Here is a 57,671-nt window from a genome sequence, read left to right as displayed (position 1 = left end):
CAAAGTTATTATATTTTGTACTACTTGTTAGATGATCTAGGCGCATCTGATTGTCTTGAACGGTGTAGAGCAACTTATCACCATCATACACATGATACGAAACCGCTCCTTTAAAAGGTTCCCAACCTATAGTGGCATAATCAGACTGTAGATCTAGAATATTCAGCACATTCGCTTGATTGGCTTGAGATGGAATAGGTGCTCCCTGATATTCTATCCATAAACGCTCAGGGCTCTCGCCATTTTTACCTACAGCTGCAATCCCAAAAGATGATACAACTCCAGCATCTGGGCTAGGTAAGCTTGCACTTAAGTCAGTGGTGGTTTGGATCAAATGTCCATACGTATCATAGATACGGTAGTATAGAGCACCCTCAGAAGGTGAAAATGCTAATTGAAGATGATCATTAGTATTTGCATATACTTTTCCCGATTCAGGAGCAAGCGGTATTGTCTGAAATTGAAGAGATTTTACAGCAGACTTTCCACTTTCATTAACAGCATATACATGTACTGAATAGATCTCACCGGCTTTTAGATCGTTTAAATCAATAATGGAAGTTGAACTTGTATATTCTTTTCCATTGATCGTAGCAATATAGGTAGAAGCTCCTTTTACAGGTCTAAACTTTATTTGTGCTGAGGTATAAGCAATATTCTCAATATTTAAATCCTCATTAATCGATTCAGGCAGTGTAATAAACGTCGTATTCGCGGCCTCTCCTGTGCCAAAATCGTTAAAAGGAACAACAGAAACAACATGCGCACTACCTGAATTCAGTCCAGTAAACGCATAACTTGCCTGATCTGTTGTTGCTATTTTGATACCGTCTAGATAGATATCATAGCCTTTGGCACCTCGTACATCTCTCCAGACATAAGTAGCAGAGTCTATAGCTATGTTTTTCTTGATCAACTCTGTTGCAACAGGTAATGTCCACAACGAGATATTTCTAAAATCACTCTGTCCGGATGTATTAGTGACAGCAATAGAGTAATTGTAGGATGTACCTGAAATGAGATTATGATCAGTAAATAGAACATTTGAATCTGGATAAGCTACATGGTATTCGTTATAGGTGCTATCTGTAACGGTTGTATACGTTTCTTCAGTAACGGTAACAATATGCTTATCATCGCGTTCTACATCATAATAAACATCTCCGGTTACATTGTCCCAGGATAGCTGTGCAAAATGAGTTCCAACCCCTAATACATGTAAACCAGCAAGCGAAGGTAAAGTCAAAAAGGTGTAGCGACTTTCCAGACTTTGACCCGATTCATTCACTGCATGAATACTCAAGGTATAGTTATTATTAGGAGCAAGTTGTTCGAATACACGACTTGTATTCATTATTCCTTTGGAAATGACAACTCCATTTTTATCAGCAAGTTCATATAAGTAATGAGTAGCAGATAGAATAGATTCTAGCTGTACACGCATAGAAGTTTCGGATAATGGATAGGCACCTTCTACTCTTGCAGCAGCAGGAATAGTAGTATAACTATAGCTTACAGATTCACCTCTACCCGAAACATTAATAGGTGTGATGATGTAAGTATATGAAGTGCCCGGTGTTAAATTAGTATCTGTAAATGAGTTGCTACCAGCAGGTATATTTAATATATTTCCTGTTTGTTGATTCATCACTTCATACGATTCATCTACTCTAGATGGTAATATCCCTTGAATACTGCCTGATGATGAAGAGCTTAACTGAATATCATCATGAGCCAGTTTTTCTGGCAGAGCTTTAATTTTGATTTCTTTTGAGCGTCCATAAGACTCATTGCCTGCTGAATCTATTGCAAGGACATGAACATACCAAATGCCCTGCTTTTCGGCTGGTAATGTAAGAGAAAAGTTCTCGGTACCTTCTATCCACTGCGCATTAATGTCTGGACGAGTACTCTGTTGATTGACCAAATAACGAACAGATTGTAATGATCGATCAGCAGTTAGAATATGTACATCAACCTGCTTAGCTTGCCAATCAGATCCATCTGGTGTAAATGAAATTACCGGACCTTCTTTGTCTATATTTGCAACTGTGATTGTTTTGGAAGACGGGTTCCCTATCCAATCATACGTAGTAAATGTATAATCACCATTCTCTGTTACATTATACGAAGTAACTCCTGTCGCTACATGATTACCATTCGGAAGCATGGTCTTAGTAATCCATGTATCTGGATCAGTAGCAGATACATAGATCGTATTCCCATGACGATTTAATTGATTGGAAGCAAGCGATAAATTCAATTCGGGTTGGCTATTATCATTTAAAGTGACCGTCTGTGTCGGGCCGATATTACCATTCTTATCGATTGCTGCTACATGAATAAATGGAGTAGTAACATCAGGAGTGATTGCTATATGAGTCGCAGAAGTCGTCATAGATCCAGATGTAATGGTTCCATTAGAATTATTATCCTGAGTTACAATGTATCCTGCTATACCCGAAGTGACTTTAACTTGAGTAGGATCTTGAATTGAACCTAACGAACCATCTCGTAATTGACCTTGAATGCTGTATGTATAGTCTGATCCATTATCTATTGGAGCTCCCCATGTTACAACGACATTTTTATTTGAAGGAACGAATGTATAGTTCAGGCTATCTACTTGATTAGGTTTCTCCGTATCTACAGCACTATTATCATTATAATTTGAATCATAACCTGCATAAATCTGTTGACCATTTCGGTAGATTATTGCTTTTTGAGCATAACCGATTTTGAACTCATCCACTTGCATAACACCGTTAGTAGATGAGGTGAAGCTAAGATTGGCTCCATATTTACCTAAGTCAAACTGTGTCGTATCTGCCGGAATATCAAGACTACGGCTGTAAGTTGCCCAATCTGGATGATACCCTATATCAGACATACCGGTACCAAAATCTCCATACGGGAACGTAATTAGGGAATCTCCCGGTTGAAATGTATACTCCCCATTGTTAGTCATACCCGATGCTCCAATCGTTGTATACCAGAAAGAAGAATTAGAAGAGTCAAGAACCAGCGACTGAGTTGCGGCTTGATATTTGTAATAAGCAACTGCCCAGTGCCAATCGGTATTGGCTGAACTAAGTATAGTTAAAAATTGTCCGTCAGGCCAATCAGGAGTTCCTCCATCTACATATACAGGAATAATTTGAGGCGTATTTGCTGGTTTGACTGGAACAATAGATGTAGTATTTTTAAAGCGGACCATCCTTCCACTGTTGTCTGTCAATTGAAGCCCTTTTTTACCACGAATATCACTAAATTGGACTGCACTTTGATTCGTTGATCCAGACAAAGAACGCATATCGTACTGAGCTTGAAGTCGTGCTCCTTGCTGAAGACTCGCAATAGAAGTTCGAGCCAAGCTTGTATCGCTAGATGTAGTAGGATATCCATACGCATTACCTTTACGGTTAGTAATAGTATTAGTAATTTGTAAGGAGGTGCCTTTATCTGTAGGAACATAAGATTGATTGCCTTGGTTACTGCCACTACCGTAATAGGTGGAAAATGTATTAGATTCGAAATTGGTTTTATACAGCACTTCACTATCTGGCATAATTACAGAAAAGTTCAATGAAACCGAGTTAGTATCAGCCTTTGCAGATGTAATATCAGCTGTCACATTTGCAGCATGAACACTAGAGATCGGACCGAATACAGAGGTTAAAATAAGAATGCTTAAAGAAGTTTGCAGTAGTTTACGATGAGCTACCAAGCGAGGTAATTCACTGCCAATAGTTTGTATAGATTGTTTATCCATAGTTTTTTTTAATTTTTTCACTATATATGCTCCTTTATGAAAACAAAAAAAAGCACCTCGCCATAGATACAAAGTATCTACAAGCGAGGTGCTTCCTCGTAACTTCATTTAATTGAGTTTATCATACCTGCATTTTAGAAAAAAAGCAAAGGGAATTATAATAAAAAGTATTCTCAATCATTAGCAATTCCATAAATATGATTACAATTCTATTTAAATGCCAAAATGAAGAATAGATTTATTACCACCTGATGCTTGAATGGTTAAATTTACTAATAAATGTAATTCATGTTGTAAAGCCTCTCGATGTATTTGAATTCTTGTACTTTCCCAATAGCCTTCTTCGTCTTCAGTTTCTCTCCAAACTGTCTGACCTCTCAAACTAAATCTATCTGGAGCTTCTTCTATACAGCAAAGCCATTTTTCTAAAATTTGCTTTAACTTTCCAGTCTCTGTTGCAGAAATAACAGTTAAGCCATAATAAGTTAACCCGCTTGTGTTTTGTTTTGTTGCAGGGTTATAAGTAGGTATCCAATTCAAAAAATTCATTAGGTATAAAATCAAATGATCAGATATGCTTGCTTTTTGCTTCCATGTATACCTATTAGAGCTATACCATTCATAAATATAATTTATATCCATATCAAAATTGTTGTTCACAAGAAAAAACTCATGTTCTAAACTCATTATATTCACCTGGGTTGACCCCATATTTATGTATTTGTATACCTGTAATTATACTATCATATATTTGCATTACTATGCAGATCGTAAATTCAGCACATATTTAACATAAAAATAACTAAATATAGTTTTTTGTATGTAGATGAAGAAGAAAAAGAGGAGTAACCTGCTCTTATAGCAAATTCTACCTCTTTGATTAATCATTATATTTTCTATCTTCTTTAAATTACAGTATAACTTTTCTATACTATTCCTATTTGCTTTTTTGAATATCTTGCCAGTTAGAATTTCTTAATATTTCAGCGTTTTTTCCCAAGAATACTGATCCTGCTTCTGGATCATCTTGTAGCTGATATAACATCCAAGCTGTCATATATCCATCGGCTCTATTCATATCCCAGTGCTCTGCTCCGCTAACTCTTGCACGAATTTTAAATACGTTATTTGAAATTTTATTGTAGTTCTCTATAAGAGATGAAAGTGGTGCAACACCTCCAAAACTGGTTTTTGAATCTTCACCAGAGTCGTCAGATTTACCTGTTCCTGCTGACATAAAATAAGGAATGTTAACTTTGGAAATGTCATATCTCCAACCCATATTTTTGGCAAGAAGCGGATAGGCAGCACTTCCAGTAAATATCGTTTTATATTTAGAGCTGTTTTTGTACTCTGTAACAGCTCTTAATGCTCCTGCCCCACCTTGAGAATATCCGATAGCACCGATACGGTCTTGCTGGATCTTTCCGTATAATACACTTTCAGTATTTTTATTTAGTGCCAATACATCGTCTAATGTTTTTGAAGTCGTTAAGCCTGATCCTGCTTGCTTATCTTCATTACCTACTACAATAAATCCCCATGAAGCAAGTCGTTCGAAAAAAGGTTCATACACAGAAGCGGCTGTATTGCTAGCATTTGTTACTACAATCAGTGGATACATTTGCTGTTTATTTTCGAGTTCTCTCGGATACCAGATGCTGTACTCTTTGATCAGATTGTCCTCTGATTTCAGCTTAACTTGCGATACTTCGTAACTTCCCAATCCGGCATATTTTTTTTCTAATATAGCCTTAGATTGAAAATTCTTATAATACGTATCTTCTATCATCGGCTTTTTAGAATCTATATGATTCTTAATCAGTAAAAAAGCGACTGCAATAATAACTACAATGAACAGACTTAACAACGTTATTCCTACTACCTTTACACTCTTTTTCATATTAATCTTTACTTTCCTTTCCGTAGATCAAGAAATGTTTTATATTAGATATAATAATGAAACAACTGTTCCATTTCGGTACATCTGTTTATTACTTTATCATTATAATCATTGTTTTCTTGATTTGAGAATACGTAATAGCATGAAAATGACCGTAAACACGCTATGCGGAACAAAAAGGAGAATATGTACCTTTATGAAAAAGAATCAAACGATATTTCTAAAATTATGTCTAGCAGATGCTCTTATCAAACTGATGGCATCACAAGACTATGATACAATCAACGTAAATACGATTTGTAAAGTAGCTGGAGTGGGAAGAACAACTTTTTATAGACATCTTAATCATCAAAAGAGTAAAGATGAACTTTTGATGTTCAAACTTAATTACGAATGGGAATATTATGCCGAACAACACGAAGAAGACGTAAAAAAAGATAAGGGTTTTGCCATGTTGAACTATATCTATGAGAATAAGCGACTGTTTACTTTATTAAATAACAATGGACTGGTTACCCTCATTATGCATCTCTTTGAACAATTGATACCTGCTGAAGAAATCTACGATAAAAGCCTTTCTTACCTTATGTCCTTTTTTTCTTACGGTTATTTTGGCGTTGTCTATCAATGGATAAAGTATGATTTTGATGAGACACCTGAGCAAATCCAAAAACATATCATAGATACACTTTCATCAGGAATGAAAAATCCGCAGGATGAAAAATGAATATAAAAAAAGAACAGCATGGATAGCTGTTCTTTTTACTGCTTAATTCTTACTTACCTTTTTTACTGATTTACTGAATCGAAAAGACCTCTTTCTTCAGCAAATTTTCTGGTTTCTTACCGATTGGATCACTGTGGAAATAATCACGAATAACGCCATCTTCTAGATAGTTAGCGATAGATATCATAATCATTCCTTGATCGAGAGCAAGATAAGCTTTGGCAAGTTCACCGGTCTTCACATTCACCGAATCGTAAAAGCCATACTTCCCAGCCATTTTCAATTTTTGGAGTGCTTTGATATTCTTTTGAGCTGCTTCAGGAGCATATTCTAGTGCAAGGAACGTTGCATGAGCAGTGACCGTTGCTCCATCTTTGTAACCGGAAATACCTAGCGGGGTCGCTGCAAATTCACTATACCCTGTCGGTGTTGCAGCAGGCGAGAACCCCCATGCAGCATACCCTTTGTCTTTAGCATATTGAATTTGTAATTGTACATAGCGTTTATTATTGAGTCCAAGTGCACGAGTACCCAATTCTTTTTCTTTAATGACCATACCTGGCATTAGCGCCTCGAACATGCTACCACCCCAGCTAGGTACAAATTTTTGTTTTTTATAGACATAGCTTCCTTCAAAAACTTTTACTCCATCGTATTTGACGGTTTTACCTTGAGGAACTTGAGACTGCCAATCGAATTCTGCTGGCATGGTACGGTACATTTTCCACCAATGTTCTTTGGGAACATCGCCTTTACCGATCGCAATATAACTTCCTACACGCGGTTCAGTATAAAAAGAACCATAATGATGTTCTGTCAGCTCGCCTTTAGCTACATCATACCCACCGCGGAATTGACCAACTTTGGGATCGTATAGTGTTGTATAATTCATCGCATTCACCAGTTGGCTCGTCTGAGCATGAAGTTCCTGATAAGCCTGACCTACAACAATTAGACCTGCTGAAATCCAGCCATTATCGACTTGCGAAATAAATTCTCCCCAATCTTTTTTCAAAGATCCATCATTTGTGTTATACCAGTTGTAAAATAAACCATTCCATTTATCCATTTTTTCCAGAGAATTAAGCGTCGTTTGCAAACGAGTTACTGCTTCTTTTTTACTAATCATACCTAACTGCTCGGCAGAAACAGTACTCATCATATACATTGCAATATTTGTAGGTGAAGTGCGTTTGGCTTCTTCTGTACCCTTTTCTGTTGTTCTGACTTCATCATAAGTTAAACCAGTATTAGGATCCGTATAGTCTTTAAAGTACCCGTATGTTTTATTTGCAACCGCTTTCAATTCAGAATGGAAAGCAGCCTTTTTGCTTGTTTGCTGTGCAGTTGCAACCATAGGAGTGAAAGTTAAACTGGTTAACAGACAAAAAGTTAAAAATAGACTCCATTTTTTTACTTTGTTCATTGACTTTTCTCCTTTCAAATTCAAATTGAAACGTTTCGCCATTTATAATACCATGAACCTTTAACTACCGTAAACCGTTAATTGATAACGCTTACTAAAAGGGGAAATGAATAATTCCTTTTGAGCTATAGAAGCGAAACGTTTCTTTTTTACTCTATAATAGATAGCTACATTGGCTTTTGGTCTTACCGATTCAACATGACTTTATGTGCTGTACTAAAGTATTTGGTAATACAAAAAAAGAACGATCTATAATAGACCGTCCTCTTCTTTGTAGTTATTCATATTCTAGTGATCTAAAAATACAAGTTGGATCAAGAATAATACTGCAAAAACATAGAAAACAGGATGAACTTCTTTTCCTTTACCACGAAGCAATTTGAGCAATGGATAGAAAATAAAACCAAAGCCAATCCCTGTTGCAATACTATGTGTTAATGGCATTAAGATAATAATTAAGAAAGCAGGGAAAGCAACTTCAAGGTCTTTCCAGTCGATCTTGCTAATCACACTGATCATAAAGTAACCAACAATAATCAATGCTGGTGAAGTAATAGCTGGAATACCGGAGATTACACTTACGATAGGTGCAAAGAATAACGTAAGGGCAAGCAATATACTTACTGTGATCGCTGTAAGCCCTGTTCGACCGCCTGCTGCAACACCTGTACTTGATTCAATATAAGCAGAAGTTGGACTTGTTCCTAGCAAAGAACCTGTTGTCGTTCCTACTGCATCTGCTAAAAGCGCACCGCGGGAACGTGGGAACTTGCCATCTTTATTAAGAAGCCCTGCTTGCTCTGCAACACCAAGCATTGTTCCTGTCGTATCAAATAAGGTAATTAATAAGAAGGTAAAGATGATCGTATATAGACCATTTGAGAACACACCTGCTAGATCCAGTTGGAAAGCAGTCGTTGCTAATCCATGTGGCATAGCCATAATAGATGCAGGCAATTGGAACAATCCTAAGATCCAAGCCAGAATAGCTGTAACGACCATACCTATAAACAGATAACCTTTTACATTATACGCCATCAGAACCACCGTAATTAATAACCCGATAATTGTTAGATATGTCATTGGCTCTGTAAGATTACCAATCGTAATTAGATTGGATTCGGAAGCAATAATGATACCCGAGTTCTGTAGACCTACTGTTGTAATAAAAAGTCCAATCCCTGCTGTAATAGCATGCTTCAAACTGGCTGGAATTGCATCAAGCAACATATAACGGAATGAAGTCACAGATAGAATAATAAACAATATACCTGCGATAAATACGGCACCCAGAGCAACCTGCCAGGTGACACCATATCCGCCTACAACACTATAAGCAAAAAATGCATTTAGACCCATACCCGGTGCGAGCACAATTGGATAGTTAGACCATAATCCCATAATTAGAGTCGCTACGATACTTGCTAAAATAGTAGCAATAAATACTCCATTAAAATCCATTCCGGTGCTACTGAGTATTCCCGGATTGACGATAACAATATAGACCATTGTAAAAAATGTAGTTAATCCTGCAATAATTTCGGTTGAAACGGTCGTGCCTCTTTCTTTGAGTTTGAACCAGTTATCCATGGTCAAGCCATCCTCCACGCCGTATCTATTCATAAAAGCTAAAAAATCCTGATTTTCTTATAGGAAGATGTGGTAGGTACTCCTATAATAGTGATAAGGATTTAACATATATATTTATGAATAAATTCAAGGCAATTATATTTATGATTCGTTTTGAAGCTGATGTCCCTTTCGAATTTTAATGAATTTCATAGGTGTTGTCAATGAAATATTGTTTTTTAGATCGCTATTTACGAACTATCTATTTATTTTTATGTTTTTTATTCGTTTTTTACTTCTTTATTACATTATATTATAGCGTCATCAATTATAAATACATCTCTACTATTATTCATCTATGGATTGGTAGGCAGCGCCTATATTAATCGGTAATATATTCTGTTTAGTTGCAAGCAAAAAAGAGACAATCTTTAAAGACTGTCTCTTTTTTGCTTGTTGTTAATTACTTGTATAGTTTACGCAATGTTTTTGGAAGATTGAAATCATTTACCATATAAATTTTCTTTTATTTAAACAATACCTTGAGCAATCATTGCTTCAGCGACTTTTTTGAAACCTGCAATATTGGATCCTGCGACCAGATTCCCTTCGAATCCATAGTCTTCGGCTGCTTCAATACTATCTTGATAAATATGTTGCATAATCTTTTTGAGACGTCCATCTACTTCATCGAAGCTCCATGATAAGCGCATACTATTTTGAGCCATTTCAAGAGCAGATACAGCTACTCCGCCTGCATTGGCTGCTTTGCCTGGAGCAAATAGAATATTATTCGCTAAAAGAATATGAACCGCCTCCAAAGTTGTTGGCATATTCGCCCCTTCAGCGATTGCAATTACACCGTTATCGATGAGCTGACGTGCTGCTACTTCATTCAATTCATTTTGTGTGGCGCATGGAAGTGCAATTTCACAATCCACATTCCAAATGTTTGTACTTCCTTCATAATAAGATGCTTCTGGATGATGAAGTGTATAATCGCTAATTCTTCCTGCCTCTACAAGCTTAATCTGCTTCACCGTATTCAACTGAATGCCATTTGGATCAAAAATATAACCACTAGAATCACTACAAGCGACAACATGTGCGCCTAGTTCTTGAGCTTTTTGTATAGCAAAAATCGAAACATTCCCACTACCTGATACAACGGTCTGACGACCCGCTAATTCTAAACCTTGTGAAGCAAGCATTTCTTGTAAAAAGTAGATACATCCGTAACCCGTTGCTTCTGTCCGACCTAGACTACCACCATAACCAATCCCTTTTCCTGTTAATACACCAGGTTCATTGCCGCTACGGATTCTTTTGTATTGCCCGAAAAGAAAGCCAATCTCTCGTCCACCTACACCGATATCTCCAGCAGGGACATCGACATCTGAACCCATATATTTATATAGCTCTGTCATAAAGCTTTGACAGAAACGCATAATCTCAAGATCTGATTTCCCTTTCGGATCAAAATCAGAACCACCTTTACCGCCACCAATGGGCTGACCGGTTAAGGCATTCTTAAAAGTCTGTTCAAATCCAAGAAATTTAATAATACTAGCATTTACACTTTTGTGAAAACGTAGACCTCCTTTATAAGGTCCAAGTGTACTATTGAATTGCACACGAAATCCACGATTTACCTGTACTTTTCCTTGATCGTCTACCCACGGAACACGAAATGAAATAAGACGTTCGGGTTCTACAATTCGCTCTAAAATAGCATATTTCTGATATTCAGGGTGCTTTTTAATCACAGGTGCCATACTTTCCAGAAACTCGCTGACAGCTTGATGAAACTCGACCTCATGAGGATTGCGTTGGACGACTGTTTGGTAAATAGATTGTATGTAGGTTTCAACATCTGGTTGGACTTCGGTTATCAATTGACTCATAAGTATGCACCCCTTATTGATATTTATTATCATGTAAGATTCAAGTAAGCTTTAAATTATTATAGATAGTAACACCTATATACGCAATCATTTGTTTGTACATGCATAAACTATTTTTATAATCTACAGCATCCATATGTTTATGTAATGCGGATTTTTTTCCGTAAAGCTACGTATCCGTTATAAACAAAATGTAATGATAAAAGCTATATAAAACAGTTTAATTTGTTCCAAAAAAAGAAGAGACAGCCCTATAAGGCCGCCTCTTCTATCATCATTAATTACTGGTGTATTTCACCCAATCATATTCTGCATATAATGGATTCGCTCCATTATAAGACCCTAACCAGTCGTCTACTCCTTTACCATTCCAGATATTCATCATAATTTTACCTGCATTGGTTGGAATATTGGTGGTTGCGGTATGCTTGAGTACGCCATCGACATACCATTTGATTGAATTAGGCTGCCAGTCGAAAGCATACGTATGGAAGCCTTGTGAAGCATCAAAGCCCAAATTAATGACTTTTTCATGATTCCCGACACCATTGGTATAATAATTGAATTGTACTTTAGTCGTATCTTTACCTAGAAACTCAATATCAATCTCATCCCACGGTGTTCCATCTGTAGGTCCTGTGTACGTAAAGAAGGAAGATATAATACCTGTGTTTTTGGCAGGCTTCATACTCACTTCATACTTACCGTATTTGTATTTGTTAGTCGAACGGTATTCTGCACAATCGAACTTGTTGGCTGCTGAACTTGTCAATCCTAGTCTAAGCTTACCATCGCTTGTAAAATTAGCATTATTACCACGCCATGTACAATTGAACATATCTCCATTAGAGTATCCATCTGCTTTTTGCCATGTGCTTGCATTAAAATAAGTCAGTGGTTCCCAGAAGACTGTTCCTGCAAATGCACTTACCGAGACAAATAGTGAAATAACTCCTGTAGCTGCCAACGTTACCCAAGATTTCTTTTTCATAAATACCTCCATCTTAATATGAGATAAAATCCATATTCTAAATAGGGTCTCCAGCAACATCGAAGATCGTCTACTAGAGACCCAATCGTAAAACATCAGTTGGATCTATTAGGAAGCGAACTGCCAGTAATCCAGATTGAATAGATTCGCATTTCCTGAGCCTGTAAATACGAGGTATACATTATGAATACCAGTCACATTATTAATCGTTGTCTGCATCTCTTTCCAGTTCTGCATACCTCCGGTGGAAGTTACTTTCAAAGTCCCTACCAGAGGACCTGTGTCACTATCCAGTCGCACTTCAATATTGCCTCCACCCGTCGTTGCTACATTCGCTTTGAATGTTTTGGCTCCATTAGAACCGAAGTCTGCTCTGCCAACAGCGACCCAATCTCCATTATTAATATTGGTCACATTGAGATTGCTAATCGGGCCACCGCTTGCTTGTGTAGGCTCTGTAGCAATACCTGCTTGCCATCCAATCGTCTCTGCTTCCACCCGGGTATAAGGATTGATATTCGATAGTTGAGCGATACCAGCCATATTCGCTTGTACTTCAGCAATACTGCCATCTGCATTGTGTACTAATTTATTGATATGTGGGGAACGATATCCTTTTCCTGTGCCAATTTGAGCTTTGCTTACAGTTTGCGCATGATATACGACATACCATTCGTTTTTAAAATTAAAGACAGCATGATGGTTGTTCCCACCTACGCCGAAGAAGTTATACGGATTTTTCAGAAAATGACCTTTGTACGTAAAAGGTCCCATCGGATTATCACTTACCATATAACCGATCTCCCCTGCTGGATATTGTGCAGGATGGGTACCGGCAAAATTAATACAGTAGGAATAATAGTATTTTCCGTTGTACTTATGAATCCCTGAATCTTCAAACATATAGGGAGCATCGATTGTAGTCGCACTACCATTGACACTGATCATATCGGCTCCTAATTTGATCACTTTAGCTGTTTTCGGATTAGCGATAGAAGCAGGATTAGATTCATTAGGGATGCCGCCTCCGCTATACAAGTATCCTGTACCATCATCATTTAAAAGAACAGCAGGATCGAAAAGCCATGTTACTCCCGCCATGCCCGGTGTACTTTGGGTTAATAGCGCTTTGCCAAGTGGGTCTGTCCATGGTCCAATCGGTGAGTCTGCGGTCAAAACACCAATTCCTGAACCACCATTAGCGAAATATAAAAAGAATTTATCTTTACCATTTATTTTTTTGGTAGCTACTGCTGGAGCCCATGAATTGCCAGCCCATTTAGCGATACCTTTGCCACCATTTTTGTTATTTACTCCAGCGACAGGTATTGTTCCATGATCAGTCCAATTGACCATGTCTGCGGAAGAGCTGACTTGAATACGATCAAGTGAACTAAAATCATTTTCTTTAATCGAGCCATCACTGTTATACACGTAGGTATCACTGGACATATAAACATAGACTCTTCCGTTATAGACCAATGAATAAGGGTCAGCTCCTAATTTGTGATCCATTAAAGGATTGGAATTACCAGGAAGCTTAGCTAATGGTCGATTTGCAGCATCTACAGGTAATGTAGAAAAGACACTGAATACTAAAGCGACAGCAAGGAACAAACCGAAACATTTTCTGATCATCTGAATACCTCCGTTATTTTATATGGTATAAAGCTGAGCTATTCGTTACTTTGTGTATAAGAAAGAATATACTCAGACTTGTACCTGCGAGAAAATAGACATTAAAGTACATTTTGATAACGCTTACATTTGCATGCATATAAAAAGCGCATCCAAGAAGGTCAGCGCATGGGTAAAGTTAAAAAGGTTAAATATGTATTAAATTGAAGATAATGTTTTATTCGGCATAATCATAACATGACCTATGCAATATAACAACATTCTGACATATAAAAATAACGCTATCTAAAACGAATAAGAAAACAACGTAAAAAAGAGCCAAGGAAGTTATCCATCAGCTCTTTTGTTTAGGATTTTAGTTTAAGATTGTAATGGTCTAGATTCAATCATAATCATGTATTCTGCGCGTTCTTGTATTAACCATGCTCCGTTTTGACGTACATACACGTCATCATATCGAATACTATAATCGGATAGAATATCGACTCCCTGTTCTTCTCGAATGACTTTCATTTGCGAAAATACGATTCCTTCGGCAGTATCTCCGTTCACGGTTACTTTATGCTGTCCATTGATAGTAAAATAACACTTGATCTCATTCACATGGGTCATAAATTCTTTTTTTAATGATTCTGTTCCAGTGATGGTTGAAATCAATTGACCACCTATATAAATAGTAAATTTCGCATCAGGTGTAAATAAATTCATTTGCTCTGAAATCTTCTTCTCATCAGTTAAAATAGCATAATCATCGACCAAGCTTCTTAATTCGGATACGGCTTCTAAACGTTCTAGTGACATGATGTCACCCTCCTTTAAATGGTATATTTGTTTTGCAGATGTACGTCCTATTGCTTATTATAAGAAGTATTGTAGTACGTTCAATCGTTAATCTAGCGCTTTTTGTAGGATATTCAACAGAAGCCATCGATCTGTTAGATATCTTGGAATGGAGGAATAGACATGAGTACAAAAGTAGATCGAAGAATCGTCAAAACAAAGGATGCTATCTTTCAATCGTTTCTTTCTTTGATTGCGGAAAAGAATTTCGAAGAGATTACAATCAATGAAATTGCTGAGCGAGCTAATGTAAATCGAGGGACGATCTATTCTCATTACACAGATAAATATGATTTACTGGATCGGTGTATCGAGGTCTACTTGAATAAAATGAGTATGGTAAGTACAACCATTGATGCTAATGGAGACACGATCGATCTATTACAATCTTCGTTGCTCCCGATTGTTCATTATTTTGAAGAACACTATACATTCTATGCTTCTATGTTTGCGAATAAAGGGGTTCCTACTTTCCGTCAGCGCTTACTGGATATTGTGATCGAGAATATTAGAATGCATATTAATATGGAAGATGATAATAAACCCTATAATAAAGAATTTATTACTCATTTTATGGCTTCTGCTTTTGTAGGCACGATCGAATGGTGGATTGTCAATCAGATGCCTCAGTCACCTGATGAGATATCTGATCAATTGTGGGGACTATTAAAGCGTAATCAAGTCATTCATTAGCTTCAACTTTGTTACTCCGTTACGTCTCTACGACAAAAAAGAACGACTACCTATATGGAGTCGTTCTTTTTGATGTGATGAGTTATTATTCTAGAGCCTTAGATTTAAGATTCTACAACTCTTTCCAATAGATCGCCTACTTTTTCTGCCATTTCTCTAGGTGAGTAAGGCATCTCATTTTTGATCCACCATTCCACTACGCCAACATAAGCATTAGCTACGAACTCGGCGAGGATTTCTTCATTCTGCCCTTTATTTTTTCCTGTAGTGATATCGATATCTTTTTTGAACTCTTTAATATTATGTTCTACAAATTGATTACGGAAAAAAGAAGCTCCTTCACTCGCTAACATAGTCGAAAAGAATAAATAATTTTCTTCTAAGTATTCGATACAGTGTACTGTAGATTCGAACCAGTCGAGATCAGCTTCTGTCTCGCAGATCGTAGACATATTCACAATATGCTCCTCAATCATTTTATCCAACAGATCAAATTTATCCAGATAATGAAGATACACTGTAGCACGATTGATATTGGCTCGGTCTGCAATATCTTGAATCGTAATACTATCGAATTTCTTTTCTGACATCAGTTCCAAAAGTGCTTTCTTAATCGCTTCTTGGGTGCGCAGTACTCTTCGATCTACTTTAACAATCAGAACTCAACACATCCTTCTCTATATCATTCACAATATATACAATACACATGCAACACATTGATTATAAATTATAGACAGTTGTCGTAAAAACATCAATTGTAGTCTATTTTATAATACTCTTTCTAATAGGTATACATAAAAAGCTAGTAAAGTGCTTTTTAAAAGCAACTCTACTAGCTTCTGTACGTCATCCGATAATATAACTGCGAATGCTGTTAGTATTGATCTTATTCCAATCCTTTTTTAGCATAATCGGTTAACATTTCAACCGTTGCTGGATCAGAGTGAGAGAAGAATGAACTTTTCTCTGTATCTAAAGCGATTAATTTTTCCATATCTTGCGCGCTTAATTCAAAATCAAACACGTTAAAGTTTTGTTCCATTCGTTCTTTGTTAACCGTTTTGGGAATGACGACTATCCCTTGTTGAATCAAAAAGCGTAAGGCAACTTGAGCAGTCGATTTACCATATTGCTCCCCAATTTCTTGTAAAGTAGGATTAGTGAATAGATCATTTTTACCTTCTGCAAAAGGACCCCACGATTCAATCTGTGTATTGTATTTTTTCATAATTTCATTCGCTTTGATTTGTTGGTTAAAGACATGGGTCTCGACTTGATTTACCGCAGGTACTACTTCAGCAAATTTCACCAGATCAATATAGCGGTCAGGATAGAAGTTACTGACTCCGATCGCTTTGATTTTGCCTGCTTTATAGTACTCTTCCATAGCACGGTAAGTCCCATAGTAATCGTTAAACGGTTGATGGATTAACAGTAGATCCAGATAATCCAATTGAAGCTTGCGAAGAGATTCGTCTATAGAAGCTTTCGCTTTTTCATAACCTGCATTGGAAATCCAGACTTTAGTGGTGATAAATAATTCTTCTCTAGGCACTCCACTCTTCTGAATTGCACGACCAACCGCTTCTTCATTTCTATAAGCTTGAGCAGTATCAATTGAACGATACCCTACGCTGATAGCATCCAGTACACATTGTTCACATTCTGCTTGATCGGGAATTTGATACACACCATATCCCAAAATCGGCATTTTAACTCCATTATTTAATGTTACGTATTCCATATTGATTCACCTCATCTATGATTTTGAAATTCTATTTTGTACAGTAGCAATTTATAAGATTGTTATATTATAAATGGTTGAACCACTCATCTTCTACCGGCTCTAGCCAATCGGTTTCTCCTGGAGTCATCGCTAAATGAACAAACCAGCTGTCTTTAGTTGCGCCATGCCAGTGTTTTACATGAGCTGGAATATTCACAACATCACCGGTCTGAAGCGCTTGAGCAGGCTGTCCTTCGGCTTGATACCATCCTTTACCACCAGTGACTAATAAGACTTGACCCACATGATGAGAATGCCAGTTATTACGAGCACCCGGAGCGAAGGTTACATTACCAATCGCTGTATTTAAAGGAGTCGCATCTGTAAAGACCATTTGCAAATAAGCATCGCCTACAAAGTTGGCTTTTACTTTTTCACCTAAAGGAAAAATAGTACTGTTTTGTAATTGTTCATTTTCCATCATCAATCCCTACTTTCTATTTATGGTTCTATATAGTAGTTACAATCAAATACTGCAAACGAATCATCGATCTCGTTATTCTGATTTCTGAGAAGCTTCTTCTACACATCGTAACGCATTGAGACTACGTGGATACCCGATATATAGTATCTTTCCCCATATGACTATTATGACTCATAAGACCCTTATCCTAATATCCCGATTATCTTAAATGATTGCCTAATTCTCTTAATGCCTTTAGAAGTGAATATTAAGCCCGTATAACACAAAAAAAAGCCGCTACATGAGCGACTTTAAATGTATAAATAATTTGTTAATATATAATGTTAACTTTTTAATAAGTCTATAGATACATCTACGATATGCAATAACTTGGCTTTGTCTACAGAAGATCTTCCCATCACGCGTATACCGATCGACACGGTATGCAGATATTCGGCTAGTTCTTTAGCACTCTGTTTGGTAGTGAATTCGCCATCCTGTTGACCCCACAGAATAATCTGTTCAAGCATACCTTCTGTTCCTTTAAATGATTCGATCGACTTAGCATTTACTTCTGCATCGCGGGCAGCCAGTTCTGTTACTGAATTGACTAACAAGCAACCGGATGGCAAATCCTCTTGATCTGTAACCATAAATTGAAAAATAGAATATAATGCTTCTGTTGCCGTTTGGGATGGCTTGATTTCACTTGTGAGATTCGCTTGCACTTTGCCCATATAACGAGTGATTGCTTGCAGAAATAGTGAGTGCTTATCACCAAATGTATCATATAAACTTCTACGATGAATACCCATATGTGTGACTAGATCACTCATCGATGTTTTCTCATAACCTTGTTCCCAAAACAAAATCATAGCTTTATCTAATACTTCATTAACGTCAAATTCTTTGCTTCTTGACACAAAACTCCCCCCAATACGAAGAATGTAACATATTGAGAACGTTAAGTAAAGAAAGCTTCGAACAGGAAATATATCAATAGATTAACGATCCGATTTTATTGAAATAGTTGTGAATATAGAGCAGGAACTCCTCCAGCAAGCCCTTGTTGCACTTGTTGACTGATAGAATCAGCAATAATCTCGTAAAGATCAGCTTCGATTCCATCAATTGCGATTTTAGCAATGTCTTGTGGAGACGATTTTGGTGCATCTACATGAGTAGTCATATCGGTATCCATAAAGCCTACGTGTAATCCAGCGACTTTAATATTTTTAGGCGCTAATTCAAGACGTAACACATTCGTTAATCCCCATTCAGCAGCTTTGGCAGCAGCATATGCACCTTCTTGACCTGTACTAACCCAAGACAATACAGATAAGATATTTAGGATTGAACCTCCGCCATTTTTTTCAATAACAGGTGCAAATGCACGAATCATCGAAAGAGCTCCGAACGCATGAGTATTAAATTCGATATGAATATCTTCTAAACTGCCTGTTAATAAAGAAGCTCCTGTTGCTGACCCTGCATTATTGATAAGTACTGTTGCATCACTTGCAATTTCAGTGGCTGTCATTACAGATTGAGGATTGGTGATATCCAATTGTAACGGAATAGCTCCTGGTAGATCGACAGATTCTGGATTTCTTGCTCCTGCATATACTTTAGCTCCTCTTGCCAAAAGCTCAAGAGCCAACTGTTTACCCAAACCTCGATTAGCACCACTAACGATAACAACTTGTTTTGAAATATCCATTTTTTCACTACTCCTCATATAGAATGATCGTTCTCAATTTGTCAAAAAAATAATTTCTTACGAATACTTTATGAATAATCTAAAAGTAAACTCTTTCGAGAATGATCGTTCCCGTTGAATAAAGTATAGTTTATTTGAGAACGATCAGTCAACTATTATTTTGAAGTTCTTTTTCTATGTCCCTAAATATAGAAGTTTTATTGTAGTCACGCTTGTATTTCTATTCCATATAAACAAATGAATAACTAAGAATATAGTTCTACGTAGTTAAATATAAAAAAGACCGAGCTTCTATAGAGAAGTCACGGTCTTTCTGCACTATTTGCTAAAAGATTACAATTGTACGACACGTCCTGTTTTCTGTGATTCAAAAGCACCCAAAATCACTTTAACGGCACGCAAACCTTCTTCGCCAGAAATCGTAGGAGGTGTATTCGTAGTAATAGACTCTACAAATGCATCAATAACACCACTTGGAACTTGTTTCTCATTGGTAGACATCATACCTACTTGGTACGTTTCTACTGTTCCATCTGTTAATTCTACAATGACTTCGTTACCTTCCACAGTACCGATCTTCATCACACCATTTTCACACCACAAGATTGTACTGTTGTCTCCGCCTTTGTACTGTGTCCAACTTGCTACCAGTGTTCCGATTGCTCCGCTCTTCATACGTAACAAGCAAGTTGCGTTGTCATCAACTTCTGTACCTTCTTTGTGCAATGTGCCAATAAAGCTAGCAACATCAGCTACTTCATCATTTAACAAGTAACGGATAAAATCGGATTTGTGTACGCCTAGATCGCCCATTGCGCCCATAATAGCTTCTTCTTTACGGAAAAACCAGCTATCTGCTCCGTCTACACTCCATCCTTCAGGACCTGGATGTCCGAAAGAGGTACGGAACGTTAGGACTTTACCTAATTTGCCAGAATCCAAAATTTCTTTCGCTTTCACGTGAGGAGGCATTAAGCGCTGGTTATGTCCAACCATCAAATATACATTATTTTTGTGAGCAGCTTCGATCATTTGCTCTGCTTCTTCAATCGAACAAGCCATCGGCTTTTCAACCAATACGTGTTTACCGGCATTAGCCGCTGCAATCGTCATTGGAGCATGCAAATAGTTCGGTGTACATACACTGACTGCATCGATATCTTCGTTAGCCAAAATTTCTTCATAGCTTGCATACGCTTTACCGCCGTATAATTCAACCATTTCTTGTGCACGTTCAAGGTTAGGATCGGCAAAAGCGACCAATTCGACATGTTGATTTTCTGCATATTCTGGAATATGTCTGCGCTGAGCGATAGCTCCGCAACCAAATACAGCTACTTTAATCTTGTTCATAAATAATAGTCTCCTTTTATTGGATATCGTTGGATGTATGTGTACTGATAGATATTGGATTAATTTAAGTAATTTTGTTTAAGCCAGTTATAGCTGTTGGACACGCTTTCAAGAGGTGGATTCTGACACACATCTTGTTCTACGATGAGCCATTGTACGCCTGCTTTACCTGCTTGTTCAATCACTTGTGGCAAGTTTACAATTCCTTGTCCCAATTCTAATGTTTTCATTTGACCCTGCTCATCTTTGTCAAAGTCTTTAAGATGAAGAAGTGGCAAGCGTCCTGCATATTTTTGAATATATTCTAACGGATCTTGTCCTGCAAACTGTACCCAACATACATCCATTTCTACTTGTACAGCTTCTGGAGTCGTCTCAGCAAACATACCATCAAATGCGTTCGTGTCTTTGAATGCACCGTGGAATTCAAAATCATGGTTGTGATAACCAAACGTTAATCCTTGTTTGCTTGCTTCTGCACCAAATTGTTGTAACTCTGTAAATAATGCGCCCCATTCCTCACTGCTTTGCGGACGATCTTCTGGCATAATGTAAGGACAGATCATATACTGAGCACCGATTACTTTTAAATAATCGATTTCTTTTTGCAAATTATCGCGCATCGATTGTAAAGGAACATGGCTACTGAATCCTTTGAGTCCAAGTTCGTCTAAAAGCGCCTTCATTTCTTCAGCCGGAATATCGCCATAACCTGCAAATTCTACACCTTGATAGCCAAGCTCAGCAACTTTACGTAACGTTCCCGGGAAATCTTTAGCTGTCTCATCACGGAGTGTAAATAATTGCAGACCAATATTTAATGTTGTCATGTCAAAAGCACCTCTTTGGATTATTTTTATTCTATGTGTAAGAGTTATCTTTCATCTATTATTTTAGAACAAGACACGCTAAAATGAACATACACAATATCGTAAAAACATGAACTATTTGCTCAACTTTTAGCTAGGGGGATTATTTTGGACACATCTCTTTTGATCTGTGATCATTCATATCATTACAAAGCATTCAATCATCATATAAAAAGTGGCTTACAACATTACATTTTCCGCTTGCAGACAGAGGGCAGTTGTGAAGCTTTCACCTGTGGAAATCGTTATGTATTAAAAAGTGGTGATTTGCTGTTACTCAAACCGGGAGATGATTATCATCTGGTTGTGCAAGAACCGGCTAAAAAAGATGGATTATCTAGCGGAGATTATTACTTGTTCTGTCAAGGCACATGGATTGATGAATGGTGGCAACGCCAACCACGCTCTACTGTATACTCTATTGGAACCGAAAGTAAATTGATCGGATTATGGCACAATCTTTTATTGGAAAAGCGGCGCGGTCTTCCTGAAGAAGATACTGAATTAGAAGATGTACTGTTACGTAGCTTGTGTCTGTATATTGATCGTGCGATTAGCGATACAGTACAAATGAATCGTAAAGGCTCAGCAACCCTTTTGCTAAAGCGGTTTATCGAAGAACATGCTACAGTGACTTTCAAATTAGAAGAAGCCGCCAGATATGCAGGGCTTAGTCTTTCAAGGGCCGTCAAATTATTTAAAGAACATTATGGGAAAACGATGATTCAATATGCGATTGAAATTCGTCTCAAAGCTGCAATTGAGCAAATTCAATATAGCGAAATGACACTTGAACATATTGCAGAGACATGTGGCTTTGCAAGTTATTCTTATTTCCACCGTGTGTTCCGTAATCAATTCGGTATGTCTCCTGTAGAATACAGAGCGTCTAATCCTATAATAGAACTCTACAAGGTAGAACAAATGAACGGATAAGGCAGTATGCCTTATCTTCTTTTTTTGAAAGCGTAATCATGATATGATCAGTCTGTCATATTACTCTGGAAAGGAAACTGTACGATGGTTACGCTGGTGATCCATTCTACATAGGTGATCTATTATGAAATATAATAATCCTATTATTAAAGGCTTTTACCCTGATCCAAGTGTCTGTAAAGTAGGCGATACGTATTATTTAGCAACCAGTACTTTTCAGTATTTTCCCGGTGTACCGATTTTTGAAAGCCAAGATCTAATCAATTGGAAGCAGATCAGTCACTGTCTAACTCGTACTACTCAAGTGGATCTAGGTGAAGTGAAAAGTTCAGGGGGTGTGTTCGCTCCTACTCTACGTCATTATAAGAGTCGATTCTATATGGTAACGACCAATGACAGCACACGTCAGAACTTTTTTGTCTGGACAGATGATATTTATGGGGAATGGTCTGAGCCTATTGAAGTGGATCAAGGCGGTATTGATCCTGATTTGTATTTTGAAGAAGATCAGACGTATTTTATGAGTAATGGACAAGATGAAAATGGTATTCATGGTGTAGTCCAGTGTCAGATTAATATCACTACAGGTGAAAAGCTAACACCTAGTCGTATGATCTGGCAAGGTTCAGGGGGTCGCTATATTGAAAGTCCACATATGTACAAAATCAACCATTGGTATTATCTGCTCGTAGCTGAAGGTGGTACAGAATATGGTCATATGGCGACCTATGCACGATCAACGTCTGTGTCAGGTCCATTTGAAGCTTATGCACATAATCCCGTCTTAACCAATCGCAATCTAGGTGGTTATGAATTACAGGCTGTGGGTCATGGAGATCTGATCGAAGATAATAATGGGAATTGGTGGTTGTATCATCTGGGATTTCGTCAGATCGGTCAATGGCTGACGTATCATCATCTAGGACGTGAAGTCTTTCTTACGCCGGTGACATTTGATGAAGAAGGTTGGTTTACCGCCGGGCATAATGGGACAACACGATCTAGCTTTGAGACCGATCGGATATCAAATGATATTATTCAACATGAGCAGCGGATATTCACTTTTGAAAATACGAATTGGAATCTAGATTGGTGTTACCTTCGCTTCCCGCAGACTGAAAACTATCAATTCACTGATCATAGTCTGATGCTAACAGGAACTAATATTACACTGGATCAACCCCTCTCTCCAACCTTTATCGGTCTACGTCAAAAAGATTTCCGTGCAGTGATCACTTGTGATGTGGAGATTACCGATGGAGAAGCAGGCATAACGTTGTATATGGATGAACATCATCATTATGAGTTAGCAATACGTGGGCAACAGGATCACTATGAAGTGATCGAACGTCTCAATACGCAAGATATCAAATCGGTACAGCAAACAGTTGTATTAACAAGTAATAGTGCTTCACTACTTATCAAAGCTGAACCGACCTGTTATCACTTTTTTACTGTTATTGAAGGTGAAGAAATTCTACTAGGAACAGCTCAGACCAAGTATCTGTCTTCAGAAGTTGCCGGAGGATTTACAGGTGTGCTGATTGGATTGTATGCTACTCATCAACAAGCAGGTCATCCCGCTGTATTTTCAAATTTCAAATGTGAATATATCGATTAGGAACGCCTCTATAAGCAAATCATCTCCAATTGAATACATTTGGACAAAATCAAAGAGTACCGATCTTGAAATTCAAGGATCGGTACTCTTTTTGATTTGTTGGTGATATTAGGAGTACATCATTATGGCTTGAGAGGCTTATACATCTGCGCCAAATACAAGTCCAGCAGAAGATTTGGCTTGTTCAATTACATTCATTACTTTCTCGCTATGATCCAGCATTTCAGACACTTTGAGCAAATCTTGTTGTTGAATGATCCGTTCGAACTCGACAAATTCATCATACATACGATGAGGATGGTTTTTGACATCTACTCGTACAGCAGGCTTTGAATAGGCAACATAATCGAAATGATCCATGATATTAGTCGAACCTTCAATCGTAATATAACCTTGATCGCCTTGAATATGCGTTTGATTAGGTGCATTCGTATCTTTGGAACCTATACATACACATTTGAAATGATCATAATCCAGTAGCAATATACCTGAGGTGTCGATACCACGCTCTATATTGGCATAGTAATTTACTGCATTGGGAACTCCAAATAAACCAACCACTAGGTGGATATTATACAAATTGATATCCATTAACGCTCCGCCTGACATCGCAGGATTGAACGCGGGTAACATCTCCCCTGCTTTGAACCTGGAGTAACGTGACGAGAATTGAGAATAATTACACTGTACGATTTTGATATCGCCTAGTGTCTTTAATTGCTCTTTGATCGCTATCGTATTTTTGAGATATTGATTAGAGATCGCTTCAACCAGTACCAAATGTTGACGCAAAGCAATGTCTTTAAGTTCTAGCAACTCTTGTAGATTCGATGTAAAAGGTTTCTCACAAATCACATGTTTGCCTTGTTCTAATGCTTGCTTCGCATAAGAATAATGCAGATGATTAGGCAGTCCAATATAAATGGTATCGACCTGCTGATCTGCAAGCAATTGATCATACTCTATATACACCTGAGCGATCTGATACTGAACTTGCAACTGGGCTAATTTCTCTTCATGACCTGCTCTCGCACAGATCGCTTGTAGACGAATCGCTGGAATATCTTTAATAAAGCTAAGTACATCTTCAACAATCATTCCTGATCCTACAATCCCTAACTTCATCATATACCCCTCTCTATTCCTTATTATAATATGTTTATGCTTTTGGATGATTGATGATCGTTCCTCCTATCTGTGCTATTATCGGTGTAGATTGCACAGATAGATTATTGCGTATTGCCCATGATTGACTGGTTATTCATATACATGTTTCTTTATTATAAAAGAAGAATCCACAAGATAAAGAAAACAGACACATAACGGGATATTTGACCATTTATTAGCCTACATCACCGTCAATTTCTGAACAAAATGTTCAATTCATATCCTAAAATGCTATACAATATAAGTATTTTGTAAGAACTGGAGTTGAGTTTTTGAGATTACTTTCACAATTAGCGGAGATGGATCACTTTACACCCAATGAGCAAAGTATTGCTGCGTATATTTTGACTCATCAAGAACAGATGCTTCATTTGAATATTCAGCAATTAGCCAAAGCTACATATACTTCTCACTCGGCAATCCATCGCTTGACACAGAAGTTGGGATTATCTGGTTTCAAAGAATTTACGATCTGTCTAGCACGCGAATTTCAACAACAGCAAGGACAAGAATCTGAAGTGAATGTGAATTATCCTTTTAATCTGGGCGAATCCTCACTACAGATCGCTAAAGAAATCGCTGATCTAATGAAAAATACGATTGATAAAAATCTGGCTTTAATCGAGGATGAGGTACTTTCACAGACAGCACATTTACTAGATCAAGCGGAACGCATCTTTATTTATGCTCTAGGCGATTCACAGATTCGTGCCAAAAGTTTTCAAAATAAACTATTTAAAATCAATAAGTATGTTGTGATTGCAACTGAACTGTCTGAATGGGCGCATCATACACTGAATGTGACTCCTCGTGATTGTGCGCTATTTTTAACGTATCATGGCAATTCACCTAGCTATATCAAAGTGTCTCGCTATTTAAAACAGGAACAGATTCCTCGGGTCACGATTACAGCGAATCATCAAGGCGAATTAGCTAGAACCAGTACGATCTGTATTGAGCTTCCTGACGATGAAGTCAAGCTAGCGAAGATCGGCACCTTTTCCTCACAGATTGCACTCGAATATGTACTCAATGTGATCTATGGTTGTATGTACAAAATCGATTATAAACATCATATAAAGAACACCGAAGAATCATTACACAAATTCAATCGTAGTCATATGATCGATGATATCTAAAGGATCACTAGAAAAACCATCTTTCATCTGAATATACTAATATAGTGCATACACAAAACACCCCTACTCTGCTCTCAAAGTAGGGGTGTTTGCGTTATACATTATTTCGTTTCTTGCATGTATCTTGGAATCATCGTTTCAAAAGAAGGGAAGGCATAAATCAGTTTGTCTACCTCTTTAGAGGTTAATCCTAATGTAATAATAGGAGTTAAGCTGTTAATAATCTCAAGTGCTTCCTGACTGTATGCTGTCGCACCTACAAGTTTTTGCTCTTGATCATATACTAGATTCAAATGAGCTTCTGTTTCATTACGACCTGCAAAGTCCCATTGTTTGCCTAGATCAATCGGCTTAACGGTAAGTCCTATCGCTTCTGCTTCTTCAATCGTTACCCCAATTTGTGCAATCCGTGGCACTGTAAAAGCAATCGTAGCGATCGGTGGATATTCAATAGCTTGAGTCTGAGCACCTAAGAAAGAAGCTGCTAGATATTTCGCTTCAAATACAGCTGTTGGTGTTAGACGTGGTTGTTTTTTATCAAGAATATCTCCGCTTGCATAAATGCCTTTTTGTGTCGTCTGTAGATACTCATCAACGATAATACCTTTGCTGTTATACTCCACACCAGCTGCTTCAAGATTTAGATTTTCTACATTCGGTACTCGTCCTGTAGCATTAATAACTAATTGGGTCGTTAAGGTTAGACCTTTTTCTGTAGTGATCTGTAATTGCTCTCCTTGTTGTTCCACTTTGCTTAATTTTTCATTGAAATGGAATTGAATTCCGTCTTGTTGCATCTTTGTAAGCAATTTCTGAGCATAAGGTTGATGGAATTCATTCAGAATATGATCGGATGATTGAATCACATGTACAGTCGCTCCTACTTTGACAGCGATAGAAGCTAGCTCCATAGATACATAACCAGCACCTACAAATACAATATGATCTGGAAGATCTTCTAAGTATAAAAATTCATTACTTGTTTTTAAGTACTCTTTGCCCGGAATATCTAGTGGTGTTGGACGTTGACCGCTTGCGATAACAATTTTGTCTGCTGTGTATTCTTGACCATTAACAGCAACTGTTTTTTCATTTACAAACGATGCTTCGCCTTTGATTACTTCAATGCCTGCTTTTTTGAAATTTTCTTCTAACATCACAGGTAATGCATCCAACACTTTATTTTTATGAGCCATTAATTCAGACCAGTTGATTTTCATTTCGCTTGTCATACCAATTCCTTTGTATGCTTGAGCATCTTCCATCACTTTGATAGGACCATCCAAAATAATTTTTGGGTTACAACCGTAGTTTGTACATACGCCTGCAATTTTGTCGCGCTCGATAATAGCTACTTTTTGACCTGACATACTTAATGGCATTGCCGCATTCCATGCGCCTTGACCACTACCGATAAATAAAACATCAAAGTTACTCATTATATATTCCTCCATTTTCGAATGTTATTGATATATTTGAATATGATTGGTTATCTATACCTTAACCAAAAGCAACCCCAATCAATCGCACACGATTAATTGGGGTTAAAGGTAATGAGGCAGAAAAATAAAAAAGGCAAATCAGAGAGATCAATTGATCTACAATGATTTGCCTTTGGATTATTCGATTATTTGTTGACTAATTCTAAAGCCATATCTGCTTTCTTAAGATCATGCTCTACTTGCTCTTCTACATCATAAGCATGATACATTTCATTTTCGATCATATAGGTTGCAATTTTCTCATGCAAATCGATCGCTTTTTGCAATTGAGCTTTTAATGTTTTGCGTACACTTGGCGTTGCTGTTTCTGTAATTGCTACAGCATAATTACGAACTCCAGCTTTGGCAGACATCAGTAGATCAGTAGCAATCGCCAGATCATCTAGTGGCGCTGTTGCATTAACCAACATTTCTTTTGTCATATTACTTGTAGCCATAATTACACCCCTTTATTTTTGTAAAATAGATTTTAGGTCTTCGATAGCTTTTGTAGAATTCTGAATATCTTCATCAATAATCTGTTTGAGTTGGTCATCTTTCACCAATTCACGCATCGCTACAGCTTTGGTAACACAAGAAGTTTTGAAAGTTAAAAGTTCATGAACTTCAAGTTTTTCGTGAGTTGCTAATTGCTTTGTCATTCCTTTAACACTCCTTATGATATTTAAATTTTTAAATCGCTTTCCCTTTTATATATACCCGATTAATTACAAAAATATCACTTTTAGTAAAATTAAGTAATAAAATATTTAACACTGTATACAAAAAAGGATCGTCAGCAGTTAGGCAACGATCACTTCTTTTTATTTATATACCCACCCGTTGAGCATCGTAAAAGTGGATTTCTATATTCTTTTGACTGTATTAACCTATCTATTAATTTAAAGCTGTAGCTATATCATAATCATTAATATCAATATCTACATCAAGATCAAGTGCTAACTTAGCCAGTTGGTATCCGATAAAAGGCCCCATTGTTAAGCCTGATGCTCCAAGCCCATTGGCAGTTAGTAAACCTTTCCATGCTGGAATAGCTCCTATCACAGGTAGAAACCCTGGAGTAAAAGGTCTGAATCCTACACGTACTTCTTGTAGCGTACTATCTGCAAGAGCAGGTGCTAATTCTAATCCTTTATTTAATACTTCTTGTACCCCTCCTGCTGTAACTCTAATATCATAGCCTTCGATATCATTTTCATGTGTAGCTCCAACGACTATTTTCTGTTCATCAAATGCAAGTAGATATTGATCTGTAGGCGGCATAATGACTGGCCATTTTCCTATATCATCAGATTGCTCTTGTACCTGTAAATGAATAATTTGAGCTTTCTGATAACTTACTTGTAGGTCAATCCCTAAAGGCTGAAATAATGAAGGAGCCCATGCACCCGCACATACGACCACCTGATCTGCTTGCCAACGTTCTCCATTCACAGTGACTCCAGTGACATGATGATCTTGGTATAGCAGTGTAGCATCTCCTTCAATCACCTGTGCTCCTTGTTTCTGTGCTGATCGGATTAATGCATCTCTTAGCGCACGACCGTCTACACGAGCCGCTCCGCTAATATGAACAGCATGGTAGCCCTTTTTGAGCAAAGGAAACTTTGCCTGAGTCTCTTGTTCGTCCAGAACAGTAATTTCTCCAATTTCAGGTGCATGCTCTTTACGAACCTGTGCTCGTTCTTGCATTTTGATGATTTTATCTATATCTTCATGAATACTAAGCGCTCCGACTTGCGCATATCCAGTATCCGTTTCGCCTGCATCTTCGAGTTCTTGAATCAGTTGTGGATAAAATTGTGCTCCTGCTTTGGCAAGACGATACCATGCTTGATTACGACGCTGAGATAACCACGGGCAAATAATGCCTGCCGCCGCATCAGTAGCTTGCCCTTTATCTTTCCGATCTATAATAAGTACTTCTGCTCCCATTTGGGTTAGCTGATAGGCTGTTGAAGCTCCTAGAATTCCTGCTCCAATTACGATTACTTTCTTCATCACTGCATTCCTTTCTTGTACACGAATGTCTTTATTATAACGAAAATGCAGATAATTCTCTTCTATTGTTACGATATGTACAGCAAAGAGCAGTAGTCATAGACCTACTGCTCTTTGTTAGAATCAATGATAGTCGCTTCTGACCGCTATGATTTATTTGGATGGATACGGAAGTAAACCGACAACTGGATGCGGGATATATCCTTTTTCTAGAGAAGTCACTTCTTCTGGTGTTAATGTGACAGACAGAGCGGCTACAGCATCTTCCAAATGAGAAGATTTAGTTGCTCCGACGATTGGAGCACTTACCGGTTGCTTTTGTAATAACCATGCCAGAGCGATATGGGAACGGGGTACGCCACGTTTTTGTGCAATCTCAGCCACTTGGTCAATAATCACACGATCGGCATCCGCTGTAGCGTCATATTTGGATTTTTGAATCTTATCTGTTTCTGAACGTTCAGTTGTTTCATTAGGATCACGAGTTAATCGCCCGGATGCTAGTGGGCTGTACGGAATCACCCCTACTCCTTCTTCTAAGCAAAGAGGCAACATCTCTCGTTCTTCTTCACGATATAACAAATTCAAATGATTCTGCATCGATACAAAAGAAGTCCAGTGATTGGCTTTAGCCGTCTGGATCGCTTTCAAAAACTGCCATGCATACATCGCAGAAGCTCCAATATATCTAGCTTTACCTGCTTTAACGACATCATGTAACGCTTCCATCGTTTCTTCGATCGGTGTCTCATAATCCCAACGATGAATTTGATACAAATCTACATAATCTGTACCTAGACGTTGAAGACTTTTATCAATTTCACTCATAATGGCTTTACGAGATAGACCTCCACCATTAGGTCCTTCATGCATTTTGCCATGCACTTTAGTCGCTAGTACAATCTCATCACGATTAGCGTATTCTTTGAGTGCACGTCCTACAATTTCTTCACTAGCGCCAAGAGAATACACATTCGCTGTATCAAAAAAGTTAATGCCTAGTTCTAATGCTTGCTTAATGATAGGACGACTTTGCTCGTCGTTAAGTACCCATGAATGAACCCAACGCTTAGGATCTCCAAACCCCATACACCCTAAACAAATGCGTGATACATCTAGTCCTGTATTTCCTAATTTGATATATTCCATGATAATTCTCCCCGCTTTCGTATGGTATGATGCAAAAAATCTTGCTTCGTTAATGAACAGCTGTCTATAATAGTAGACACATTAAGCAGGATACGGTGCACAACTGCTTGTTTATATTATGCAATATATCTTGTAAGCATCGTTATCCCATTTATCTTAAATGATTGCCTAATTCTCTTATATCCAATACGTAGTAAAAGTAACACGATAGATATGATGTACATTTTATACGAATTTGGCGTAATCGACAGATATACATATTTACAAAGGAGGATTCGGGTATGTCTCAAGAAATGCAAAATAAAAAAGAGGAATTGGCTCGCTTAATCAAACGTCATTCAACTGCTGAAGGCGTTCAAGAAACAGCGATTTCTTCGTTGTTTTTTATCCGTTATTTATCGACAACAGAACCTGCTTATAAGGTTGCTCGACCTGCATTGTGTTTTATCGCTCAAGGTTCCAAAGAAATCTATCTAGCTAAAGAACGATTTTTATACAATCCAAATGATTATTTAGTCGGGTCTATAAATTTACCGATTGTCGGTCAAGTGATCAAAGCTTCTACCGAAGAACCTTACGTTAGTTTTAAGCTTGAATTTACTCAAAAGCAGATTTTGGATGTTCTCAATGATTCTTCGATCAAGCCTAACGTGAATGATAACGCTGGACGTGCACTCTTTGTCGGGCAAATTAATTCAGGTTTACTGGATTCTATTCTTCGCTTAGCCCGTCTGTTGGATCATCCGACAGATATTCCTTTTTTGGCACCCTTATGTATCAAAGAAATATTGTATCGCCTGTTGCAAGGCGAATATGGAGTGACACTGGCTCAGATGGCTATGGAAGGAAGCAGTACGTACCGTATCCAAGATACAATTCAGTATATTATGGATCATTATGATCAGGCATTATCGATTGAGGAACTTGCCGAAGTAGCCAGTATGAGTGTTTCTTCGTTCCATCGCAATTTTAAAGAAGTAACTGCTATGACCCCTCTTCAATTTCAAAAGCAATTGCGATTACAAGAAGCACGGCGCTTATTGTTGGCTGAATCCGCTGATGCCGCCGATGTGGCTTTCCGTATCGGTTATGAAAGTGCGTCTCAATTCAGTCGGGAGTATGCGCGTATGTTCGGTTCACCACCACGTACAGATATCAAACGTCTCAAAGAAAAATACGAATTCACATTCAACTCGTAGTCATACTGAATCACATTAAGAAAGTACGGTGACTCCTTTCATGCCCAAAACCGATCGACGTATTCTCAAATCACAAGAAGCGATGAAAACAGCAGTAATCGAATTGATGACTGAAAAAAGTTTTGATGAAATTACATTACAAGACATCTCGGATCGCGCCAATATCAGTCGGGGAACGATCTATCTTCATTACTCCGATAAATTTGACCTGCTTAATAAATTGATAGCAGAACATATTCAGAAATTGAGAGATATTTGCCGATCTGTAGCTGATCTTGATTTTAGAGACGCGATTTTACCATGGTTTGAATATTTGGAACAAAACTATCTTTTTTTCTCAACGATGTTAGCTAGTAAAGGCGCTACCTATTTCCGCACGCAATTTGTTGAATTTCTAAGTGAAGAATTTGAAAATGAAGTCAAACAATCCGGTGAGAAAAATACGAATGTTAGCGAAGATATCCTTTTGCAATTTATCGTCACTTCGTATGTCGGTATCACAGAGTGGTGGATCATCAACAATATGCCTTATTCTAGCGAAGTGATGGCTGATCAAGTAGGCTTGTTGCTCGATCGCAATTTATAATACGTTCTAAACGTACCAAAACATATGAATTATTGAACATATATGCATTTATTGTTCATTAATAGACAAATATCACTTTTTTATCGATTGTAAGCAATCTAGTTTTAGTGATAATATACAGACGTGTATTAAAGGGTACATGTTTGGCTGATCGGTAAAATGTGTTATACCTTTGATATACTAAAAAATCGAACACTTTAGCATTTCAAACGAAATTGATATTGCTTAAGGAGAAGGAGCAGAGAAACTTATGTGCAAAACACACGTACTCAGTGCTGCAAGTCCAAAAGCACCATTTGAGAAAACAACGATTGAACGGAGAGAATTACGTCCGAATGATATTTTAATTGATATCAAATTTAGCGGAATCTGTCACTCAGATATCCATAGCGCTTATGACGAATGGGGCGGCGGGATTTTCCCAATGGTTCCAGGTCATGAAATCGCTGGTGTGGTTGAAGCAGTCGGAACAGACGTCACTAAATTTGCTGTAGGCGACCGTGTAGGTGTAGGTTGTTTTGTAGATTCTTGTGGCGAATGTGAATATTGTCTACAAGGTGACGAGCAATATTGTACTAAAGGTGTTGTTCAAACGTATAACTCTAGAGACTATGATGGTAACCCGACTTATGGTGGATACAGCCAAAAAATCGTTGTTACAGATCGCTTTGTTGTCAGTATTCCAGAAGCGCTAGGCTTAGATGTAGCTAGTCCACTTCTATGTGCTGGAATCACTACCTATTCCCCTTTGAAACACTGGAATATTGGTCCAGGTAAAAAAGTAGCAATCGTGGGTGTTGGTGGTCTAGGTCACTTGGCTATTCAATTTGCTCATGCATTAGGCGCAGAAGTAACTGTATTGAGTCGCTCTATGACTAAAAAAGACGAAGCAATCGGTTTTGGAGCAGATCATTATTATGCAACAGGTGATGCAGAGACATTTACAACACTTGCGAACAAATTTGATCTGATCTTAAACACAGTGTCTGCTAACCTTGATGTGAATGCTTATCTTTCTATGCTACGTGTAGACGGAACGCTAGTAAACGTAGGTGCTCCTGCTGATCCAGATCAATATAGCGTATTCTCACTTATTATGGGTCGTCGTAGCCTTGCAGGTTCACTTGTAGGCGGTATTCCAGAAACACAAGAAATGCTTAACTTTGCAGCTGAACATAATATTGCTCCAATGATCGAAGTGATCGGTGCAGATTATGTAGGCGAAGCTTATGAGCGTGTTGTAAACAGTGATGTACGTTATCGCTTTGTTATTGATATCGCTACTTTGTAAAAGATCACTGTATATTTGATCCAATCGTTCATATATACATGTATATCAAAAAGAAGCCTTTCACCATCGAAGGGCTTCTTTTTGATGTTTTCATTTTATCGTTAGGATATGGATATTAATCTGTTGCTTTGAGCAAAATCCACTTCTGATTCGTACCACCGTTGTCTGTCCACTGAATCACATCGCCGCCATTACTGGTTGATCCGCTGCTGATCTCAGCAACCTTATTACTGTTGCGATTGATTAATTTCATCGTATTGTCTGTAAAGACAGGTTTCCACTGTTGATTCGTGCCACCGTTGTCTGTCCACTGAACCACATCACCACCATCGGCTACCGATTGAGCAGATACTTCTAGCGCTTTACCTGTTTTACGATTGATTAATTTGTAATATCCATTGGTGGTTGCTACGAATTTCCATTGTTGATTCGTTCCTCCAATGTCCATCCATTGAAGCACATTCGCTCCATCTGCTGTAGACGCTTCGCTCACATCAAGCAATTTGTTACTATTCTGGTTGACGATTTTGTAATACGCATTACCATCGATCGTCGTGCCTCCACCTGTTGCTCCAGAGATACCTGTAATCACAAATGTACTGACTGAATTAGCAGGTTGAGTATTAGTGAATTTCTTATTGGCTAGAGATAATCCACTAATTGCCGCCATATTCTCAGAACTACTTGTCCGATAACCGGTCACATTGCCAGTCAATGTAGTGAATTGAGATAGATCGTAATTGACTGTATTCGGTGATGTTGTGCTATTCACAGTGACAATGACTAACTTTTTGCCTACTGTATCGTAAGCCGCCACAGAGTTATTATCGACAATATCAATTATTTTGTATCCCGGACGAATAAATTTACTCCATTGCGCCATCATATGATATTTCTTTGTAACGGTATACGTACCTAGATTGGCACTCGCATTATTTAGATCGGTTTCGATCATACCCCAACCGCCCGGTGTCTCCACCGCTTGCCAGTAGACCCATGCACTATTTTTCATATATTTGAGATCCGATAAAATCGTACGAGACAACGTCATACCTGTGTTATCACCGTCACCATGCTCGGAATTCCACAACCGTTTACCATTAGCAGAAGTATTCAGCCCTGTGCGGTCACTACCTTGATACGTATGAGTATTGTATTGCACTAATTTGGACTTGGTAGCCGCTGAATAGCTATCAATACTTTTGCGCGTTAGATCGATACTTGTTTCTTCAGGAGCACTAATGCCAATCGGTAGACCTTTAGCTGCTATCGCATTAGATAACTGACCGATCATCACTTGTTGATTAGGCGCAAACATCACGTTACCTTCTTGACGATTGCCGAAATACCAGTAATCCGAACTAGGTTCGTTAAATGCAGATAATGTACGGAAATTAACGCCCCATTGATCGCGGAACTGCTTGGTTACTGTTGTAAGATAATCGGCAAAATCATCATACATATCGTCTTTCAGATTTTCAGCAGCATTCTGATTACCCGTTACACTTCCACTCTTGGTCATCCACCACGGTGGTGAATTGGAGAACGCTTCGGCAATAAACTCGCTAGCAGGGATTCGAGATTTGGCTGCTTGTAAGATCGAGCGCTGATTGCTGTCTCTTGTCCAATCATAAGCAGACGTTGCTGAATCTTTGAAGCCCGGAATACGTGCACGTAGTTCCATATGATTCGGATAAGCTGGATTCTCGCCACCACCGATATTGTAACGAACAATATTCATTTGTAGACCGTTACTGCCAAACAATTTGTCTGCATAATCATTACGTACCGATTCAGAAGCACCCCCTACACGATTCGCCCACCATGCAAGTGATGTTCCCCAACCTTCCCATGTCTGATACTGTACATTTGGATTAACCGTTGCATTATAACTTGCCGCAGACGCATTTTTCATCGGAACCACTCCATACGTTGTGATTAGTAATGCCAGGATCAGCATACTGTGGTTGAGTATTGCTAACCGTTTTTTGTACTTTGTTTGCGCCATTCAATATGTCCTCCTTCGGATGGTGGTATTAAAACTGTCTTTATGTATACGCTTACAAAATGAATTTTGAAGAAGAGATCGATTCGTAAAGAACGATCTCTTCTTCTATCATACACAGAATTGAGGGCTATTTCAATTATTTTACAATTGAAATGGAACTTCCCCATATTCGATTACATGCTTTGGAAAGTCAAAACTGTTGTCTCTTGGAGAGAGATGCCCAGACGATTTGGAAGCTAAAAAAACGCCTGACATTCTTTTTCGTCTATCGAATCAGAACGATCCATTTGATTCCTTATTTTTTAGTTAATGTCATGTTATTAAATATTGCCTCTTCTTTGAAAATATTCATTTCTCTTTCTGTTGGTTCTTGTAAATTAATGGCTCTATAAATTTACGCTTTGGAATCGTCCCCTCTATTAATATCAATTCTATTCCAGTGTATGAGTCATTGTATAGGTCTGTTATACAGCTATGTTCTTCTTCTCTAAGTTCCATTCCAAATATTTCAGTGAAATAAATAATCCATTCACCATTAATATAATTAATAGATGCTTGCGGATTAGGCTCGAACATGTCCCTAATTAAATAATTACTTTCTATACTTAAGCCTATCCATTCATTCTCTTGATTAAAAAGCAATTTACATACCTTATCTGCTTCTCCACCAGTATTCAAATGAATACATTGTTCTCGTGAGTAGAAGTAAAGGTAAATCAATGTTAAATCGCTTTGATTAATTAAAGTGATTTTCATTTTTTTATCCTTTTTTTATTCTGTTATCTGGAGAATATACTTTTATTAGCTACTTTTTCTAATATCCTATATCTTCTAAATAGCAATGTACTCACTCTCAGTAAGACTTAAGAATTCAATATCATCACAATAAAAATGGATGATTCCATTCTCGTAATCTTCGACTTCATATTTCATTGGGTAATAGCCGTTTTCTGTTAAATCTTTAATATTAAATCCACTTATTTGAGTTAATGTTCCTCCAGATTGAAAACGCAAAGCCTCTACGTTAAAAAATCTTATAAGTAATTCATAAGTTTTTCCATTTTCTTTGATTAAGAACGTTATATCAAGTATAGAAGTATTTTCAAAATATTTGTTTTGAATAACTTGAAAATATAAGTCTGAAAGCCACTCAATTGTATGGATTGAGAAATTATTGATGATAGGTTTCATACTTTCTATATTCCTGATCATTATTGAGAATGCCCCTTAAATATTCGATTTGCATGGTAACTTTTCTGTATTCACGACCCGACATTATGTCACCTCAGAGTCGATACTTATAGCTGTGAGACTGTTTAAAACTTAATGAATAGATATCTTGACAAGATCTTAACTGGATGCAATCAATCGATTCTTAGAGTGACTCAGAGCTTCAATAGGATTTTAGTATAAAGAATTTCTAGAAGCAGCCATTGCATTTAGAGTATTCTCAAAATAACAATATACTTCATCTGCCCTTCCTAAAAACTCTTCAAGACCTACATTGCTATCCAAGTAACAAGCGTACAGATAATCAACTAAAGCCGAGTCAATCTTACAATAGTCTAATATAGCATTTTTCATCTTAACCATATCATCTTCCCATACACCTGTATCTTCCAAAACCAAAGAGTATAATGCACGAATTAATCGCTTAGAATAACCTTTTATATATCTCATTTTCATTTTGGGATCACTAGCATTAGAAAGTGAATGATGTATACGATCTACTTCATCTTTGGTCTCTTTATTTAAATCTACAATGAACTCAGGAGAAATGATGATCGGCGGTACTTTTTCACCAATGTCTTGACCGTATACGCAGACACAAATGATCTTTACCCAAAACCCCCACTCATTTGGTTTACTTAATACATCGTCCATTGAGCAAATGATTGTATCAATTTTAGTGAGTATTGGATATTCTTCCAAAAGTCTGTTTTTAATCTTTGACAATCTTTCGTAATCTATATCTTTGGGATCTAGACATACAATCGTAAAATCTGCATCTGATTTAAACGGTGTAGCTGTTCCTTTTGGGATCGAGCCGCACATATAAATGCTATGAATCTTCCCTTTAAATTCGGTGAGTACATTATCTATATACTTATCAACAAAATCTTTATATTCACTTTGTATTGTAATTCTATTGATAACCTTTTCTAATATCATGTAGACTCCCCCTCAACTAAAAACTTCTTCTGACTAAAATACGTGCTTTCCTGATATTCAGGTATCTTAATTCACTCCAATAAACGTGTCATTTAACTTAGCCGATTGGACGTATAAGTCCGAATACATACTTCCAATATTTCCTTTGGCGACCAAAGAGCGCATATGACAATGTATGAACTTTTTATTAGTAGATGTGCTAATTTCTTTGTGTTATCGCAAAAGTTCTGCAATCGCTTTTAATGGTTTTAGGGTATCACCGTATGTATCACTTGTTAATGCGACGACTATATTTTGAGAATGATCCACACAGATATACTGCCCGCCCATACCCATAGCAAAATAAAAAGAGTGCTCTAAAGATTCATTGGCTACCCACCAGTGATGACCATAATAACCGATATCATCATATGTTAAATACTTTGGTTGGGTTGAAGTCGCTATCCATTCTTCACTAAGTAGTTGTCGTTTCCCACAACGTCCCTTGTTTAAGTAAAAGTAGCCGAATTTTTGCATATCTTGTATAGACATATGTATCCCAAAACCACCAATATGAACTCCCTGAGGATCTACATGCCATATGAAATCTTTCATCTTCAAACTAGAGAATAGATACTTTATTGCGAAATCTTTGGCACTCATTCCCGATACCTGTTGAAGTATTGCTAATAATAAATGGCTACAGCCAGAATTATAGTTCATTCTTTCACCAGGTTCGGCATTTAATGGGCGTTCTAATATATAATCAACCCAGTTCGAACTATGTATCATGGCTGGCCAGCCATTCCATTCTCCTAGCTCTGGCCAATCAAATCCTGCACTCATACTCAATAAGTGCTCAATGGTAATGCTTTGTTTTCGGATATCTTTATCCTGTTGAAGCGATGGAAAATAATGAACAATGGGCGTGTGAAGATCTGAAATCAATCCTTGTTCAACAGCAATTCCAATTAAGCATGAAGTAATACTTTTCGTACACGAGTTGATTTTGTGGAGCTTATCTTTTGATTTATTGTTTCTAAAATATTGAAGTACAATATCTGAACCTAGGCTTATTAGACAACTTTCTATTTTTTCCTTTTTTAAATAGCTAATAAATGATTTGATTTTTTCATCGTTGATTTGAGACTGATTCAGAGATTCAATGATCATAGGCTTGCTCCTATTCATTATAAGGTTTATGTTTTATATCCACGAAAAGAAAGATGCAAAAGATTAAAAACTTACTGTCCTAAAATACTCCATATAAGCAACTGACTTTGACTTTAAATTGCTCGTTAGTAACTAGCTTTTAGGCACTAAATTATCAATAAATTCTTGACGGTTTTTTTACAGGGTTAGCTGATTATAACTCACAACCTAGCGTGTGTTGGTTGTCCGATAAATGTTGATCCAGAGAACTCATATCATGATTATTAAGTTATCGGAAGTTGATTTTTTAAAGAGTTAGCTACAATTTATCGTTTATATATACTTCACTATTATAACTATCAATCTCTATATTATTTAAAGCACACTCAATAATTTGTTGTAGTATTTTATTTTGAATATGTCCTTTAAACAATAACCACATACTAGTCGAAAATTTAAATACATTATCTTGTCCTATTTTTAGCGGTATAATACTATAATCTAGCAATTTATATTCTGGGTTGACTTTATGTAATTCCTTTTTAATTTCATTTATGAATTTAGAACCTGACCATTCTCTAGAAGTACTATAAACTCCATTTAGTCGAGTGGTTTTTTCTCCTTGAATTTCTGTTTCTGACGTTTCTATCGCTTCTTTAGAATATGGTTTCATTTCGTTTATTTGACTATCTATAGATTCTAATCTTTGATTAATTAATGCTAAAGTTGTTGAGACGTGTCCGTCTAATCTTGCAGAACTATTATTTTGTATAATTGAAACTAATATGGCTACAATACCAAGTATAATTGAAATCAAGCTTCCGCCTATTGATAAAATATTAGTGACATTTTGATCTGTACTAATTCGTAGAGATAGTATTAATATAATTAAAAAAAATAAGATAATAACTGACCATACCATATCTCTATATGTCCACTTAATTTTATCATTTTTATTTTTTTTAATTACCATTATTATTTTTCCTCCTAATGTAAATATATTTAAGGAAGTTTCGATAACGTTCCTTTATTCACGACCTAATGTATGTCGGATATCCAGCGAACCACTGATCTAGGATATATGAATATTATCTGTAGTGTTCTTTCTTAGGTTAAGCTTTCGCCATTTCTATACCAAATCAATTCTGGAAAACGCGGTTCTTTTACCCCTGTTTCAAAGTTTATAAATAGTCCATGGGAGTATTGGAGTTTATTAGGTCGAGAATTATCTGTATAAATTTTTAATTTTTTTTCGTCAAACCTACGACTAGTTAGGTTTGTTGTTTTTTTCATTTCAATTATCAACAAATTCTTATCATTTCTTCCTCTTTTGTGCACTATAATATCAGGATAAATCGAAACTATTGAATATTTAAATCCATCAATTTTGGTTGTGTTTCTGAAGTTTCTATTTAACTCCTCACATTCTTCTTTTAATAAAAGAATATTTTTCAATCCGTTACTTTCCTCTATATTTTTGTTGTACTCACAGTCAACATTAAACTCAGGATATTCTTCTTGTAGATATTCAGCTAATTTATGAGCAATAGTTCTCTCATTCAAATCGTTCATCAATAAATAACAATCGTATTCAAATAGTTTAAAGATAGCGTTGTTGATCTTGAGTTGTATAGTTTTTTCTATGATCATATATGTCTCCTTTTGATTATATTTGGAAATTACATATAATCTTCCTGTATTCAAGAACCAGATTATACTGGGTTTCCAACGAATGTTGAATCAGGGAAGTATGCCTGCAGAGTGAATATTTTTTTATAAGATGTCAGCTTCTTCTGCGATTTACCTATAGCTTTTAGTTCTTATTAATTAAGTTCATTTCAAGAAATTTTCTAACCAAGAAATGATATTTTTCCAAAATAAAAAAAGAAAAATAAATCCGATCATAAATGATACTATGGCTGATATTAATACTGGATGTCTTTCTATGAAATTTTTTTAGTATCTTTTTTTCATCATGATTAGATTGTAACTGATATCCAATATTTTATTTATTTTGTTTTTATTACTAATTTTGTTTTTACTCCTATTTCAATTGAACCTTTATAGATTATTTCTCCGATATTATAAATGACTTGTTCCTTTTTTTGTTTGTCTTTTTCTATCTGAGTCTTAATATCCAAATCATCAAGATTCGTAAACTGTCTTTCTAGTTCCATAATCACTTCTACTAGTTTTGACTTTACAAACGACACAATTCCGTCTAGATGGTTAGTTGAAAGCATGATTCTCATTGATGCTATTTGAAGGGTCTCAACTGGAATAGCATGACAATAAGAAGTAAAAATCACTCTTCCATAGTTATTACGATTTTCTCCATTTAATATAGTTTGAATTACAGCAATACTATCAGTAATATTTAATGTAATTAGTTTGTTGATTTCATCTAAATTCAATAAAGAATGAATGGGTACTGCTGCATTTGTATATTTAAATTTATAATTCACCAAAAATGTTCCAGTTGGACTTCCTTTAAAAATTCTATATTCAGGAATATATTCAACCTCTTTGTATCCTTGCAACTCACCATTAACCCATCTCATGATTGCTTGATTATCAAGATCAGATAAAATTATTTTCAATCTCAATAAAATATTCTAAATGTTTACACTACCATTCACTAAATCTTTAAGTAAGTTACTTCTTGCTATGAAGACACCTTCTTTTATTTTTTTATATTATTAGGCGTACTCTCTATAACGTTTCTGTCTTCATTACCCATCGAATGTTTGGCATCCGACGCGTAAATATTATGTTATCGTAAGTTATAAAATCCATTGAAGTTAGTTAATTATTTACCATTATAAAAGAATAATTTCATTGTAAATTGCACATTAAAAAATTTGCTTGATAATGAGTGGCATGAAAATTTCATCATGGTTCTCTTCTAAACTTGTTCCTAATTTACAATTTATGCTCACATAATATCTCATATCAACAAATCTAACCTCTGTTACTGAATCTGTTATTGGTTCTATTAGCTTGAAAAAAGCTTCATCTGGAATTTTATCTTTCATATCCAAAAAAGTATTATGGTTAAAATCAAAAGAAACACAGTAATCATCTTCTTGCTTAATGCTTGTTGCAAATGTATACAAATCATTATTCAATTTTGCTAGAGATATAATAGGTACTTGTAAAAAATGAAGTCCTTCAAAAGATTCAAACCCTAACCTTTTTAAGTGCAGTCCAAAGTCTTTATTCAATTTGTTATACTTATTACAATTGAGTAATAGTTGTTCAGGAGATAAAAGTCTTTTTAAGTCTGCCCAATAAAGTGGTAGATGCTCCATTTTGAAATGTAGTATAGGTTTATACTCACTAACATGATATAAAACAAATTCTCTTCCGTTACACAAAGCATAATATAAAGCTTTAACTTCACTATGCATAGCATATGAATAAGCTTGCTCTAAGTATTTGCGATCTAATATATTTTTTGTTGGTCTCTTTGCTTCCAATATCCAACGCGGTTGCTCATCAATTTCCATTATATAGTCAGGAATGATATTAATTTTTTTTTGTTTACTACCAATTGAAACAAACGGATGAGTTAAACTACGACTTCGAATTATCTTATTATTTCCGTATGCATTATATCCAAGTGACTTAATAATGGGAAAAATAATCTCTTCGCGTACCGAATCTTCACCAAATTCAGCATCATTTAGTACTTCGTATTTAAAATCTTTAAGTGGATTAAAAACTTCTTCCTTATTCATAATCATTCCGCCCTTAATTTATTCAAAATCTCATTTTTAGACTATATTATAAGTCCCTATAACGTTATATTTACGAACTTTCTAATGTTCTTTTTGAAAGTCTGTCTAATTACGATTACTCACATGTGTATAGCATCCTATTGTTCATACACTTTAGTATGCAAGTAATTCTTGAACATACCAAAGATCTGTTCTATTTTCCAGAAGGGGAGTTGCAAATGAATGCCTTGATGAATGGGGGTTACTCCTTATATTATCACTTTCTCCGATATTCAGGAAATTATTTTTATCGAAATAGGGCATTTAGATGATATTCATCTAAATGCCCCATTCCTTCAGCACCCATCATTATTCTTCAACATATACCATACATTCTATCAGCTTGGTGACCAGTTACCATACCACGCATAACCCGTTCTTCTTTCCTGATCAATATCGCTCAATTTGTATTTCACAATACCATCACGTCCGACAAAGATAGGTTTGTTCGTGTTCAATTCATAAAATCTTGCCCAGATCGGCTTGGTTACACTGGCATCGTTTACTACGATCACATCGTTATTTTCTTTCACCACTTTGATCCCTACAATTTGTACAGCTTTGAACCAATCTTCAGCCGCTTTGATCGAATTCGCAATTTGTGAAGTGGAAGGTCTGGTTTTGAGGAATTTCACAATCGTTGCGCTCTCTTTGGAACTGAGTGAAGGGACTTCATAGATGCGTGCGGCGGCAGGTTTGAGTGTACTGGAATCATGTTGTTGTCCCCATACAGTCAATTTGCCTCCTGAAGTGACTTGAGTTTTCAAGATGCAACTAACTCCTTTATCCACAGACTGTTTACTTTTGCTAGCTAGATTGCTGTCGATAAAGGCAAAATCGCCCTTTTTATTGCCGACGTCATCTAACAAAACCATAACGTTAATCATCGCATCATCATTGTACGTAATATGCGTATGGTAGCCTGAACTTTGGTATACTTGCGGCCATCCTCCATTCGCATATTGCATATTTATTAGAAAATTAATCCCTTTGATTGCAGCCGCTGAATATTTGCTGTCTTTGGTTTTGGTGTATTCACTGGCCAGTCTACGAATCTCGGTATATGTAGCTTTGTTGTCGATCGTAGACTTCGCCCAGTCTCCACTGGTTTCAGCGTAGTCTTTTTTCCATCCGCCATCGGCTTGTTGATTTTTGATAATATCTGCCAGACTGGCTGTAGTGCCTGAAGCATCTGCCGCCATTACAGTTGTCGTAGGTGATAATAAAGCGACCGGTACAGAAAGCAACATCGTAAACGCCAACGCAATCGATATTCTATTCTTTTTCATTAGTTGAATCTCCTTTTATATACATTATTTGATAACGCTTACAATCTTTAATAGCGATCTTATTATAGTTTGTTATATATGTAAATGTTTTCCTTTTAATATCATATTAGATATAAAAAAACGGATCAAAGCTATGTGTATAGCTCGATCCGTTGATTTCATTTTGTTATTTATACTTATTTACACACCAGTCTAGTCTTATAACGCTTACTCGATCTTAGCGCCCAAAGAACGCGCTACCAGAACAGCTTGTTCTCGATCCATACGAGTATTTTTGATCACCAATACTTTCAGATCTACCCCTTCAAGATTAGCCCCTCTAAGGTCTGTGCCATGCAAATTAGCTTTGATCAATACAGCACCAGTGAGATCACATTTTCTTAAATCTGCAAATGACAAATCTGCGTTGGAAAAGTCGGTTTCATAGAATTTAATGTCTTTTAAATCTTGCTTTTTGAATATCGTATAACTCAAATTCGTGTACGACCAATCACCTTGATTGAGCGTGATTCCATCCATTTGAGCACCGGCAAAGTCTGAACCTGTCATTTTGCAAAAGTTAAATTTGGATACAAATAGATTAGCTCCGGTGAACGAGCAATTTTCAAATGCGGATTCGGTATGGATCGAACCATTCAAAGTGGCTCCTTTAAAATCGCATTCGATAAATCGGCAGTAACTGGTTTCTATTTCATCCATAGATACATTCATAAAAGTACACTTTCTGAACGTACAGCGTACCAATTCTCCGTACCGCAAATCTCGTCCATCAAATTCTACAGCATCGTATTCTTGATCTTTATATTGATACACAATAGACCTCCAATATCTTCAACATCATATCAACCATCCATTTTAATATATCATATAGGTGTCAAGTCCCCGCTTAAATCAAGCTAAAAGTCAATTCCTTTTTTAATAAAAGTACGATACCGTTTTGACAAATGAATAGAACTCATGCTATGGTGAAAGCAATTATATGATCTGGATTGTAACCGCTTACGTGGGCAAAACCATTATGACTATTTTGCGAAGAAGACTGTTTTCTTGCAGATATCATTTTTGGTTTTGCCCTTTTTTGCGTAGCTTCGTTTGAATAGACATTCAGATAAATCCCAAGATACTCAAGGAGGAATTACGATGAGGAAAAAAATAAATGTTAGTGGAGTCGCAGCCCTGACTTTGTTAATGACTACTATGGCTTTAATACCGAACCCTTCAAGCGCAGAAGCTTCTTCTGTATCATCGGTCGTTGCAAATACATATATTGGTGATGCTGGTACGATGGTGGAGTCTTTCGATATCGCTGTTGACGATATAAGTAAATATGATCGTCTGCAAGCCAGTGACTTTGACATTACAGGTAATTACAATGGATATCCGCTCAATGAAGCAGGTGAAATTGTACAGAATGATTACACAAACGACGGCATCGAACTATCGATTAAAGATCAAATGATTCATATGAAAGTGGAATCTTTTCGATATCCTGGTGGTAATCTAGCTCCATTCGCTGTCAAAAGCAGTACCTATCCCGAACTGTCTTTTACCAAAGACAATGTGACTAAAGTGAATACACGTACAGTCGATGATTTTAAATCCAGTTCATTTACAGCAAGCGATGGAACGACATTACCTTATCGTTTCAAAGAAACTTCTTCTACTGAACCTCAACCTCTAGTGGTCTGGCTTCATGGTGGTGGTGAGTTCGGAACAGACAATACCAAGCAATTAACAGAGAACCGCGGAGCAACGGTCTGGACAGAATCAGGGCAAGATACTTCGGTGCTTGCTGTACAATATCCGCAAAACTATGGCTGGGCGATCTACAACAATCCAGTAGAATTATCGCAAATGCAAGCGTATTTCACTCTTCAATATGAACTGATCCAACAATTAGTTGATGAAGGAAAAGTTGATCCACAGCGAATCTACTTGGTAGGTGTATCTAGTGGTGGCGGTGGTGCACTACGTTTTATGATGCAGTATCCTGATCTATTTGCAGGTAGCATTGTGATTGCAGCCAAAGATGCTGTTGCCGATTATAAAGGAAGCGTAGAACCATTCAAACAAGCATTACAATCGCTAACCAACGTTCCGATTTGGCTGATCCATGCTGAAAATGATCCAACGACCGATAGCCGCACGACTAAGCTATCTTATCAAGCTTTAACCGAATTAGGATCAACCCAAGTTAAAGAAACGCTGTATAGTGATGAATGGATGAAAGAACAACATTTGTATGATAAAATGCTACACTGGTCATGGGTTCCTGCGTTGAACAATGCTGAGGTTATTGACTGGTTATTTGACCAATCTCGTTCCAATTCAGTAGCTAATTCAAAGCTAGCAGCGGATAAAATGGTTACTCGTGCTCAACTAGCAGATGCTTTAGCACATGTTCTGAAGCTATCTGAATCTACATCGACAACACCATTTGTAGACATTGTCTCGTCTGATATGACAAAACCAATTCAACAGGTGGTTGCGCAAGGTTTGATGAAAGGAACAACATCCAACACCTTCGCACCTGATGAACAAGTCACTCGTGCTCAACTGGCTACCGTGGTCTCAAATTGGAGCAAGATTACAAAGCCATCTCTAGAAGTAAAACATGCTAAGATATCGACCGATGTACCTCAGCAACACTGGGCATATTCCTCGATTGTAGATGTATTACAAATGGGACTAATGGAAAATGATACAACAAATCAATTCCATCCTGCTCAATTGGTGACAGGTCAAGAAGTTAATGATCTGTTATCTCAGATGTGACAATTTTAATTTAAAATAAAAAAAACAAACACCAAAACGGTATCTATACAAAAAGATACCGTTTTTTGTTGCTTCTACAGCGGATTTGGGCTATTTTTAATAGATATGACTTGTATCATATTGATGTATTTTTCACAATTCAATTACGGAGTGTTCTAAAATTGTTCACATTTAAATGACATTATTATTAACGAAGTCAAGTTACAGAATTCACCTACTATAAAGAGTGATATAATTACTACATTATATCGTATAAAATTTTAATTATATAGAAATGGGTAGATGATAATGATGAATAATAGTGCGCAGTCTAACATTACAGTGGAGTACAGTTCAATACCTAAAGCTTTTTTTGATACAATCAAAGTCGGTATTATCAAATCTAATCTGATTGCTGTTATTGCTGGTTTATGTATGGCACTTTATGTATTTAATGAATCCGTCTGGGGACAAATTGTACCGATTATCCTCGCTATGGTTGGATCGACTTTGATTATTGCTTCCGCAGGAGCATTTAATAACTTGTATGACCGGGATATTGATGCCATTATGGAACGAACCCGAACCCGTCCAACCGTTACTGGCCAAGTGGATACCAAAACAGGTTTGATTATCGGTTTTACGATGACAATTTTGGGTGCTATTGTATTGTATATGGCTACGCCAATGGCGGCTGTGTTCGGTATATTGGGACTTTTTCTGTATGTCGTTCCCTATACCATGTGGACAAAGCGTACAACAGTCTACAATACGGAAGTTGGTAGTCTTTCTGGAGCTGTGCCACCATTGATTGGTTGGTGTGCGATTTCACAAGATTTGGGGCATTTCGAAATTTGGGCACTTGTCGTAACAATGTTACTATGGCAGATGCCGCATTTCTACGGTATTGCGATTCGCAGATTTGATGAATACAAAGCAGCAAGCGTTCCTATGCTTCCGATCGTTAAAGGAATCAGACGCACGTATATTCAGACCAATGTATATATCGTATTGCTTTTATTCTCAAGCTTTCTGTTCTGGACATTAAGTCCTTATGTGACTCTCGTATCTTTTGTCGTAACACTAGCATGGTTGATTCTTAGTGTATCCACATTCAAAAAATACGAAAACAAAAAATGGTCACACAAAATGTTTATCTTCTCGATCAATCATATTACGATTATCTTCTTGATGATTATTGCGTACTGTTTGATCGCTTAATAGATCATAGGTACGTGATGATTAGAGCTATAATCGGTTCTCTCTTCTATAGAGGAATCGATTATAGCTTTTTTTATTTTGCTTTTATTTTTGCATTAGAGAAACTTTTTTTCTTTAGATGAGTTTAACCTTTTAAGTGGAGAAACCGAATATACATAAGTGAGCACTATTCTAACGGGAAAGAAGATGAGATAACAATGAACCGGAATACTCGAAATCTATGGCTAACGATAACATTCGCATTCTTGATGAGCTTTTTCATTTTACTTCCGCAGACAACGACAGCGGCATCTACACAAATTATGTTGGATAACCAGCCTATCGAAGGTGCTGGTGATGTCATGATTACCAATCAGACGACAATGGTTCCTATTCGAGTGATCTCCGAAAAGTTGGGCTATAACGTAAAATGGAAAAAGTCAGATCAACAAGTGACCATATCGAATCCTTCTGCAACAATCAAGCTGACGGTTGGACAGTCTAATGCAGACTCTACCCGTGGCAATGTGGTACTAGAGCAATCTCCATTTATGAAGTCTAATACAACCTATGTTCCTTTACGTTTTGTCGGTACAGAGATGGGATTGAAAGTAAAATGGGATAACACATCCAAAACAGTTCATTTAGAAAAAGTAACTGCTGGGCCGGATACCAATAATGGAGTTACCCCTGATCCCAATAGTACGACTATCGAAGGTATTAGCTACAGTGACAATCGCTTAATGATTTCTTCCAGCGATAAAGTAAATCCAGTAGACTCTGTCCTTACGAATCCGAATCGCATCGTGATCGACTTGCCCAAAACATCTTTCGGTGCAGGGTTTCTACAAGGCACTGAATTAAAACAAGGTGAAGTTGGAACGATACCGGTGACTGGATCAGCAGATGTGAAGCAGATTCGTTACTCTATCTTCAGTAGCCAGCCTTCTCAAGTCCGTGTCGTGATCGATCTTAATCAAAGCAAATCGTATAAACTGTATCAACAAAATGATCTGACTTTTGTCGATCTCAATACCACTGCAACGACCAAACCGGTTGGCTCTGGCGGTAAAAAAGTAGTGATTATTGATCCCGGTCATGGAGATACCGATTCAGGTGGTATAGGAGCTACAGGCGTACTTGAAAAAAATGTAGTTCTAAATGTAGGGAATAAAGTCGCTGCCCTACTCAAAAAAGAATCGCAAATCGATCTGATTATGACACGCACGGATGATACATTTATTCCGTTAGATAGCCGTGTGAAAATCGCTGAAGATGCTAATGCCGATGTGTTTCTTTCCATTCATGGTAATGCAGCTCCTAACAAAGACGCTAGCGGTACCGAAACATTCTATGCCGATACCAAGCGCAGTAAGCTGTTATCTGATATTATTCAAAAACATGTGCTTGCCGCTACAGGGTTCAAAGATCGTAATTCCAAGCAAGCCAACTATCTGGTGATCCGCAAAACAACCATGCCAGCAGCGCTACTTGAAATTGGATTTTTGACTAACAAAACAGAAGAATCCATTATGGTACAAGATGATTTTCAAAATAAAGTAGCGCAAGCGATTGTAGCAGGGCTTAAAGAATATTTGAATATCAAATAAAACTGCTTTGTTTATGATGATACCTAACCTTCTTATCTAATCTATTATTCTATAGCAAAAGTTCTACAGCAAAAAGCGCTCTTCACTATACATGAAGAACGCTTTTTTATGTTTGTGTATTTTTGTGTATAAGATGTGTAGCTTTATTTTAGATCAATGTTGTTAACGATTCAGGTGTGAAATTATGCAATTCTTCCGTGCGGTTCTCACGAATTTTGATCGCCCAATCGGGATCACTAATCAATGCACGTCCGACAGCGACAAGATCGAACTCATTATCATTCAAACGATCTAATAACGCTTGGATATCTTTTTGCTCGGCTCCTTTTCCTTCGGTATATAGCGTTGTGAAATCACTATCGAGTCCAATAGAGCCGACAGTAATCGTTGGCTTGCCTGTTAGCTTCTTCACCCATCCTGCTAGACTTAGATCTGATCCTTCGAAAGCAGGCTCCCAGAAGCGACGTGTGGAGCAGTCAAAGATATCGACACCAGCTTCTACTAACACATCTAGAAATTGACCCAGTTGTTCAGGGGTATCGAATAGTTTGGCTTGATAATCACTCATTTTCCACTGAGATAACCGTATTGCTATTGGATAGTCTGGCCCTACTTCAGCCCGTATCTTTTGAATGATTTCCACAGCGAATTGAGCACGCTTGATAAAGTCTCCACCATATCGGTCAGTACGTTGATTGGTTTTCTCCCAGAAAAATTGATCAATCAAATAACCATGTGCACCATGAACCTGTATACCGTCAAATCCAAGCTTTTGCGCTTGTACAGCCGCATCGACAAAGGCTTGAATCACCTCATCAATCTCTTGCTGAGTCATCGGTTCAGTTACCTGCTTACCATCCAAATCAAGCCCGGACGGAGCAAGCGATGGAGCTTCTGGATGCGGTAAAGAACCTGCTGGACGAGCAATACCCATATGCCCAAATTGCGGGAATATCTTGCCCCCTACTTCATGCACTTGACGTGCCACTTCAGCCCATCCACGTAAAGCTTCTTCTCCATAAAAGTTAGGGATATTAGGTTCACTGATCACTGCTGGATGATCTATATTGGTACTCTCTGTGATAATCAATCCGACTCCCTTTTCAGCCCGGCGACGGTAATAAGTCGCTACATCTTCTCCGGGTACTCCATTGATCGAGAACATACGGCCCATTGGAGCCATCACGATTCGAGTAGGTAACGTTAATGTACCTAGTGTATATGGTTGAAATAAAGCTTCTGTTGAATGAGTTTGTTGTTGTTGATTATTCAAAATAGCACCTCCTGATTGGTATACATCGATCCTATCAAGCTTTGATATGCTCTACAACCAACAATGTTTCTATTATTTTGCTTAAGCAACAGATCGATCATATTGTTGTTTATCTTCTTCATACTTGTTGCTACAAGAAGGTGCGTCTATAATAAATATAACTTAGACCGAAAGCGGTGTATAACGATGGCAAGTGTTCTTTCTCCTAATCCCAATGATCCGCGTGTGATTCGTACAAGACAGTTGATTTTGGATTCATTTTTAGAACAACTTCATACTATGGATTTTGAAACGATCACGATCAGCGATATTACCAAACATGCGACGATTAATCGGGCAACCTTTTATGCTCATTTTCCAGATAAATATGCGTTATTGGAAACGATGTTGTCTGATACTTTTTTACAATTTGTAATCAACAAAGTAGATAATCATATCAATTTAACCGAAGAAATGATTTACGAGTTAGTCATGGCACTGTGTGAATATCATGATTCGAGTATGACTTGTATCAAAAAATACAATTCTGTATCTGCCATTATGGAAGAAAACGTTAAAGTACAGTTAGAGAAATTTATACTCAAGTTAATCACTCAAGAACATACACATGCCGATGAGCATACATTAGCAACAGCAGCGACCATGATTAGCTGGGCAATATACGGAGCGGCTTATCGTTGGAAACAAAGTCATGAACAATCTCCATCTAATTTAGCTGAAAGTGTTGTTCTGATCGTTATGGGTGGACTGAATATATTACATGCAACAAAAAAAGGCTGATAGACCTATCAGCCTTTAGGTTATAACGTATTTTTTTATAATGTTTTCATAAATCCAATGATCCGATTGGCTAATCGCTCATGCCCTTTTTGATTAGGATGCAGTCCGTCAGGTATACCGTTTTCTCCTGTAAAATACATATTTTTGTGAACTTCCAGTAGAGGCTGAATCCCTGCTGTATTCCATAAGTCACAACAAGGAAAAGAATAGAGCGAAGCGACTTCTCGTACAGCTTGAACGTAATCGCTATAGATTTTACCTGTTGTTCTGTTCGGTAAATGCTCAGGTACGCTATTGCTTGATCCATGAGGTGGAGTCAAAAAGACAATTAAGCGATCTGGATAATATTGAATAAGTCCCTCAGCAATATGTTTTAAAGCCCCATAAAAAGTATATGTATCATCGGCAGAAGTATTTATATCTCCAAATTCATTTTCTAATGAGGAGAAATCATTTCGACCTCCCATAAAAAAGATGATATCTGCGTCTCTATTCATATTTTGATATCGTTCACACATCGGTTCCCATCCGCCACTAGATACACTGCTTCCAGAAATCCCGTGATTTTCATAAGAATTCAAACCTAAGCTTTCGCTAACTAAAGCAGGATATGCTTGTTCTCCTTCTTTTAATTCATAACCAAAGGTAATACTATCTCCTAAAAAAACAGCTGTTTGATTCTGATATAATGCACACATATATGTAGCTCCTTTCTTATAAATACTATTACTAATATAGCAAAGGTATTTATAAGAAAGAAAGATTACCAAACACTTGAAAAAAGATTTCTATAATAAAGAGCTTTGTTATAAAGGAAATAAATAAGCAAATGGATCATCTGGTTTAGAGTTCTTCTTGTCCAGATCTGGGACTTTGTCTGTTGCTGCATAACTAGCACCGAATAAAATGACAATACATAATAACATCCATAGAATTAATCCTGAAATGAGTAACATAATACTCCCTTCTTTCTATTCAGTCAGATATACAAACAATTTCCTACTTTAAGTAGATACAGTAGTAATTAGAAATCCGAAAAAATAAGATGCTATTAATAGTGGTTTGATTGTCTTTTTTTGAGTGCTACATTTACAGATTCAGAACTTAACAACATCCCTACTATAAAGATCAGCACGACAATAGGAAACAACTGAATACTCCATTGAGATGCTAAAATACCGAATAGCGGTGGTAAAAAGGTAGTTCCTGTATAAGCAACTGCCATTTGGTATCCAATCAGTTGAGCTGAATTCACTTTACCGAAGCGATGTGGCGTTTCATGGATTAATCCTGGATACACAGGTGCGAAGCCTACACCGATCAAAATCAACCCGATCATACTGGCGATATTAGGTAAAGGAAGTAACATAAGCACTACTCCACTCACTGCGATAATCTGACCTGCCAGAATCAAAATACGATTATTAACTTTCATCGTAATAAAGCCGGTTATCAATCGACCTACGGTAATGCCGCCATAATACAAAGACACCCACAGAGCAGCGGTTTCAGCAGTCATTGATTTAGCACCTACAAGATAACTAGCACCCCATAAGCCGACAGTCGATTCTACTCCACAGTAGAATAGAAATGCAATCAATGTCATCTTTACGCCTTTGATACGGATCGGATGAACTTTTTTTGAATTCACATCTGTAGAAGTATCATTTGTCGGTTCAGATGATGGATCAGATAGGTCGTTATGATCGACTTTGGATTGTTGAAGGTTCGCTACTTTTTTCCAAAGGGGTAAAGTAACCAGTAAGATAAGAACCAGTCCCCATTGAATCATAGATACCGTCGAATATCCTTCACGCCATGATCCATGTTTAGCGATAAAATAAGACATAATGATCGGCCCTGTCATTGCGCCGACTCCCCAGAAGCAGTGCAACCAGCTCATATGATGGGCTTTATAATGATTGGCTACATAATGGTTAAGTGCAGCATCTACTGCGCCTGCACCAAGTCCTAATGGAATAGCTAATAAAGCTAACCATAATAACGAAGGAGCAAATGAAAATCCTAGCAAAGCACTAGCCGTCAACGCACAGCTAAATAATGTAAGCTGACCAGTTCCCCATTTTTTGATGATTGTTCCACTTGCTAGACTGGATACAATCGTACCTGCTGCAATAATCATAGATAATAAGCCAGCAGATTCAAGTGAAGCTCCAATTTGTGGATGCATGACCGGCCATGCTGAACCAAGCAATGCATCGGGAATCCCTAAACTGATAAATGCAAGATAAATAACAATAAGAAACCAAGTAGCCATCCGACAATACCCCTCCAACATGATAATATCTAATTAAATAAACCAACTTAATAAAGAATATTTATTAAGTATGCAACAGACTGTATTGACTGTCAATATGATCTTACTTTATTTATAAAAAAATACTCTCATTGCGTAATGAGAGTATTTAAATATTCGGAATATGCGATAGAAAGGGTTCTAATGCTTTGAGTGTTAACCATTTCATTCCGATTTCAAAGTCATCATGGAATGAATCTAGGAAAATAAGTTCAGGATAAGAAGGCATAGCACGCTTCACTTGATATGCTTCCCAATACGGAGCCCACTCTTCTTCTTGAATATAACTTTGATACATAATGATCTGTTGTGGCGCTAGAATAGCATTCGTTGTCTGAACTAAATGACACAGCGTTTCTATAAAAGTATCTTTGCTAAGATCGCTTTCCCAATCAATATTGATTGGCAAAAACTTAATCTCTCCTGCCATACCATGTTTCCCTTTGATCAATTGCCCATTCAGATGGATTCCCATACCCGGACAATACTTCTCTGGAAAATACATCCCTACGATACATTGTTCTTGTGGTGAATCCTGCTGTACATAATATCCAGTAATTGCAGCATTAATATCATTTTCCAACACAACTGGAATACCAAAATGAGATTGAATATCTTCACTCATACGCACACCTTGTAGATTAGGGTGACTACTTACAATAATCTGTCCGTCGATTGCTTGTCCCGGGATACCGACTCCTATCACTTTGATGGCAGGATAACGAGCAAGATAATAATCGATCATTTCGTAAAAGCTTTCACGTTCAAAGATCGGCATATGATACTCTTTTTTTCTAAAATATCTTCTCGTAAATTGATAACACTTGCCGAAGTGGTATCTTTGCCTTGCTTTACATTCATATAGATGACCAGAGCCATACTGAAATTATAATTATAACGATAGGTCAAAGCCGGTCGACCACCATTAGAAGGAATCATTTTGTCTTCAGCAATCTCGCCCTGTTCCACTAATTCTTTGATCAATGAGTTAATGGTAACAACACTCAATTGAGTCAATTCAGCGATCTGTGGCTTAGTACCGACTTCGATATCTTTCATCACACGGCGCACATTGCTTAGATTAATTTCTTTGATTAAATGAGTGCTTATCTTTTTCATAGTAACCTTTCCTAATACATAATAAATAGGGTTTATTTAGTATGTGGGAAATGCTATGGACTTGTCAAGACAAGGCATACTATAGAGAACAAACAAAGGTTTTGAACGATCCATTCGTCTTGCTATCCTTATTATAATGGGAGTCAAAGTTATACATAATCGCTCATATAAAACCTACACTTAAAATCACTACCTAAATAATTATAAAGCTGTTTTCACACCAAATCCGATTAGCGCAAGTCCGGTTAACTTTTGGAAAACAAGCTGTACTTTAGGCTTTTGCAATACGTGTTGAAGATGTTGAAGTAATCCGACCAATACGATAAACCAGAGCACAGCAATCAACGTTAGAATCAATCCTAGATACAGTAATTGCTGATGCACATGCCCTTCTGTATTAATAAATTGAGGAATAAAAGTAACATACACGAGCACTGTTTTGGGATTTAAAATATTACTGATCATACCTTGTAACAATGATTCTTTGTAATGCTTGGTAGGCTGATGCATCATCACAGATGAATCGGTAGGTTGTAAAGATTGAATTTGCAAATGACTTCGAGTCAATAATACTCTAATCCCGATATACAATAAGTATGCTGCTCCTACATATCGAATCAGATTGAAAACAAAAACAGATTGCGAGATCGCTACAGAAAGACCTAATACCGCAATACATGTCCAGAACAACAATCCCGTTGCAATACCAATCACAGTATAATAAGCCCCTTTGGCTCCATAGGCAAAATAATTCCGCATAATCAGTACCGTATCTGTACCCGGTAACATCGACATCAACACAGCCATTAATATGTACGTCAACAGATGTTCCATTTAAGAACTCAACCGTTCTTGTCGAAAGACATTGAGATACTGCTTGGGTGTTAGACCGACCATTTTTTTGAAAAACTTGCTGAAATGGCTTTGATCACTGAATCCTGTGTGTATAGCGACTTCGATCAAAGGTGTGCCTTGCTCTAGCAGTTCTTTCGCTTTGTTAATACGTATCGTCTCCAAGTAATTGTAAGGAGTAATCTTTTTCTCATCTTGAAAAGCACGAATCAATTGATATTTGTTATAGCCTATCAGATCACTTAATTCAGCCAGCGTCACGGTCTGCGAATAATGTTGCTCTAGGTAATGACAGACTGTCTGAATATCTGGATGTTGATGAGATACTACATGTGCGTGTTGGATAGACGTATCTGTATATTGTTCAATCAAAGATTGTAGTAATTGCTGAAATAGTGCTTCTTTGGCAAGCTGATCTTCTGCGCTCACAATAGATGAATGTAACTGCTTTAACGTCTGAGTTAATGGATGATCTACAAGTACATTGTGAACAAAATAAGGAAGTTCTCCTTGGTTAAACTCTCGCATCACATCAATACTAACGTTGATACAGCGGTAATCCAGAGTAAGATGATCGATCTGTTCACAGCTATGAATATCATATGGATTAAATAACAGTAAATCACCCGGATTAATAATGTATTCTTTCCCTTTACAGATCAATTGCCTTTGACCCGCTTCAATAAATCCGATCACATAATACTCATGAAAATGAGGAGAAAATTTCTGCATAATACCTTGAAATTGATAAGCTTCTATCTGAAGCTGAGTATCCAAATGTAATGTCCTGAGTTCATTTGTCATCTTGTTATCCTCCTAACCTGCTGGGTTCTGAGTCTATTTTAATCAATATTATTGTTAGAAGTCTTGTACGATATTGCAGATTTATAGAATAGTATAGATCGCATTATCATTAGAATGATAACTTATGTACCTTGTATCGTTGAGAAAAAGTAAAAAAGCCGCTACGTAGAGCGACTTTCTATCTTATGTTGAACATGAATCTATTGATGAACATACAGCACTAACAGTTAACCCGTAGTTAGACCATACATTTTGCAAGCTTCTTCTAATCCACCGACAAAATACGTTTCCGAAGTGGTAAATGCCCATTCCCCATCGATTTTGCGGAATTGCCCTAATACGAGTGTATCACATACTGTACTCGGCATATATTCAAACGTATGATACAAGTTCAGTTC

Annotated in this window: 54 protein-coding genes (2 of these 54 running past the window's edge); 12 read left to right on the top strand and 42 right to left on the bottom strand. The window is 37.1% G+C overall.

All coding sequences use genetic code 11. The annotated features are described in order from the left end of the window. The 3 genes from RCP16_RS07650 to RCP16_RS07640 form a co-directional block, all read right to left on the bottom strand. Positions 1–3,793: the 5' portion of an S-layer homology domain-containing protein gene (locus RCP16_RS07650; RefSeq protein ID WP_308642056.1), read on the bottom strand. Its footprint begins 980 nt before the window's first position; 3,793 of the gene's 4,773 nt are visible here — the first part of the coding sequence; it begins with the start codon at positions 3,791–3,793; the stop codon falls past the left edge of the window. Positions 3,794–3,985: 192 nt separating this feature from the next. Then, positions 3,986–4,459, bottom strand: a complete 474-nt coding sequence (locus tag RCP16_RS07645) for a coagulation factor 5/8 type-like protein (protein ID WP_308642055.1) — start codon at positions 4,457–4,459, stop codon at positions 3,986–3,988. 250 nt (positions 4,460–4,709) lie between these two features. Continuing rightward, a complete protein-coding gene (locus RCP16_RS07640) occupies positions 4,710–5,675 on the bottom strand; it encodes a poly(ethylene terephthalate) hydrolase family protein (protein ID WP_308642054.1) in 966 nt (321 codons plus the stop codon). Positions 5,676–5,871: 196 nt separating this feature from the next. On the opposite strand from RCP16_RS07640, the gene RCP16_RS07635 reads away from it, so the two are divergent. Then, complete coding sequence (locus tag RCP16_RS07635; protein WP_069328864.1) at positions 5,872–6,402, top strand: TetR/AcrR family transcriptional regulator; 531 nt, start codon at positions 5,872–5,874, stop codon at positions 6,400–6,402. A gap of 70 nt (positions 6,403–6,472) precedes the next feature. On the opposite strand, the gene RCP16_RS07630 is transcribed toward RCP16_RS07635, so the two are convergent. The 6 genes from RCP16_RS07630 to RCP16_RS07605 all read right to left on the bottom strand — a co-directional run bounded on the left by RCP16_RS07630 (position 6,473) and on the right by RCP16_RS07605 (position 14,731). Further along, positions 6,473–7,828, bottom strand: a complete 1,356-nt coding sequence (locus tag RCP16_RS07630; RefSeq protein ID WP_308642053.1) for a glucoamylase family protein — start codon at positions 7,826–7,828, stop codon at positions 6,473–6,475. A gap of 288 nt (positions 7,829–8,116) precedes the next feature. Continuing rightward, positions 8,117–9,418, bottom strand: coding sequence for an NCS2 family permease (locus RCP16_RS07625; protein WP_069328862.1), 1,302 nt, complete (start codon positions 9,416–9,418; stop codon positions 8,117–8,119). A gap of 509 nt (positions 9,419–9,927) precedes the next feature. Next, on the bottom strand, positions 9,928–11,301 hold the full coding sequence (gdhA, locus tag RCP16_RS07620; RefSeq protein WP_308642052.1) for an NADP-specific glutamate dehydrogenase: 1,374 nt from the start codon (positions 11,299–11,301) through the stop codon (positions 9,928–9,930). A 277-nt stretch (positions 11,302–11,578) separates the two neighbouring features. After that, entirely contained in the window at positions 11,579–12,292 is a 714-nt protein-coding gene (bglS, locus tag RCP16_RS07615) for a beta-glucanase (RefSeq protein ID WP_069328860.1), read from the bottom strand. Between the two features lie 108 nt (positions 12,293–12,400). Beyond that, positions 12,401–13,930: a glycoside hydrolase family 43 protein gene (locus RCP16_RS07610; protein WP_308642051.1), complete on the bottom strand. Its 1,530-nt coding sequence runs from the start codon at positions 13,928–13,930 to the stop codon at positions 12,401–12,403. 360 nt (positions 13,931–14,290) lie between these two features. Further along, complete coding sequence (locus RCP16_RS07605) at positions 14,291–14,731, bottom strand: nuclear transport factor 2 family protein (protein WP_308642050.1); 441 nt, start codon at positions 14,729–14,731, stop codon at positions 14,291–14,293. A 162-nt stretch (positions 14,732–14,893) separates the two neighbouring features. On the opposite strand from RCP16_RS07605, the gene RCP16_RS07600 reads away from it, so the two are divergent. Further along, a complete protein-coding gene (locus RCP16_RS07600) occupies positions 14,894–15,463 on the top strand; it encodes a TetR/AcrR family transcriptional regulator (protein WP_308642049.1) in 570 nt (189 codons plus the stop codon). A 104-nt stretch (positions 15,464–15,567) separates the two neighbouring features. Here RCP16_RS07600 and RCP16_RS07595 read toward each other — a convergent pair whose 3' ends face one another. The 7 genes from RCP16_RS07595 to RCP16_RS07565 all read right to left on the bottom strand — a co-directional run bounded on the left by RCP16_RS07595 (position 15,568) and on the right by RCP16_RS07565 (position 21,555). Then, positions 15,568–16,119, bottom strand: coding sequence for a TetR/AcrR family transcriptional regulator (locus RCP16_RS07595; RefSeq protein WP_069328856.1), 552 nt, complete (start codon positions 16,117–16,119; stop codon positions 15,568–15,570). A 230-nt stretch (positions 16,120–16,349) separates the two neighbouring features. Continuing rightward, positions 16,350–17,207: an aldo/keto reductase gene (locus RCP16_RS07590; protein WP_308642048.1), complete on the bottom strand. Its 858-nt coding sequence runs from the start codon at positions 17,205–17,207 to the stop codon at positions 16,350–16,352. Between the two features lie 67 nt (positions 17,208–17,274). Beyond that, positions 17,275–17,670, bottom strand: coding sequence for a cupin domain-containing protein (locus tag RCP16_RS07585; RefSeq protein ID WP_308642047.1), 396 nt, complete (start codon positions 17,668–17,670; stop codon positions 17,275–17,277). A 326-nt stretch (positions 17,671–17,996) separates the two neighbouring features. Next, positions 17,997–18,575, bottom strand: a complete 579-nt coding sequence (locus RCP16_RS07580) for a TetR/AcrR family transcriptional regulator (protein ID WP_308642046.1) — start codon at positions 18,573–18,575, stop codon at positions 17,997–17,999. A gap of 95 nt (positions 18,576–18,670) precedes the next feature. Continuing rightward, complete coding sequence (locus RCP16_RS07575) at positions 18,671–19,372, bottom strand: SDR family oxidoreductase (protein WP_308642045.1); 702 nt, start codon at positions 19,370–19,372, stop codon at positions 18,671–18,673. A 333-nt stretch (positions 19,373–19,705) separates the two neighbouring features. Then, a complete protein-coding gene (locus RCP16_RS07570) occupies positions 19,706–20,725 on the bottom strand; it encodes a Gfo/Idh/MocA family protein (RefSeq protein WP_308642044.1) in 1,020 nt (339 codons plus the stop codon). Between the two features lie 59 nt (positions 20,726–20,784). Further along, the gene (locus RCP16_RS07565; protein ID WP_069328849.1) at positions 20,785–21,555 is read right to left on the bottom strand and encodes a sugar phosphate isomerase/epimerase family protein; all 771 of its coding nucleotides are present in this window, start codon (positions 21,553–21,555) and stop codon (positions 20,785–20,787) included. 147 nt (positions 21,556–21,702) lie between these two features. On the opposite strand from RCP16_RS07565, the gene RCP16_RS07560 reads away from it, so the two are divergent. Together RCP16_RS07560 and RCP16_RS07555 are read left to right on the top strand one after the other, a co-directional pair. Further along, on the top strand, positions 21,703–22,530 hold the full coding sequence (locus tag RCP16_RS07560) for an AraC family transcriptional regulator (protein ID WP_069328848.1): 828 nt from the start codon (positions 21,703–21,705) through the stop codon (positions 22,528–22,530). A 124-nt stretch (positions 22,531–22,654) separates the two neighbouring features. Further along, positions 22,655–24,151, top strand: a complete 1,497-nt coding sequence (locus RCP16_RS07555) for a glycoside hydrolase family 43 protein (protein ID WP_308642043.1) — start codon at positions 22,655–22,657, stop codon at positions 24,149–24,151. A 138-nt stretch (positions 24,152–24,289) separates the two neighbouring features. On the opposite strand, the gene RCP16_RS07550 is transcribed toward RCP16_RS07555, so the two are convergent. Next, positions 24,290–25,276 carry a Gfo/Idh/MocA family protein gene (locus tag RCP16_RS07550; RefSeq protein WP_308642463.1) on the bottom strand — a complete coding sequence of 329 codons (987 nt, stop codon included), beginning with the start codon at positions 25,274–25,276 and terminating at the stop codon, positions 24,290–24,292. 314 nt (positions 25,277–25,590) lie between these two features. Here RCP16_RS07550 and RCP16_RS07545 point away from each other — a divergent pair, with 314 nt between their 5' ends. Continuing rightward, positions 25,591–26,457 (top strand): MurR/RpiR family transcriptional regulator, encoded by an 867-nt coding sequence (locus tag RCP16_RS07545; RefSeq protein WP_308642042.1) that lies wholly within the window; start codon positions 25,591–25,593, stop codon positions 26,455–26,457. Between the two features lie 101 nt (positions 26,458–26,558). Here RCP16_RS07545 and RCP16_RS07540 read toward each other — a convergent pair whose 3' ends face one another. From RCP16_RS07540 to RCP16_RS07520, 5 genes are all read right to left on the bottom strand, one after another. Continuing rightward, on the bottom strand, positions 26,559–27,896 hold the full coding sequence (locus tag RCP16_RS07540) for a dihydrolipoyl dehydrogenase family protein (RefSeq protein ID WP_308642041.1): 1,338 nt from the start codon (positions 27,894–27,896) through the stop codon (positions 26,559–26,561). A gap of 188 nt (positions 27,897–28,084) precedes the next feature. Then, a complete protein-coding gene (locus RCP16_RS07535; protein WP_083243593.1) occupies positions 28,085–28,396 on the bottom strand; it encodes a spore coat protein in 312 nt (103 codons plus the stop codon). Positions 28,397–28,408: 12 nt separating this feature from the next. Then, positions 28,409–28,600 (bottom strand): spore coat protein, encoded by a 192-nt coding sequence (locus RCP16_RS07530; protein WP_069328843.1) that lies wholly within the window; start codon positions 28,598–28,600, stop codon positions 28,409–28,411. A 235-nt stretch (positions 28,601–28,835) separates the two neighbouring features. Further along, complete coding sequence (locus RCP16_RS07525; protein ID WP_308642040.1) at positions 28,836–29,960, bottom strand: NAD(P)/FAD-dependent oxidoreductase; 1,125 nt, start codon at positions 29,958–29,960, stop codon at positions 28,836–28,838. 153 nt (positions 29,961–30,113) lie between these two features. Next, on the bottom strand, positions 30,114–31,109 hold the full coding sequence (locus RCP16_RS07520) for an aldo/keto reductase (RefSeq protein WP_137221945.1): 996 nt from the start codon (positions 31,107–31,109) through the stop codon (positions 30,114–30,116). A 281-nt stretch (positions 31,110–31,390) separates the two neighbouring features. Here RCP16_RS07520 and RCP16_RS07515 point away from each other — a divergent pair, with 281 nt between their 5' ends. The 3 genes from RCP16_RS07515 (at position 31,391) to RCP16_RS07505 (ending at position 34,185) form a co-directional block, all read left to right on the top strand. After that, positions 31,391–32,308, top strand: a complete 918-nt coding sequence (locus RCP16_RS07515) for an AraC family transcriptional regulator (RefSeq protein WP_308642039.1) — start codon at positions 31,391–31,393, stop codon at positions 32,306–32,308. Positions 32,309–32,348: 40 nt separating this feature from the next. Continuing rightward, positions 32,349–32,894, top strand: a complete 546-nt coding sequence (locus tag RCP16_RS07510) for a TetR/AcrR family transcriptional regulator (RefSeq protein WP_308642038.1) — start codon at positions 32,349–32,351, stop codon at positions 32,892–32,894. A gap of 250 nt (positions 32,895–33,144) precedes the next feature. Then, a complete protein-coding gene (locus tag RCP16_RS07505) occupies positions 33,145–34,185 on the top strand; it encodes an NAD(P)-dependent alcohol dehydrogenase (RefSeq protein WP_069328838.1) in 1,041 nt (346 codons plus the stop codon). Between the two features lie 115 nt (positions 34,186–34,300). On the opposite strand, the gene RCP16_RS07500 is transcribed toward RCP16_RS07505, so the two are convergent. From RCP16_RS07500 to RCP16_RS07450, 11 genes are all read right to left on the bottom strand, one after another. Beyond that, positions 34,301–36,193 (bottom strand): RICIN domain-containing protein, encoded by a 1,893-nt coding sequence (locus RCP16_RS07500; protein ID WP_308642037.1) that lies wholly within the window; start codon positions 36,191–36,193, stop codon positions 34,301–34,303. A gap of 348 nt (positions 36,194–36,541) precedes the next feature. Beyond that, entirely contained in the window at positions 36,542–36,949 is a 408-nt protein-coding gene (locus tag RCP16_RS07495; RefSeq protein WP_069328836.1) for a hypothetical protein, read from the bottom strand. Positions 36,950–37,024: 75 nt separating this feature from the next. Further along, positions 37,025–37,384 carry a hypothetical protein gene (locus RCP16_RS07490; RefSeq protein ID WP_139129275.1) on the bottom strand — a complete coding sequence of 120 codons (360 nt, stop codon included), beginning with the start codon at positions 37,382–37,384 and terminating at the stop codon, positions 37,025–37,027. A 213-nt stretch (positions 37,385–37,597) separates the two neighbouring features. After that, positions 37,598–38,365, bottom strand: coding sequence for a nucleotidyltransferase domain-containing protein (locus RCP16_RS07485; RefSeq protein ID WP_308642036.1), 768 nt, complete (start codon positions 38,363–38,365; stop codon positions 37,598–37,600). A gap of 213 nt (positions 38,366–38,578) precedes the next feature. Beyond that, positions 38,579–39,517: a serine hydrolase domain-containing protein gene (locus tag RCP16_RS07480; RefSeq protein ID WP_308642035.1), complete on the bottom strand. Its 939-nt coding sequence runs from the start codon at positions 39,515–39,517 to the stop codon at positions 38,579–38,581. Between the two features lie 298 nt (positions 39,518–39,815). Beyond that, on the bottom strand, positions 39,816–40,469 hold the full coding sequence (locus RCP16_RS07475; protein ID WP_308642034.1) for a hypothetical protein: 654 nt from the start codon (positions 40,467–40,469) through the stop codon (positions 39,816–39,818). A 134-nt stretch (positions 40,470–40,603) separates the two neighbouring features. Beyond that, positions 40,604–41,146 (bottom strand): hypothetical protein, encoded by a 543-nt coding sequence (locus RCP16_RS07470; RefSeq protein WP_308642033.1) that lies wholly within the window; start codon positions 41,144–41,146, stop codon positions 40,604–40,606. Positions 41,147–41,505: 359 nt separating this feature from the next. Continuing rightward, positions 41,506–42,102 carry an AbiTii domain-containing protein gene (locus RCP16_RS07465; protein WP_308642032.1) on the bottom strand — a complete coding sequence of 199 codons (597 nt, stop codon included), beginning with the start codon at positions 42,100–42,102 and terminating at the stop codon, positions 41,506–41,508. Positions 42,103–42,348: 246 nt separating this feature from the next. After that, positions 42,349–43,236: a type I restriction enzyme HsdR N-terminal domain-containing protein gene (locus tag RCP16_RS07460; protein ID WP_308642031.1), complete on the bottom strand. Its 888-nt coding sequence runs from the start codon at positions 43,234–43,236 to the stop codon at positions 42,349–42,351. A gap of 377 nt (positions 43,237–43,613) precedes the next feature. Continuing rightward, positions 43,614–44,564 carry a pectate lyase gene (gene pelA, locus RCP16_RS07455; RefSeq protein ID WP_308642030.1) on the bottom strand — a complete coding sequence of 317 codons (951 nt, stop codon included), beginning with the start codon at positions 44,562–44,564 and terminating at the stop codon, positions 43,614–43,616. Between the two features lie 207 nt (positions 44,565–44,771). Beyond that, positions 44,772–45,377, bottom strand: coding sequence for a pentapeptide repeat-containing protein (locus RCP16_RS07450; protein ID WP_308642029.1), 606 nt, complete (start codon positions 45,375–45,377; stop codon positions 44,772–44,774). Positions 45,378–45,704: 327 nt separating this feature from the next. Between RCP16_RS07450 and RCP16_RS07445 the strand changes: the two genes are divergently transcribed. The 3 genes from RCP16_RS07445 (at position 45,705) to RCP16_RS07435 (ending at position 50,128) form a co-directional block, all read left to right on the top strand. Continuing rightward, positions 45,705–47,339, top strand: a complete 1,635-nt coding sequence (locus tag RCP16_RS07445; protein ID WP_308642028.1) for an S-layer homology domain-containing protein — start codon at positions 45,705–45,707, stop codon at positions 47,337–47,339. 288 nt (positions 47,340–47,627) lie between these two features. After that, on the top strand, positions 47,628–48,539 hold the full coding sequence (gene cyoE / locus RCP16_RS07440; RefSeq protein ID WP_069328616.1) for a heme o synthase: 912 nt from the start codon (positions 47,628–47,630) through the stop codon (positions 48,537–48,539). A gap of 248 nt (positions 48,540–48,787) precedes the next feature. Beyond that, a complete protein-coding gene (locus RCP16_RS07435; protein WP_137222038.1) occupies positions 48,788–50,128 on the top strand; it encodes an N-acetylmuramoyl-L-alanine amidase family protein in 1,341 nt (446 codons plus the stop codon). A 148-nt stretch (positions 50,129–50,276) separates the two neighbouring features. Here RCP16_RS07435 and RCP16_RS07430 read toward each other — a convergent pair whose 3' ends face one another. Beyond that, positions 50,277–51,401 carry an NADH:flavin oxidoreductase gene (locus RCP16_RS07430; RefSeq protein WP_308642027.1) on the bottom strand — a complete coding sequence of 375 codons (1,125 nt, stop codon included), beginning with the start codon at positions 51,399–51,401 and terminating at the stop codon, positions 50,277–50,279. 186 nt (positions 51,402–51,587) lie between these two features. Between RCP16_RS07430 and RCP16_RS07425 the strand changes: the two genes are divergently transcribed. Further along, positions 51,588–52,181 carry a TetR family transcriptional regulator gene (locus RCP16_RS07425; RefSeq protein ID WP_308642026.1) on the top strand — a complete coding sequence of 198 codons (594 nt, stop codon included), beginning with the start codon at positions 51,588–51,590 and terminating at the stop codon, positions 52,179–52,181. A 35-nt stretch (positions 52,182–52,216) separates the two neighbouring features. Here RCP16_RS07425 and RCP16_RS07420 read toward each other — a convergent pair whose 3' ends face one another. The 8 genes from RCP16_RS07420 to RCP16_RS07385 form a co-directional block, all read right to left on the bottom strand. Next, positions 52,217–52,879 carry an SGNH/GDSL hydrolase family protein gene (locus tag RCP16_RS07420; RefSeq protein WP_308642025.1) on the bottom strand — a complete coding sequence of 221 codons (663 nt, stop codon included), beginning with the start codon at positions 52,877–52,879 and terminating at the stop codon, positions 52,217–52,219. A 108-nt stretch (positions 52,880–52,987) separates the two neighbouring features. Then, entirely contained in the window at positions 52,988–53,137 is a 150-nt protein-coding gene (locus tag RCP16_RS07415; RefSeq protein WP_175425201.1) for a hypothetical protein, read from the bottom strand. A gap of 95 nt (positions 53,138–53,232) precedes the next feature. Beyond that, a complete protein-coding gene (locus tag RCP16_RS07410) occupies positions 53,233–54,459 on the bottom strand; it encodes an MFS transporter (RefSeq protein WP_069328621.1) in 1,227 nt (408 codons plus the stop codon). A 148-nt stretch (positions 54,460–54,607) separates the two neighbouring features. Next, entirely contained in the window at positions 54,608–55,276 is a 669-nt protein-coding gene (locus RCP16_RS07405) for an ROK family protein (protein WP_308642024.1), read from the bottom strand. Continuing rightward, positions 55,240–55,617: a hypothetical protein gene (locus RCP16_RS07400; protein ID WP_308642023.1), complete on the bottom strand. Its 378-nt coding sequence runs from the start codon at positions 55,615–55,617 to the stop codon at positions 55,240–55,242. Before RCP16_RS07400 ends, RCP16_RS07405 begins: the two co-directional genes overlap by 37 nt. Positions 55,618–55,818: 201 nt before the next feature. Next, entirely contained in the window at positions 55,819–56,451 is a 633-nt protein-coding gene (locus RCP16_RS07395) for a LysE family translocator (RefSeq protein ID WP_308642022.1), read from the bottom strand. Beyond that, positions 56,452–57,273: an AraC family ligand binding domain-containing protein gene (locus RCP16_RS07390; protein ID WP_308642021.1), complete on the bottom strand. Its 822-nt coding sequence runs from the start codon at positions 57,271–57,273 to the stop codon at positions 56,452–56,454. A gap of 227 nt (positions 57,274–57,500) precedes the next feature. After that, positions 57,501–57,671, bottom strand: partial view of a TerD family protein gene (locus RCP16_RS07385; RefSeq protein WP_273594041.1) — the end only. The gene runs 1,836 nt beyond the window's last position; 171 of the gene's 2,007 nt are visible here — the last part of the coding sequence; its start codon lies off the right edge, out of view; it ends in the stop codon at positions 57,501–57,503.

This window comes from Paenibacillus nuruki, from assembly GCF_963311185.1.
Classification (GTDB): Bacteria; Bacillota; Bacilli; order Paenibacillales; family Paenibacillaceae; genus Saccharibacillus; species Saccharibacillus nuruki.
This window is presented reverse-complemented; position numbering and strand designations above follow the sequence as displayed.

What these genes read in the sequence shown, in the direction of transcription:
- RCP16_RS07395 (WP_308642022.1), bottom strand. Translation starts at nt 56,451, where the DNA reads ATGGAACATCTGTTGACGTACATATTAATGGCTGTGTTGATGTCGATG.
- RCP16_RS07445 (WP_308642028.1), top strand. Translation starts at nt 45,705, where the DNA reads ATGAGGAAAAAAATAAATGTTAGTGGAGTCGCAGCCCTGACTTTGTTA.
- RCP16_RS07565 (WP_069328849.1), bottom strand. Translation starts at nt 21,555, where the DNA reads ATGACAACATTAAATATTGGTCTGCAATTATTTACACTCCGTGATGAG.
- RCP16_RS07510 (WP_308642038.1), top strand. Translation starts at nt 32,349, where the DNA reads ATGCCCAAAACCGATCGACGTATTCTCAAATCACAAGAAGCGATGAAA.
- RCP16_RS07625 (WP_069328862.1), bottom strand. Translation starts at nt 9,418, where the DNA reads ATGGATAACTGGTTCAAACTCAAAGAAAGAGGCACGACCGTTTCAACC.
- RCP16_RS07530 (WP_069328843.1), bottom strand. Translation starts at nt 28,600, where the DNA reads ATGACAAAGCAATTAGCAACTCACGAAAAACTTGAAGTTCATGAACTT.
- RCP16_RS07515 (WP_308642039.1), top strand. Translation starts at nt 31,391, where the DNA reads ATGTCTCAAGAAATGCAAAATAAAAAAGAGGAATTGGCTCGCTTAATC.
- RCP16_RS07500 (WP_308642037.1), bottom strand. Translation starts at nt 36,193, where the DNA reads ATGGCGCAAACAAAGTACAAAAAACGGTTAGCAATACTCAACCACAGT.
- RCP16_RS07435 (WP_137222038.1), top strand. Translation starts at nt 48,788, where the DNA reads ATGAGCTTTTTCATTTTACTTCCGCAGACAACGACAGCGGCATCTACA.
- RCP16_RS07535 (WP_083243593.1), bottom strand. Translation starts at nt 28,396, where the DNA reads ATGGCTACAAGTAATATGACAAAAGAAATGTTGGTTAATGCAACAGCG.
- RCP16_RS07640 (WP_308642054.1), bottom strand. Translation starts at nt 5,675, where the DNA reads ATGAAAAAGAGTGTAAAGGTAGTAGGAATAACGTTGTTAAGTCTGTTC.
- RCP16_RS07590 (WP_308642048.1), bottom strand. Translation starts at nt 17,207, where the DNA reads ATGGAATACGTAACATTAAATAATGGAGTTAAAATGCCGATTTTGGGA.
- RCP16_RS07400 (WP_308642023.1), bottom strand. Translation starts at nt 55,617, where the DNA reads ATGAAAAAGATAAGCACTCATTTAATCAAAGAAATTAATCTAAGCAAT.
- RCP16_RS07520 (WP_137221945.1), bottom strand. Translation starts at nt 31,109, where the DNA reads ATGGAATATATCAAATTAGGAAATACAGGACTAGATGTATCACGCATT.
- RCP16_RS07635 (WP_069328864.1), top strand. Translation starts at nt 5,872, where the DNA reads ATGAAAAAGAATCAAACGATATTTCTAAAATTATGTCTAGCAGATGCT.
- pelA (WP_308642030.1), bottom strand. Translation starts at nt 44,564, where the DNA reads ATGAAAAAGAATAGAATATCGATTGCGTTGGCGTTTACGATGTTGCTT.
- RCP16_RS07630 (WP_308642053.1), bottom strand. Translation starts at nt 7,828, where the DNA reads ATGAACAAAGTAAAAAAATGGAGTCTATTTTTAACTTTTTGTCTGTTA.
- RCP16_RS07585 (WP_308642047.1), bottom strand. Translation starts at nt 17,670, where the DNA reads ATGGAAAATGAACAATTACAAAACAGTACTATTTTTCCTTTAGGTGAA.
- RCP16_RS07600 (WP_308642049.1), top strand. Translation starts at nt 14,894, where the DNA reads ATGAGTACAAAAGTAGATCGAAGAATCGTCAAAACAAAGGATGCTATC.
- RCP16_RS07485 (WP_308642036.1), bottom strand. Translation starts at nt 38,365, where the DNA reads ATGATATTAGAAAAGGTTATCAATAGAATTACAATACAAAGTGAATAT.
- RCP16_RS07605 (WP_308642050.1), bottom strand. Translation starts at nt 14,731, where the DNA reads ATGTCACTAGAACGTTTAGAAGCCGTATCCGAATTAAGAAGCTTGGTC.
- gdhA (WP_308642052.1), bottom strand. Translation starts at nt 11,301, where the DNA reads ATGAGTCAATTGATAACCGAAGTCCAACCAGATGTTGAAACCTACATA.
- RCP16_RS07610 (WP_308642051.1), bottom strand. Translation starts at nt 13,930, where the DNA reads ATGATCAGAAAATGTTTCGGTTTGTTCCTTGCTGTCGCTTTAGTATTC.
- RCP16_RS07475 (WP_308642034.1), bottom strand. Translation starts at nt 40,469, where the DNA reads ATGGTAATTAAAAAAAATAAAAATGATAAAATTAAGTGGACATATAGA.
- RCP16_RS07490 (WP_139129275.1), bottom strand. Translation starts at nt 37,384, where the DNA reads ATGAAACCTATCATCAATAATTTCTCAATCCATACAATTGAGTGGCTT.
- RCP16_RS07525 (WP_308642040.1), bottom strand. Translation starts at nt 29,960, where the DNA reads ATGAAGAAAGTAATCGTAATTGGAGCAGGAATTCTAGGAGCTTCAACA.
- RCP16_RS07645 (WP_308642055.1), bottom strand. Translation starts at nt 4,459, where the DNA reads ATGAGTTTAGAACATGAGTTTTTTCTTGTGAACAACAATTTTGATATG.
- RCP16_RS07495 (WP_069328836.1), bottom strand. Translation starts at nt 36,949, where the DNA reads ATGAAAATCACTTTAATTAATCAAAGCGATTTAACATTGATTTACCTT.
- RCP16_RS07420 (WP_308642025.1), bottom strand. Translation starts at nt 52,879, where the DNA reads ATGTGTGCATTATATCAGAATCAAACAGCTGTTTTTTTAGGAGATAGT.
- RCP16_RS07540 (WP_308642041.1), bottom strand. Translation starts at nt 27,896, where the DNA reads ATGAGTAACTTTGATGTTTTATTTATCGGTAGTGGTCAAGGCGCATGG.
- RCP16_RS07405 (WP_308642024.1), bottom strand. Translation starts at nt 55,276, where the DNA reads ATGCCGATCTTTGAACGTGAAAGCTTTTACGAAATGATCGATTATTAT.
- RCP16_RS07470 (WP_308642033.1), bottom strand. Translation starts at nt 41,146, where the DNA reads ATGATCATAGAAAAAACTATACAACTCAAGATCAACAACGCTATCTTT.
- RCP16_RS07555 (WP_308642043.1), top strand. Translation starts at nt 22,655, where the DNA reads ATGAAATATAATAATCCTATTATTAAAGGCTTTTACCCTGATCCAAGT.
- RCP16_RS07425 (WP_308642026.1), top strand. Translation starts at nt 51,588, where the DNA reads ATGGCAAGTGTTCTTTCTCCTAATCCCAATGATCCGCGTGTGATTCGT.
- RCP16_RS07505 (WP_069328838.1), top strand. Translation starts at nt 33,145, where the DNA reads ATGTGCAAAACACACGTACTCAGTGCTGCAAGTCCAAAAGCACCATTT.
- RCP16_RS07410 (WP_069328621.1), bottom strand. Translation starts at nt 54,459, where the DNA reads ATGGCTACTTGGTTTCTTATTGTTATTTATCTTGCATTTATCAGTTTA.
- RCP16_RS07575 (WP_308642045.1), bottom strand. Translation starts at nt 19,372, where the DNA reads ATGGATATTTCAAAACAAGTTGTTATCGTTAGTGGTGCTAATCGAGGT.
- RCP16_RS07570 (WP_308642044.1), bottom strand. Translation starts at nt 20,725, where the DNA reads ATGAACAAGATTAAAGTAGCTGTATTTGGTTGCGGAGCTATCGCTCAG.
- RCP16_RS07460 (WP_308642031.1), bottom strand. Translation starts at nt 43,236, where the DNA reads ATGAATAAGGAAGAAGTTTTTAATCCACTTAAAGATTTTAAATACGAA.
- bglS (WP_069328860.1), bottom strand. Translation starts at nt 12,292, where the DNA reads ATGAAAAAGAAATCTTGGGTAACGTTGGCAGCTACAGGAGTTATTTCA.
- cyoE (WP_069328616.1), top strand. Translation starts at nt 47,628, where the DNA reads ATGATGAATAATAGTGCGCAGTCTAACATTACAGTGGAGTACAGTTCA.
- RCP16_RS07480 (WP_308642035.1), bottom strand. Translation starts at nt 39,517, where the DNA reads ATGATCATTGAATCTCTGAATCAGTCTCAAATCAACGATGAAAAAATC.
- RCP16_RS07390 (WP_308642021.1), bottom strand. Translation starts at nt 57,273, where the DNA reads ATGACAAATGAACTCAGGACATTACATTTGGATACTCAGCTTCAGATA.
- RCP16_RS07550 (WP_308642463.1), bottom strand. Translation starts at nt 25,276, where the DNA reads ATGAAGTTAGGGATTGTAGGATCAGGAATGATTGTTGAAGATGTACTT.
- RCP16_RS07415 (WP_175425201.1), bottom strand. Translation starts at nt 53,137, where the DNA reads ATGTTACTCATTTCAGGATTAATTCTATGGATGTTATTATGTATTGTC.